This is a genomic window from Modestobacter sp. Leaf380 (assembly GCF_001424485.1).
GTDB lineage: Bacteria > Actinomycetota > Actinomycetes > Mycobacteriales > Geodermatophilaceae > Klenkia.
Window position 1 is genome coordinate 228,581 of the sequence record NZ_LMQC01000001.1, and the last position, 55,598, is coordinate 284,178.

The 55,598-nt window shown below is 75.1% G+C and carries 57 protein-coding genes, 1 tRNA gene and 1 pseudogene (2 of these 59 running past the window's edge); 36 read left to right on the plus strand and 23 right to left on the minus strand.

The genetic code is table 11. The features are described 5' to 3' along the window. Together lysA and argS are read right to left on the minus strand one after the other, a co-directional pair. Window positions 1-1,119, minus strand: the 5' portion of a protein-coding gene (gene lysA, locus ASG41_RS01045) for a diaminopimelate decarboxylase (protein ID WP_056288500.1). Its footprint begins 363 nt before the window's first position; the window shows 1,119 of its 1,482 coding nt (coding positions 1-1,119); it begins with the start codon at window positions 1,117-1,119; the stop codon falls past the left edge of the window. Next, window positions 1,116-2,777: an arginine--tRNA ligase gene (gene argS, locus ASG41_RS01050; protein ID WP_056290023.1), complete on the minus strand. Its 1,662-nt coding sequence runs from the start codon at window positions 2,775-2,777 to the stop codon at window positions 1,116-1,118. Before argS ends, lysA begins: the two co-directional genes overlap by 4 nt. Before the next feature lie 247 nt (window positions 2,778-3,024). Here argS and ASG41_RS01055 point away from each other — a divergent pair, with 247 nt between their 5' ends. The 6 genes from ASG41_RS01055 (at window position 3,025) to ASG41_RS01080 (ending at window position 7,427) form a co-directional block, all read left to right on the plus strand. Next, entirely contained in the window at window positions 3,025-3,873 is an 849-nt protein-coding gene (locus ASG41_RS01055; RefSeq protein ID WP_056288505.1) for a DUF3105 domain-containing protein, read from the plus strand. Beyond that, window positions 3,870-4,571 carry a DUF305 domain-containing protein gene (locus ASG41_RS01060; RefSeq protein WP_056288508.1) on the plus strand — a complete coding sequence of 234 codons (702 nt, stop codon included), beginning with the start codon at window positions 3,870-3,872 and terminating at the stop codon, window positions 4,569-4,571. Before ASG41_RS01055 ends, ASG41_RS01060 begins: the two co-directional genes overlap by 4 nt. A gap of 63 nt (window positions 4,572-4,634) precedes the next feature. Further along, a tRNA-Arg gene (locus ASG41_RS01065) sits at window positions 4,635-4,709 on the plus strand. 91 nt (window positions 4,710-4,800) lie between these two features. Continuing rightward, a complete protein-coding gene (locus ASG41_RS01070; RefSeq protein WP_056288511.1) occupies window positions 4,801-5,304 on the plus strand; it encodes an SRPBCC family protein in 504 nt (167 codons plus the stop codon). Then, window positions 5,301-6,485: an MFS transporter gene (locus ASG41_RS01075; protein ID WP_056288513.1), complete on the plus strand. Its 1,185-nt coding sequence runs from the start codon at window positions 5,301-5,303 to the stop codon at window positions 6,483-6,485. The genes ASG41_RS01070 and ASG41_RS01075 overlap by 4 nt, the downstream gene beginning before the upstream one ends. 135 nt (window positions 6,486-6,620) lie before the next feature. Continuing rightward, complete coding sequence (locus ASG41_RS01080) at window positions 6,621-7,427, plus strand: hypothetical protein (RefSeq protein WP_056288516.1); 807 nt, start codon at window positions 6,621-6,623, stop codon at window positions 7,425-7,427. On the opposite strand, the gene ASG41_RS01085 is transcribed toward ASG41_RS01080, so the two are convergent. Genes ASG41_RS01085 through ASG41_RS01095 form a run of 3 tightly spaced genes read right to left on the minus strand, consistent with a single transcriptional unit; the run spans window position 7,399 to window position 10,629 of the window. Then, complete coding sequence (locus ASG41_RS01085) at window positions 7,399-9,030, minus strand: ABC-F family ATP-binding cassette domain-containing protein (protein ID WP_056290025.1); 1,632 nt, start codon at window positions 9,028-9,030, stop codon at window positions 7,399-7,401. The genes ASG41_RS01080 and ASG41_RS01085 overlap by 29 nt on opposite strands. Window positions 9,031-9,059: 29 nt before the next feature. Next, window positions 9,060-10,157 (minus strand): adenylate/guanylate cyclase domain-containing protein, encoded by a 1,098-nt coding sequence (locus ASG41_RS01090; RefSeq protein ID WP_056288519.1) that lies wholly within the window; start codon window positions 10,155-10,157, stop codon window positions 9,060-9,062. 13 nt (window positions 10,158-10,170) lie between these two features. Then, window positions 10,171-10,629 (minus strand): universal stress protein, encoded by a 459-nt coding sequence (locus ASG41_RS01095; protein WP_056290028.1) that lies wholly within the window; start codon window positions 10,627-10,629, stop codon window positions 10,171-10,173. Window positions 10,630-10,778: 149 nt separating this feature from the next. Between ASG41_RS01095 and ASG41_RS01100 the strand changes: the two genes are divergently transcribed. The 8 genes from ASG41_RS01100 to ASG41_RS01135 all read left to right on the plus strand — a co-directional run bounded on the left by ASG41_RS01100 (window position 10,779) and on the right by ASG41_RS01135 (window position 21,172). Next, window positions 10,779-11,756 (plus strand): ABC transporter ATP-binding protein, encoded by a 978-nt coding sequence (locus ASG41_RS01100; RefSeq protein WP_235564290.1) that lies wholly within the window; start codon window positions 10,779-10,781, stop codon window positions 11,754-11,756. Next, on the plus strand, window positions 11,753-12,508 hold the full coding sequence (locus ASG41_RS01105) for an ABC transporter permease (protein WP_056288522.1): 756 nt from the start codon (window positions 11,753-11,755) through the stop codon (window positions 12,506-12,508). Before ASG41_RS01100 ends, ASG41_RS01105 begins: the two co-directional genes overlap by 4 nt. Before the next feature lie 75 nt (window positions 12,509-12,583). Then, entirely contained in the window at window positions 12,584-13,444 is an 861-nt protein-coding gene (locus tag ASG41_RS01110) for an ankyrin repeat domain-containing protein (protein WP_304438009.1), read from the plus strand. Between the two features lie 140 nt (window positions 13,445-13,584). After that, window positions 13,585-17,415, plus strand: a complete 3,831-nt coding sequence (locus ASG41_RS01115; RefSeq protein WP_255352946.1) for a multifunctional oxoglutarate decarboxylase/oxoglutarate dehydrogenase thiamine pyrophosphate-binding subunit/dihydrolipoyllysine-residue succinyltransferase subunit — start codon at window positions 13,585-13,587, stop codon at window positions 17,413-17,415. A gap of 18 nt (window positions 17,416-17,433) precedes the next feature. Beyond that, a complete protein-coding gene (locus tag ASG41_RS01120; protein ID WP_056288528.1) occupies window positions 17,434-17,619 on the plus strand; it encodes a DUF6104 family protein in 186 nt (61 codons plus the stop codon). A gap of 45 nt (window positions 17,620-17,664) precedes the next feature. Next, window positions 17,665-18,996, plus strand: a complete 1,332-nt coding sequence (locus ASG41_RS01125) for an MFS transporter (RefSeq protein ID WP_056288531.1) — start codon at window positions 17,665-17,667, stop codon at window positions 18,994-18,996. Further along, window positions 18,993-20,423 (plus strand): aminotransferase class V-fold PLP-dependent enzyme, encoded by a 1,431-nt coding sequence (locus ASG41_RS01130; RefSeq protein ID WP_056288534.1) that lies wholly within the window; start codon window positions 18,993-18,995, stop codon window positions 20,421-20,423. The genes ASG41_RS01125 and ASG41_RS01130 overlap by 4 nt, the downstream gene beginning before the upstream one ends. A gap of 44 nt (window positions 20,424-20,467) precedes the next feature. Further along, window positions 20,468-21,172: a metal-dependent hydrolase gene (locus ASG41_RS01135; protein ID WP_056288537.1), complete on the plus strand. Its 705-nt coding sequence runs from the start codon at window positions 20,468-20,470 to the stop codon at window positions 21,170-21,172. 3 nt (window positions 21,173-21,175) lie between these two features. On the opposite strand, the gene ASG41_RS01140 is transcribed toward ASG41_RS01135, so the two are convergent. Together ASG41_RS01140 and ASG41_RS01145 are read right to left on the minus strand one after the other, a co-directional pair. Then, window positions 21,176-22,351 (minus strand): NADP-dependent malic enzyme, encoded by a 1,176-nt coding sequence (locus ASG41_RS01140; protein WP_200938668.1) that lies wholly within the window; start codon window positions 22,349-22,351, stop codon window positions 21,176-21,178. Window positions 22,352-22,402: 51 nt separating this feature from the next. Then, window positions 22,403-22,762, minus strand: a complete 360-nt coding sequence (locus tag ASG41_RS01145) for a S26 family signal peptidase (RefSeq protein WP_157518986.1) — start codon at window positions 22,760-22,762, stop codon at window positions 22,403-22,405. Between the two features lie 65 nt (window positions 22,763-22,827). Between ASG41_RS01145 and sodN the strand changes: the two genes are divergently transcribed. The 6 genes from sodN (at window position 22,828) to ASG41_RS01175 (ending at window position 27,420) form a co-directional block, all read left to right on the plus strand. Continuing rightward, window positions 22,828-23,232, plus strand: a complete 405-nt coding sequence (gene sodN, locus ASG41_RS01150) for a superoxide dismutase, Ni (protein ID WP_056288542.1) — start codon at window positions 22,828-22,830, stop codon at window positions 23,230-23,232. Window positions 23,233-23,310: 78 nt separating this feature from the next. Beyond that, entirely contained in the window at window positions 23,311-24,567 is a 1,257-nt protein-coding gene (locus ASG41_RS01155) for a PP2C family protein-serine/threonine phosphatase (protein ID WP_235564295.1), read from the plus strand. Between the two features lie 69 nt (window positions 24,568-24,636). Then, window positions 24,637-25,335, plus strand: coding sequence for a phosphatidylserine decarboxylase (locus ASG41_RS01160; protein WP_056288545.1), 699 nt, complete (start codon window positions 24,637-24,639; stop codon window positions 25,333-25,335). Continuing rightward, window positions 25,332-26,147, plus strand: coding sequence for a CDP-diacylglycerol--serine O-phosphatidyltransferase (gene pssA / locus ASG41_RS01165; RefSeq protein WP_157518893.1), 816 nt, complete (start codon window positions 25,332-25,334; stop codon window positions 26,145-26,147). The genes ASG41_RS01160 and pssA overlap by 4 nt, the downstream gene beginning before the upstream one ends. Continuing rightward, entirely contained in the window at window positions 26,144-26,644 is a 501-nt protein-coding gene (locus ASG41_RS01170) for a GNAT family N-acetyltransferase (protein ID WP_056288547.1), read from the plus strand. The genes pssA and ASG41_RS01170 overlap by 4 nt, the downstream gene beginning before the upstream one ends. Further along, complete coding sequence (locus ASG41_RS01175) at window positions 26,641-27,420, plus strand: HAD-IIA family hydrolase (protein ID WP_056288549.1); 780 nt, start codon at window positions 26,641-26,643, stop codon at window positions 27,418-27,420. Before ASG41_RS01170 ends, ASG41_RS01175 begins: the two co-directional genes overlap by 4 nt. Here the strand turns inward: ASG41_RS01175 and ASG41_RS01180 are convergent. After that, window positions 27,417-27,902 (minus strand): hypothetical protein, encoded by a 486-nt coding sequence (locus tag ASG41_RS01180; protein WP_056288552.1) that lies wholly within the window; start codon window positions 27,900-27,902, stop codon window positions 27,417-27,419. The two genes, ASG41_RS01175 and ASG41_RS01180, sit on opposite strands and share 4 nt — an antisense overlap. 41 nt (window positions 27,903-27,943) lie before the next feature. Here ASG41_RS01180 and ASG41_RS01185 point away from each other — a divergent pair, with 41 nt between their 5' ends. After that, window positions 27,944-28,909 carry a diacylglycerol kinase family protein gene (locus ASG41_RS01185; RefSeq protein WP_056290049.1) on the plus strand — a complete coding sequence of 322 codons (966 nt, stop codon included), beginning with the start codon at window positions 27,944-27,946 and terminating at the stop codon, window positions 28,907-28,909. 297 nt (window positions 28,910-29,206) lie between these two features. Further along, entirely contained in the window at window positions 29,207-29,458 is a 252-nt protein-coding gene (locus ASG41_RS01190) for a WhiB family transcriptional regulator (RefSeq protein ID WP_056290052.1), read from the plus strand. A gap of 92 nt (window positions 29,459-29,550) precedes the next feature. On the opposite strand, the gene ASG41_RS01195 is transcribed toward ASG41_RS01190, so the two are convergent. From ASG41_RS01195 to ASG41_RS01205, 3 genes are all read right to left on the minus strand, one after another. Further along, window positions 29,551-31,041, minus strand: coding sequence for a sensor histidine kinase (locus ASG41_RS01195; protein WP_056288555.1), 1,491 nt, complete (start codon window positions 31,039-31,041; stop codon window positions 29,551-29,553). Window positions 31,042-31,096: 55 nt separating this feature from the next. After that, complete coding sequence (locus ASG41_RS01200; RefSeq protein ID WP_082556444.1) at window positions 31,097-31,318, minus strand: biotin/lipoyl-binding carrier protein; 222 nt, start codon at window positions 31,316-31,318, stop codon at window positions 31,097-31,099. 108 nt (window positions 31,319-31,426) lie between these two features. Then, window positions 31,427-32,443 carry a biotin carboxylase N-terminal domain-containing protein gene (locus tag ASG41_RS01205; protein WP_235564297.1) on the minus strand — a complete coding sequence of 339 codons (1,017 nt, stop codon included), beginning with the start codon at window positions 32,441-32,443 and terminating at the stop codon, window positions 31,427-31,429. 230 nt (window positions 32,444-32,673) lie between these two features. On the opposite strand from ASG41_RS01205, the gene ASG41_RS25345 reads away from it, so the two are divergent. Further along, window positions 32,674-32,748, plus strand: coding sequence for a 50S ribosomal protein bL37 (locus ASG41_RS25345; RefSeq protein ID WP_014742531.1), 75 nt, complete (start codon window positions 32,674-32,676; stop codon window positions 32,746-32,748). A 150-nt stretch (window positions 32,749-32,898) separates the two neighbouring features. On the opposite strand, the gene rsrA is transcribed toward ASG41_RS25345, so the two are convergent. Continuing rightward, the gene (gene rsrA, locus ASG41_RS01210) at window positions 32,899-33,228 is read right to left on the minus strand and encodes a mycothiol system anti-sigma-R factor (RefSeq protein ID WP_056288558.1); all 330 of its coding nucleotides are present in this window, start codon (window positions 33,226-33,228) and stop codon (window positions 32,899-32,901) included. Further along, window positions 33,225-34,088 (minus strand): sigma-70 family RNA polymerase sigma factor, encoded by an 864-nt coding sequence (locus ASG41_RS01215; RefSeq protein WP_304438010.1) that lies wholly within the window; start codon window positions 34,086-34,088, stop codon window positions 33,225-33,227. The genes rsrA and ASG41_RS01215 overlap by 4 nt, the downstream gene beginning before the upstream one ends. 56 nt (window positions 34,089-34,144) lie before the next feature. Between ASG41_RS01215 and ybaK the strand changes: the two genes are divergently transcribed. After that, window positions 34,145-34,621 carry a Cys-tRNA(Pro) deacylase gene (gene ybaK / locus ASG41_RS01220; RefSeq protein ID WP_056288560.1) on the plus strand — a complete coding sequence of 159 codons (477 nt, stop codon included), beginning with the start codon at window positions 34,145-34,147 and terminating at the stop codon, window positions 34,619-34,621. Window positions 34,622-34,631: 10 nt separating this feature from the next. On the opposite strand, the gene ASG41_RS01225 is transcribed toward ybaK, so the two are convergent. Together ASG41_RS01225 and ASG41_RS01230 are read right to left on the minus strand one after the other, a co-directional pair. Continuing rightward, entirely contained in the window at window positions 34,632-36,158 is a 1,527-nt protein-coding gene (locus ASG41_RS01225) for a fused MFS/spermidine synthase (RefSeq protein WP_056288563.1), read from the minus strand. Between the two features lie 40 nt (window positions 36,159-36,198). Next, a complete protein-coding gene (locus ASG41_RS01230; protein ID WP_056288566.1) occupies window positions 36,199-36,945 on the minus strand; it encodes an SOS response-associated peptidase in 747 nt (248 codons plus the stop codon). 214 nt (window positions 36,946-37,159) lie between these two features. Between ASG41_RS01230 and ASG41_RS01235 the strand changes: the two genes are divergently transcribed. From ASG41_RS01235 to ASG41_RS01250, 4 genes are all read left to right on the plus strand, one after another. Beyond that, complete coding sequence (locus ASG41_RS01235) at window positions 37,160-38,623, plus strand: NAD-dependent succinate-semialdehyde dehydrogenase (RefSeq protein WP_056288568.1); 1,464 nt, start codon at window positions 37,160-37,162, stop codon at window positions 38,621-38,623. Window positions 38,624-38,682: 59 nt separating this feature from the next. After that, window positions 38,683-39,960, plus strand: coding sequence for a 3-phosphoshikimate 1-carboxyvinyltransferase (gene aroA, locus ASG41_RS01240; protein ID WP_235564302.1), 1,278 nt, complete (start codon window positions 38,683-38,685; stop codon window positions 39,958-39,960). Window positions 39,961-40,023: 63 nt separating this feature from the next. Then, the gene (gene rsgA, locus ASG41_RS01245) at window positions 40,024-41,043 is read left to right on the plus strand and encodes a ribosome small subunit-dependent GTPase A (RefSeq protein WP_056288571.1); all 1,020 of its coding nucleotides are present in this window, start codon (window positions 40,024-40,026) and stop codon (window positions 41,041-41,043) included. A gap of 94 nt (window positions 41,044-41,137) precedes the next feature. Further along, the gene (locus ASG41_RS01250; RefSeq protein WP_056288574.1) at window positions 41,138-42,922 is read left to right on the plus strand and encodes a bifunctional diguanylate cyclase/phosphodiesterase; all 1,785 of its coding nucleotides are present in this window, start codon (window positions 41,138-41,140) and stop codon (window positions 42,920-42,922) included. Here the strand turns inward: ASG41_RS01250 and ASG41_RS01255 are convergent. Beyond that, window positions 42,889-43,437: a DUF2087 domain-containing protein gene (locus ASG41_RS01255; protein WP_056288577.1), complete on the minus strand. Its 549-nt coding sequence runs from the start codon at window positions 43,435-43,437 to the stop codon at window positions 42,889-42,891. The genes ASG41_RS01250 and ASG41_RS01255 overlap by 34 nt on opposite strands. Before the next feature lie 52 nt (window positions 43,438-43,489). Here ASG41_RS01255 and ASG41_RS01260 point away from each other — a divergent pair, with 52 nt between their 5' ends. Next, window positions 43,490-43,672, plus strand: a complete 183-nt coding sequence (locus tag ASG41_RS01260; RefSeq protein WP_056288580.1) for a DUF2795 domain-containing protein — start codon at window positions 43,490-43,492, stop codon at window positions 43,670-43,672. Window positions 43,673-43,758: 86 nt separating this feature from the next. After that, on the plus strand, window positions 43,759-44,553 hold the full coding sequence (hisN, locus tag ASG41_RS01265) for a histidinol-phosphatase (protein WP_056288583.1): 795 nt from the start codon (window positions 43,759-43,761) through the stop codon (window positions 44,551-44,553). Between the two features lie 39 nt (window positions 44,554-44,592). Here hisN and ASG41_RS01270 read toward each other — a convergent pair whose 3' ends face one another. Genes ASG41_RS01270 through ASG41_RS01290 form a run of 5 tightly spaced genes read right to left on the minus strand, consistent with a single transcriptional unit; the run spans window position 44,593 to window position 48,583 of the window. Then, window positions 44,593-44,784 (minus strand): hypothetical protein, encoded by a 192-nt coding sequence (locus tag ASG41_RS01270; RefSeq protein ID WP_056288586.1) that lies wholly within the window; start codon window positions 44,782-44,784, stop codon window positions 44,593-44,595. Window positions 44,785-44,837: 53 nt separating this feature from the next. Continuing rightward, on the minus strand, window positions 44,838-46,211 hold the full coding sequence (locus ASG41_RS01275; protein ID WP_056288590.1) for an FGGY family carbohydrate kinase: 1,374 nt from the start codon (window positions 46,209-46,211) through the stop codon (window positions 44,838-44,840). 8 nt (window positions 46,212-46,219) lie between these two features. Continuing rightward, complete coding sequence (locus ASG41_RS01280; protein WP_235564303.1) at window positions 46,220-46,789, minus strand: XdhC family protein; 570 nt, start codon at window positions 46,787-46,789, stop codon at window positions 46,220-46,222. Further along, window positions 46,786-47,787, minus strand: a complete 1,002-nt coding sequence (locus tag ASG41_RS01285) for an aldo/keto reductase (protein ID WP_056288593.1) — start codon at window positions 47,785-47,787, stop codon at window positions 46,786-46,788. The genes ASG41_RS01280 and ASG41_RS01285 overlap by 4 nt, the downstream gene beginning before the upstream one ends. A 13-nt stretch (window positions 47,788-47,800) precedes the next feature. Further along, a complete protein-coding gene (locus tag ASG41_RS01290; protein ID WP_056288596.1) occupies window positions 47,801-48,583 on the minus strand; it encodes an aldo/keto reductase in 783 nt (260 codons plus the stop codon). A gap of 123 nt (window positions 48,584-48,706) precedes the next feature. Here ASG41_RS01290 and ASG41_RS01295 point away from each other — a divergent pair, with 123 nt between their 5' ends. The 4 genes from ASG41_RS01295 (at window position 48,707) to ASG41_RS01310 (ending at window position 52,823) form a co-directional block, all read left to right on the plus strand. After that, the gene (locus ASG41_RS01295; RefSeq protein ID WP_056288599.1) at window positions 48,707-50,122 is read left to right on the plus strand and encodes a cystathionine beta-synthase; all 1,416 of its coding nucleotides are present in this window, start codon (window positions 48,707-48,709) and stop codon (window positions 50,120-50,122) included. Further along, on the plus strand, window positions 50,119-51,282 hold the full coding sequence (locus ASG41_RS01300; RefSeq protein WP_056288603.1) for a cystathionine gamma-synthase: 1,164 nt from the start codon (window positions 50,119-50,121) through the stop codon (window positions 51,280-51,282). Before ASG41_RS01295 ends, ASG41_RS01300 begins: the two co-directional genes overlap by 4 nt. Before the next feature lie 37 nt (window positions 51,283-51,319). Continuing rightward, window positions 51,320-52,291, plus strand: coding sequence for a glycosyltransferase family 2 protein (locus ASG41_RS01305; protein WP_082556446.1), 972 nt, complete (start codon window positions 51,320-51,322; stop codon window positions 52,289-52,291). An 88-nt stretch (window positions 52,292-52,379) separates the two neighbouring features. Continuing rightward, on the plus strand, window positions 52,380-52,823 hold the full coding sequence (locus ASG41_RS01310) for a hypothetical protein (protein ID WP_056288607.1): 444 nt from the start codon (window positions 52,380-52,382) through the stop codon (window positions 52,821-52,823). A 6-nt stretch (window positions 52,824-52,829) separates the two neighbouring features. Here the strand turns inward: ASG41_RS01310 and ASG41_RS01315 are convergent, their stop codons facing one another. Next, window positions 52,830-53,276: a MarR family winged helix-turn-helix transcriptional regulator gene (locus tag ASG41_RS01315; RefSeq protein WP_056288610.1), complete on the minus strand. Its 447-nt coding sequence runs from the start codon at window positions 53,274-53,276 to the stop codon at window positions 52,830-52,832. Window positions 53,277-53,336: 60 nt separating this feature from the next. Here ASG41_RS01315 and ASG41_RS01320 point away from each other — a divergent pair, with 60 nt between their 5' ends. Beyond that, complete coding sequence (locus tag ASG41_RS01320; RefSeq protein WP_056288614.1) at window positions 53,337-53,831, plus strand: VOC family protein; 495 nt, start codon at window positions 53,337-53,339, stop codon at window positions 53,829-53,831. A gap of 52 nt (window positions 53,832-53,883) precedes the next feature. After that, entirely contained in the window at window positions 53,884-55,263 is a 1,380-nt protein-coding gene (gene nhaA, locus ASG41_RS01325) for a Na+/H+ antiporter NhaA (protein WP_056288616.1), read from the plus strand. A 54-nt stretch (window positions 55,264-55,317) separates the two neighbouring features. Here the strand turns inward: nhaA and ASG41_RS24430 are convergent. Further along, a pseudogene (locus ASG41_RS24430) lies at window positions 55,318-55,598 on the minus strand (DsbA family protein) (its annotated part continues 211 nt past the right edge of the window); the annotation flags it as partial.

Genomic DNA, 55,598 nt, shown 5'->3' on the forward strand with positions numbered 1-55,598 from the left:
GAGGGCGGTGCGGATGTTGTCGCTCATCCCGCCGTCGACGGAGACGTAGTTGCGCACCATCGGGGTGCCGGGGGAACCGCTGGCGCCCAGCCGGACCGGCTTGATGGTGCCGATCTCGTAGAGGGTCACCGTGCCGGGGCCGGCGATGGCGCGACCGGGTTCGACGGCCAGCCGGGGCACCGGCAGGCCCAGCTCCGCGCACTCGGTGGCGACCACCGAGCGCAGCTTGACCGCGACGTCGTCGGCGGCGACCGGGTCGTCGTCGGGCAGGTAGGCGATGCCGAACCCGCCACCCAGGTTCAGCTCGGCCAGCACGACGCCGGTGGCGTCCCGGACGGCGCCCATCAGACCCACGATGCGGTGCGCGGCGGCCTCGAAGCCCGCGGTGTCGAAGATCTGCGAGCCGATGTGGCTGTGCAGGCCGGCGAGGTCGAGCGCGGGCTCGGCCACACAGCGGACCGCGGCGGCCAGCGCGTCGCCGGTGGCCAGCGAGAACCCGAACTTCTGGTCCTCGTGGGCGGTGGCGATGAACTCGTGGGTGTGCGCCTCGATGCCGACGGTGGAGCGGATGAGCACCGGCACCGGCGTCCCTCCCCCGGCGACCCGGGCGGCGGCCAGCGGCACCAGGCGGTCGATCTCGTCGAAGCTGTCGAGCACGACGTGCCCGATGCCCGACCGCACGGCCAGCTCCAGCTCGACCAGCGACTTGTTGTTGCCGTGCAGCGCGATCCGGTGCGCCGGGAACCCGGCGGCCAGGGCGAGGGCGAGCTCGTTGCCGCTGCAGGCGTCCAGGTGCAGCCCGTCCTCGGCGACCCACCGGGCGACCTGCCCGCACAGGAAGGCCTTGGAGGCGTAGTGCACGTCGGCGCCGTCGAAGGCGCGGGCGAAGTCCGCGGCCCGGCCGCGGAAGTCGGCCTCGTCCAGGACGAAGAGCGGGGTGCCGTGCTCCCGGGCCAGCTCGGTGACCGGCCGCCCGCCCAGGTGCAGCTCACCCTCGACACGGGTGGCCGTGCGCGGCCAGACCTGGCCGTCGAGCTCGCCCAGGGAGGCCGGCGGGGCACCGGCCGCCGACGGCGGGGTCAGGTTGCCGTGCAGCGGACCTGCCGGGTGCGCTCTCACATCCGCTCCGGGGCGTGCACGCCGAGCACGGTCAGGCCGTTGCGCAGCACCGTGGCCGTCGCCGAGCACAGCCAGAGCCGGGCCACCGTGGTGGCGGTGACCTCCTCGTCGCCGCGTGGCAGCACCCGGCACGAGTCGTAGAACCGGTGGTAGGTGCCCGCCAGCTCCTCCAGGTAGCGCGCCACCCGGTGCGGGGCGCGCAGCTCGGCGGCGGCGGTGACGACCCGGGGGAACTCGGCGATCGCGCGGAGCAGGTCGGTCTCGCGGGGGTGGGCGAGCTGCGTGGCGTCGACGTCGTCCGGACCGCCCAGGGCGATGCCCAGGTCACCGGCGCCCCGCAGCAGCGAGGAGATCCGGGCGTGCGCGTACTGGACGTAGAAGACCGGGTTGTCGCTGGTCTGCCGGCTCCACAGGTCCAGGTCCAGGTCGATCTGCTGGTCGACCGAGGCCCGCGCCAGGGCGTACCGGGCGGCGTCGGCACCGACGGCCTCGACCAGGTCGGCCAGGTTGATGACGGTGCCGGCCCGCTTGCTCATCTTCAGCGGCTGTCCGTCGCGGACCAGGTTGACCAACTGGCCCAGCAGGATCTCCAGGTTCTGGGCCGGGTCGTCGCCCAGCGCCGAGACCAGCGCCTTGTACCGGCCCACGTACCCGGCGTGGTCGGCGCCGAGCATGATCACGACCTTGTCGAAGCCGCGCTCGCGCTTGTCCTGGTAGTAGGCGCAGTCGGCGGCGAAGTAGGTGTAGTCGCCGTCGCTCTTGACCAGCGGCCGGTCCTTGTCGTCGCCGAAGTCGGTGGTCCGCAGCCAGGTGGCGCCGTCGGCCTCGTAGACGTGGCCCCGCTCGCGCAGGGTGTCGATGGCCTTCTGCAGCGCGCCGCTGGCGTGCAGTGTGGCCTCGGAGAAGTAGGTGTCGAAGACGACGCCGAAACCGGCCAGCGAGCTCTTGATCTCGGCGAACATCAGCTCGACGCCGGCGACCCGGAAGCGCTCCTGCTCCTGCTCGGCGGGCAGCTCGGTGACGCCGGGCTCGGCGGCCACCACCTGGGCGGCGATCTCGCCGATGTAGGTGCCGGCGTAGCCGTCCTCGGGAGCAGGCTGCCCGTGCGCGGCGGCGACCAGGCTGCGGGCGAACCGGTCGATCTGGGACCCGGCGTCGTTGAAGTAGTACTCCCGGCTGACGTCGGCGCCGGTGGCGGTGAGCAGCCGGCCCAGGGCGTCGCCGACGGCGGCCCACCGGGTGCCGCCGATGTGCACCGGCCCGGTCGGGTTGGCCGAGACGAACTCCAGGTTCACCCGCAGACCGGCGAAGGCGTCGGTGCGGCCGTAGGCCTCGCCCGCCGTGACCGCGTCGACCGCGATCCGGCCCAGCGCGCCCTGGGTGAAGGTCACGTTGAGGAAGCCCGGACCCGCGACGTCGACCCGCTCGATGCCCGCCTGCTCGCGCAGGTCCGCGGCCAGCAGCTCGGCCACCTCACGGGGCGGGCGGCCCGCGGCCTTGGCCAGCTTCAGGGCCACCGTGGTGGCGTAGTCGCCGTGCTCGGGGTTGCGGGGACGCTCGACGACGACCTCGTCGGGCACCGGCACGTCGAGCGCGCCGCGCTGCGCGGCTGCGGCGACGACGGACCGGACGAGGGCGCTGAGCTGCTCGGGTGTCACCTGGTGATCGTAGAAGAGGCAGGCCACCGGGTTGACCACGCTCCCGGCGTCGTGTGGGGGGTCACACCGCCCCCGACGTGCGCGCGGCCGGCGTCGCGGGACTCGGCGGACACAGGTCCGCCACCTACACTCGCCGGCCAGGGCCACCGGGGCCGGGTGCACACGCGCCGCCCCCGCACGGGGCGGGCTCCGGGCCACCCGGCGCCGCCCCGAGCCCGCGTCGACGACCGAGAACCTGGAGAAGGCCGTGCCCGAGGACCCCAAGCCCGAGAACAAGACCGGCGCCAGCGCCCCGCGCACGCCCGGCAAGGGCGCCGGCGGCCGGGCCGCCACCCCGGCCGGCAAGGGCCTGGGCGGCAGCGGCAAGGGCGCGAGCGCGCGTCCCGGTGCCGGCAAGGGCCGCACCCGGCCGCAGCAGGCCGTCGTCGCCAAGCCCAAGCCGTGGGGGCTCATCGCCGCCGCGATCGCCGTCGTCGTCTTCGCCGGCGCGGTGATCGGCTACGCGGTCTACGCGGTGGACCGGTCCAACGCCGACCGGGTCACCGCCGCCGACCAGATCGAGGGCGTGCAGACCTTCGACTACGCCGCCGGCCAGCAGCACGTGACCACCCCGGTCACCTACGAGCAGTCCCCGCCGGTCGGTGGACCGCACGACGGCGAGTGGGCCGACTGCACGGGCACCGTCTACGACGTCGACATCCGGCACGAGAACGCGGTGCACGGGCTCGAGCACGGCGCCGTGTGGATCACCTACGACGCCGACGCGATCAGCGACGACGACCTGGCCACGCTGACCGACCTGGTCGAGGGCAACTCCGGGATGATGCTGTCCCCCTACGCCGGCCTGGGCTCCACGATCAGCCTGCAGTCCTGGAACCACCAGCTCGCCGTCGACTCCGCCACCGACCCGCGCGTCGAGCAGTTCGTCGACTTCTTCGTCTTCGGCCAGGACGAGGACGGCGAGGCGCTCTACCCCGAGCCCGGCGCCAGCTGCGAGAACCCGCTCTTCGCCGAGCAGCCGCTCGTCGTGGGCGACAGCAGCCGATCGGCCTCGGGCGACGTCCCCACCGACAGCGAGACGACGACCGCGCCGTGAGCACCGCGACGAGCAGCCCGACCGCCGGCGCCGGGCCCGACGAGGAGGGCACACCCGCCCGCCGCGGCCCGGCCCGCTGGGTCGCCGGGCTGCTCGTCGCCGTCATCGCGGTGGCCGCCCTGCTGGCCGGCGGCGGGCTCGCCGTCGCGCTGGGCATCGGCCGCACCGACGCCCCCGGGGTCGGCTCGGTGGACGTCGGGTTCTCCCAGGACATGTCCCGGCACCACCTGCAGGCCGTGGAGATGGCCAACCTGGCCCCCGACCGCAGCGAGGACCCCGAGGTCCGGCAGCTGGCCTTCGACATCTCGGCCACCCAGACCAACCAGACCGGCCGCATGCAGGGCTGGCTGTCGCTGTGGGGCGCCCCGATCACCAACCGGGACACCATGACCTGGATGGGCGCCGGCGCCCACGACCACGCCATGGACGACGGCGGCCTGATGCCCGGGATGGCCACCGAGGCCGAGCTCTCCGAGCTGCGCGGGCTGAGCGGGACGGCGTTCGACGTCCGGTTCCTGCAGCTGATGATCCGGCACCACCAGGGCGGGCTGGAGATGGCGACCGAGGGCGCCGACCACGCCACGGTCGGCGTCGTCCGCGGGCTGGCCCGGTCGATCGCGGAGACGCAGGCCGCGGAGTCCACGACCATGGCCCAGATGCTGGCCGCCCGGGGCGCGGCGCCCCTGCCGGCGCCCTGAGCCCCCCGGTCGGGACGACGACGCCGGGCTGATAACGTCTCCACCACTTCCCCAGCACCACGAGCCCCCGTAGCTCAGGGGATAGAGCACTGCCCTCCGGAGGCAGGGGCGCAGGTTCGAATCCTGCCGGGGGCACCACAGCACCAGATGCAGCGCCAGCACGAGACGCACCGGGCCGGGTCCACCAGGACCCGGCCCGTCGTGCGTCCGGAGCACCTTGGGAGGACCGTTGGCCCGCACCACCACCGTCTCGGACAGCACCGTGGTCGACGCGCCGCCGGCGGCGGTCTGGGCCGTGGTCGCCGACCCGACCCGGACACCGGGGTACAGCCCCGAGAACCGCGGCGCCCGCACACCGCACCCCGGTCCGCTCGCCGTGGGCGAGGTCTTCACCGGGCGCAACGAGCGCTTCGGGGCCCGCTGGACCACCGAGTGCGTGGTCACCGCCGCAGACCCCGAACAGCGCTTCGCGTTCCGGGTGCGCGCCATCGGGCTGCGCACCCCGCGGCTGCGGGCGCGCAACGCCAGCTGGGAGCACCGCCTGGAGCCGGTCGCGCTGCCCGAGGGCCGGACCGGCACCCGGGTCACCCAGACCTGGACCGACGACCGCCGCTGGCCCGACGCCCTGGCCGCCGTCGTGGACCGGGTGCTGACCCGCAGCACGTTCGCCGCCCACCAGCAGCGCAACCTCGCCAGCAGCCTGCGCGGCCTGCGGACGCTGCTCGGGGCATGACCGCGGCGCCGTCGCCCCGGGCCTGGGTGCCCGTGGCGGTCGCCATGTTCGGCATCGGGTGGGGCGCGAACCAGTTCGTCAGCCTGCTGGTCGCCTACCGGCAGGCCGAGGGCTTCGGGGTCGCGACCGTGGACGCCCTCGTCGGTGTCTACGCGCTGGGCCTGGTGCCGGCGCTGCTGGTGCTCGGCCCGGTGTCCGACCGGTACGGCCGGGCCCCGGTGCTCCGGGTGGCCGCGCTGGTGAGCCTGGTGGCGACCGGGGTGCTGATGCTGGGCGGGCTGCCCGCGCTCTACGCCGGGCGCTTCCTCGCCGGCCTCGCCAGCGGGGCGGCCTTCGCCGCCGGCAGTGCGTGGGTGAAGGAGCTGTCCGGTCCCCCGCACGACCCGACGGCCCCGGCCGGCACCGGGGCCCGGCGCGCGGCCATGGCGCTGACCGCAGGGTTCGGGTCCGGTCCGGTCGTGGCCGGGCTCGTCGCGCAGTGGGCCCCGGCTCCGCTGGTCACCTGCTACGTGCCGCACCTGGTCGTCATGGCCGCTGTGCTGGTCCCGCTGTGGCGCGCCCCGGAGACCGTGGACGCGACAGCGGAGGCCGGGTCGGTGCTGGCCCGGATGCGGGTGCGCTCGGCCCGGCTCCCCCGCTTCCGGGGACTGGTGGCGCCGGTGGCGCCGTGGGTCTTCGGCGGTGCGACGGTGTCGATCGCGGTGCTGCCCGGGCTCGTGGCCCCCGCCGTGGCCGGCCACGAGGTCGCCTTCAACGCCGTGGTCGCCGGCGTGACGCTGGGCACCGGGTTCGCCGTGCAGCCGCTGGGCCGCCGGATGGCCGCCGTCGACACCCGACGTCCGGCCGGGGCCGGGATGGCCGCGGTCGTCGCCGGGCTGCTGCTGGCCGCGCTGGCCGCCGCCACGACCTCGCCGTGGCTGGTGCTGGGCGCCGCCGTCGTGCTGGGCGCCGGGTACGGCTGGTGCCTGGTCGCCGGGCTGACCGAGACCCAGCGACTGGCGCCGCCGCACGAGCTGGCCGGGCTCACGGCCGTGTACTACGCCCTGACGTACGTGGGGTTCGCCGCCCCCGTGCTGCTCGCCGGGCTGTCCGCGGTCGCGGGGTACCCGGTGCTGCTGACCGCCGCGGCCGCGCTCGCCGCCGTGGTGCTGGTGCTGGTCGCGCGCCGGTCCCCCGCCTGAGCCCGCCGCGGCCCTGCCGCCTGAGCCCGCCGCGGCCCTGCCGCTGTGGGTCGTCGCGGTCCTGCCGCCGGAACGTCGCGGTGGTGCCGCCTGCGGGCCACCCCCCGGTCACCTGCACCGGCCACCGTGACGGTCATGAGCACCGGTCCCTGCTCGACCGCCTGCACCGTCGACGTCGTCCCCACGGCGTCCCCTGCCCTCCGCCGCCGCCGCGCCCTCGCGCTGACCGGCGCCCTGGCCCGCGCGACGGCCCGTCCGCCGGCCGGTGACGGCCGCCGGCACGGGGTCTGCACGGCCGCCCGGCTGCTGACCGCCGCCGGCGTCCGGGTGCGCCTGGTCCCGCCGGCCGTCGCCTGGCCGCGGGGGGCGCGGCTGGTCGTGGCCAACCGGGTGTCCTGGGTGGACGACCTGGCGCTGCGGACCGCGGTCGCGGCGCTGCCGGTGGAGGACGAGGCCGGCTGGCCGGGCCTGGCGACCGTGCGGGCCGACCGGGTGACCGCCGAGCTGAGCGCGGGCCGCAGCGTGCTGGTCCGCCCCGAGGAGCACGCCACCTGCGGCACGGGGCTGGGCCGCTTCCGGCCCGCCGCCGTCGCCCCGGCACTGGCCGCGGGCGTGCCGGTGTGCCCGGTGGCCGTCCGCTTCCGGCTCGCCGACCGGCCGACGACGGCGGCCGCGCAGGCCACCGGGGAGTCCTGGTGGCGCAGCGCCTCCCGGGTGCTGGGCAGCAGCGGGCTGGTGGTCGAGCTGCACCAGCTGCCGGCGATCGACCCGCGCCGGGGCACCGCCGCCGAGGTCGCCGCGCTGGCGGAGTACGCGATCGCCGCGGTGCTGGAGGCCGACCCGCCTCGGCCGATGAGCCACCCGCACCGGGCCCGCACGCACGTCGCAGACCCGGTCGCACCGGCGCCGGTGGTCAGTCCTCGGAGAGCCGCCCGCCGTTGACGGTGAGCCGCCGGGTGGTCTGCACGGCCTCGAGCATCCGGCGGTCGTGGGTGACCAGCAGCAGCGTGCCGGTGTAGTCGGCGAGTGCCTGCTCCAGCTGCTCGATGGCCGGCAGGTCCAGGTGGTTGGTGGGTTCGTCGAGGACGAGCACGTTCACCCCGCGGGCCTGCAGCAGCGCCAGCCCGGCCCGGGTCCGCTCCCCCGGGCTGAGCGTCTCGGCCGGGCGCAGCACGTGGTCGGCGCGGAGCCCGAACTTGGCCAGCAGCGTGCGGACCTCGGCGTCGGGCAGGTCGGGGACCTCGGCGCCGAACGCCTCGGCCAGCCGCTCGGGACCCAGGAAGCGGCCGCGGGCCTGGTCCACCTCGCCCAGGCGCACCCCCGAGCCCAGCGACGCGTGGCCCTCGTCCACCGGCAGCCGGCCCAGCAGCGCGGCCAGCAGGGTGGACTTGCCCGACCCGTTGGTCCCGGTGATGGCCACCCGGTCGCCCCAGTCGACCTGCAGGTCCACCGGGCCCAGCGTGAAGTCCCCCAGCCGGACGACGGCCCCGCGCAGGGTGGCCACGACCGCGCCGGCCCGAGGCGCGGCGGCGATCTCCATCCGCAGCTCCCACTCCTTGCGGGGCTCCTCCACCACCTCCAGCCGCTCGATCCGGCGCTCGGTCTGCTTGGCCTTGGCCGCCTGCTTCTCCGAGGAGGACCGGTTGGCGGCCTTGACGTGCTTGTCGCCGTCCTTGCTCTTCTTGATGGAGTCCCGGACGCCCTTGGCCATCCAGTTCTTCTGCATCCGGGCCCGCGCCTCGAGACCGGCCTTGGTGTCGGCGAACTCGTCGTAGGACTCCCGGGCGTGCCGGCGGTCGACCTCCCGCTCGGTCAGGTAGGCCTCGTAGCCGCCGTCGTGCACCCGGACCAGCTGCTGGGCCAGGTCCAGCTCGACGACCCGGGTCACCGTCCGGGACAGGAACTCGCGGTCGTGGCTGACCACCACGACCCCGGTGCGCAGGCCCTGCACGAAGGTCTCCAGCTGGTCCAGCCCGGCCAGGTCCAGGTCGTTGGTCGGCTCGTCGAGCAGCAGCACGTCGTAGCGCGACAGCAGCAGCGAGGCCAGCCCCACCCGGGCCGCCTGCCCCCCGGACAGCCCGGTCATCGGCGCGTCCAGGGCGACCCCGGGGGCCACCTGCGCCACCACCTCGACCGCGCGCTCCTCCAGGTCCGCCCCACCCAGGGCCAGCCAGCGCTCCAGGGCGTCGGCGTACCCGTCGTCGGGGGTGCCGGCGCTGAGCGCCTCCAGGGCGTCGTCCATCACCTGCTGGGCGTCGGCGACGCCGGTCCGCCGGGCGAGCGCGGCCAGCACCGTCTCGCCGTCCCGGCGTTCGTGCTCCTGCGGGAGGTAGCCGACGGTGGCCGAGGGCGGGGACAGCGTGACCGCGCCCGCCTCGGCGGGGAGCAGGCCGGCCAGGGTGCGCAGCAGGGTGGACTTGCCGGCCCCGTTGACCCCGACGAGACCGACGACGTCACCGGGGGCGACGACCAGGTCCAGGTCGGCGAACAGGACTCGTGCGCCGTGCCCGGCGGCCAGGCCGCGGGCCAGCAGGGTGGCACTCACGCCGGACATGGTCCCCCGGCGCGTCCGGGTCACCCGCGGGCGGTGTCCCGGGGGTCGGGGTCGGGGTCGAGCACGTCGTCCAGCACGTCGTCGGCGATCTCGTCGAGCAGTTCCTCGAAGGAGTCCAGCGCCGGGACCGGTTCGCCCTCGCGCCGACGGACCAGCCACGGCTGCAGGTGGTCGTAGCCACGCACCGAGACCCGGCGCAGCGGCCGCACCCGGTAGGCACGCCGCCCGCGCAGCCGGCGGGCCAGCTCGCGGTCCACCAGCAGGGTCCCGGGCCGGCCCAGCGAGGTCAGCCGGCTGGCCAGGTTCACCACCGGTGAGTAGACGTCGCCCAGCCGGGTCAGCACCGGTCCGTAGGCCGCGCCCACGCGCAGCGGGGGGCGGTCGGGGGCGGCCCACTCCTCAGGCAGTCGCAGCCCGATCTCCACCGCCTGCGCCGCGGTCGGGCAGGTGAAGAGCACGCCGTCGCCGACGGTCTTGACCACCCGGCCGGCGTGCCGGGAGACCAGGTCGGCGGTCAGGCCCTCGAAGTCCTCCACCATCACGCCCAGCTCGCGCCCGTCCATGCCGCGGCTGCGGGAGGTGTACCCGACCAGGTCGGCGAACCCGACCGCGAGCTCGCGGCGGTCCACCGCGGCGCCGGGCTCGGCGGCGAGCAGCCGGTCGGCGTTGGCGGCCAGGTGCCGGCGCCACACGTAGGTCTGCACGTCGCGCATGAGCGGCAGCAGCACCTGCGCGGCGTCGACCACCGCGGCGGTGTCCCGGTCCCCCGGGGCCAGCAGGGCGGCCAGCATGTCGGTCTGCCAGTCGGCCAGCCGGGCCAGCGACTGGCCCATGGCCCGGGCGATCGAGGCCTCGGTGTCGACGTCGACGAAGCCCGAGTCGATCAGCGCCGACAGTGCGGTGAGCGCGTCGACGTCGGCGTCGGCGAAGACCGGGGCGTCGTCCTCGACGTCGGCGAAGCCGAGCGCCCGCCACAGCCGCTGGGTGCGCGCCGGCGGCATCCCGGCGCGCTCGGCGACCTCCAGCCGGGTCCACCGGCGTGGTCCACCGAGCAGCAGCCGGTCCAGCGCCGCGCGCGTGTCCCCGGGCTGCCCGTCCGTGGTCCCCGGACCGGTCACGTCGTCCGTGGGGTCAGTCCGTGGTGTGCACGATCAGCACGTCGACCGACGAGCGGCGCGTCGCGTCGGCGGGCACCGAGCCCAGCAGCCGGCCCTTGATGCCGTTGAGCCCGCGGTTGCCCACCACCAGCAGGTCGGCCTGCTCCCGGCGGACGACGTCCAGCAGCGCCTCGACCGGCGAACCCACGACGGCGACCGTCCTGACCTGGCCGGCGCCCGCGGCCAGCGCCCGCTCGTGTGCCGTGCGCACCGTCTCCTCCGCCGGCGAGGACCCCATCACCTGGTAGGCCTCGTCCTTGAGGACGTCGGCGGTGCGCTGCACGTCGCGGTCGTCGGCGTCGGTGGGCAGGTAGGCGCAGGCGATGACCAGCGTCCCCCCGCACGCCCCGGCCAGCGCCCCGGCCCGGGCGACCGCCCGCAGCGAGGACTCCGACCCGTCGGTGCCGACGACGACCGTGCGGTAGGCAGTCACGGGCCGGACCGTAGCCGAGCTGCCGCCGTGCGGCGTGTCGGGGGTCACCACCGCGCGCGGCCCGGACACCCGACGTCCACCCGGCGGTCTCCTCCGAGACGGTCCCGGTGCGGTTGGATGGGCCGGTCGTCACGGGAGAGCGGACAGGGGTGAGCACGATCAGCAGCAGCACCGCACCAGCAGGGCAGGTCCGGGTCGAGGTCCGGGGTCTGACCAAGAGCTTCGGCTCGGTCCGCGCCGTGTCCGACCTGGGCTTCACCGTCGAACCGGGGCAGGTGACCGGCTTCCTGGGCCCCAACGGCGCCGGGAAGACCACCACGCTGCGGATGGCCCTGGGCCTCATCACCCCCGACTCCGGGACGACGACGTTCAACGGCACCCCCTACGCCCAGCTCACCGAGCCCACCCGGCAGGTCGGCGCGGTGCTGGAGACGGCCTTCCACCCCGGCCGCACCGGCCGCGACCACCTCCGGGTGTACTGCCGCGCCGCGGGCCTGCCGGTGTCCCGCGCCGACGCGGTGCTGGACCAGGTCGGGCTGACCCCGGCCGGCCGGCGCAAGGCGGGCAACTACTCGCTGGGCATGCGACAGCGGCTGGGGCTGGCGACGGCGCTGCTGGGTGACCCGGCCGTGCTGGTCCTCGACGAGCCGGCCAACGGCCTGGACCCCGAGGGCATCCAGTGGCTGCGCCGCTTCCTGCGGCACCTGGCGCACGACCAGGGCCGCACGGTGCTCATCTCCTCCCACCTGCTCTCCGAGGTCGAGCAGACCGCGGACCGGGTGGTGATCGTGGGCGCGGGCCGCCTGGTCCGGGAGGGCTCGCTGGCCGAGCTCGCCGCCGACGCCGGGGCCGGCACCGTGCAGGTGCGCAGCCCCGAGGCGGCCCGTCTCGCCGCGGCGCTGTCCGCCGCCGGGGCACAGGTGCAGACCACCGGCCCCGACACCCTCACCGTCACCGGGGCCAGCACGGCGGAGATCGGCCACCGGGCCTTCGTCGACGGCGTCGAGCTGCACGAGCTGCACGGCCGCACCTCGGGCCTGGAGGAGACGTACTTCCGGCTCACCGCCGGCGCGGAGCAGTACAGCGCCGGGTCCCCCGACACGACCACCCCCGGGAGCGCCGCGTGACCGCCCGCCTCGTCCGCGCCGAGTGGACCAAGCTGACCAGCACCCGCGTGGGCCTGTGGCTCGTCCTCGTCGGCTGCCTGATGGCCGGCGGCTTCACCGCGCTGTTCACCGGGCTGGCCGGCGCCGAGAACGGGACCCCCGCGGTGGGCACCGAGGCCTTCAGCCAGCTCATCGCCGCCATCCCGGCCCAGGTCACGATCATCAGCCTCGTGCTGGGCGTGATCGGGATGACGCAGGAGTACCGGCACCGCACCGCCACCCCGACGTTCCTGGTCGCGCCCCGGCGTGGCCGGGTCGTGCTGGCCAAGGTGGTCGCCTACGCCGTGGCCGGGGCGGTGCTCGCCGTCGCGGTCGTGGCGACCACGGTCGTGGTGGCCTCGGTGTACGGCGCCGCGCGGGGAGGTGCCCCGGACTGGTCCGGGGACACCCTGGGCGTGCTGCTGCGCTCGGGGCTGGCCCTGGTCGTCTACGCGGTGATCGGCGTCGGCGTGGGGGCCCTGGTGCGCAACCAGGTCGCCGCGGTCGTGGGCTCGCTGGTCTACCTGTTCGTGGTCGAGTCGATCCTGCGCAGCGTCCCCGCCACGTCGGGTGCCTACAAGTTCCTGCCGGGCGGGGCCCTCGAGGCGATGACCGCGACCTTCGAGGGGCCGGACCTGCTCACCGCCTGGCAGGGCGGCCTGCTCCTGCTCGGATACGGTCTGCTCGCCGCCGTGCTCGGGACGCTCCTGGCGGTCCGCCGCGACGTGGTCTGACCGACCGCACGGACCCCAGCCCGACCCGCACCACCCACCCACCGCCGCCAGCACGACGACGAGACGGGGTCACCGATGACCGAGACGACCGGTCCCACCGCCGCCGCCCCCTCCACCGGGGAGATGCGCGCGCTGCGGATGACCGCCCAGCGACTGTCCGGGCTGATCGCCGCGGGCGACACCGACGCGGTCCGCTCCGCGGTCACCGACCAGCCCCGGCTGCTCACCACGACCGTGGAGCGCGACGGGCAGGACGGCTGGACCCCGCTGCACCTCGCCGTCGCGGCCGGGCGCCGGGACGCCGTCGAGGCGCTGGCCGGCGCCGGTGCGGACCTCGAGGCCCGCACCGAGCACGGCCGGACCCCGCTGCAGGTGGCCCTCGAGCACGCACCGGACCTGGTACCGGTGCTGGAGGGCCTGGGCGCCCGGGTGGACGCCGCCACCGCGGCCTACACCGGTGACACCACCCGGCTCGTCGCCGAGCTGGACGGCGGCGCGCCGCTGACCGACCCGCACAGCGACGTCGCCCTGCTCACCTGGGCGGCGTTCGGCGGCCACCTGGACGCGGTGCAGCTGCTCGTCGACCGGGGCGCGGACCCCGACGGCGGGGCGCTGCAGGCCGCGGCCGGTGGCGGGCACCCCGACGTCGTCCGGGCGCTGCTGGCCGCCGGGGCACACCCAGGACGCCGGGACCCCGACACCGGACGGACCGCGCTGCACACCGCGGTCGGCGCCGGCCCCGACGGCGAAACGCCCGGGATCGTGGCCCAGTTGCTGGCGGCCGGGGCCGACGTGGAGGAGACGACGTCGGACGGGGCCAGCGCCCTGGACATCGCCCGGGTCTCCGCCGCCCAGCACCGCGCGGGCAGCCAGGACGGGCGTACCGGCTGGGACGCCCTGGTCGACCAGCTCGAGCAGCACACCAGCTCCACCTGACGACCCGGACGGCGAGAGGTGAGCCGGGCCACGTGCGACGGGTCACCACACGCCGGACGGACCCCCTCCGGGGCCGGTAGAGTCGGCAACCGGTCCAACGACGTCCACAGACGAAGAAGGCACTCGACCCCGTGTCAAGCGTGAGCTCATCCCGGCCCTCCCCCACCAACTCCTCCGCCGCGGCGGCTGGGTTCGGCACCAACGAGTGGCTGGTCGAGGAGATGTACCAGCAGTACCTCGCCGACCCCGGAAGCGTCGACCAGGCGTGGCACGACTTCTTCGACGACTACCGTCCCGGCAGCCCGGTGTCCGCCGGCGAGGACCGCGCGGAGGCCGCACCGGCCGCGCCCCCGGAGCCCCCCGCGCCCCCGGCGCCGCCGGCCCCTGCTCAGCCGGCGGCGCAGAAGCCCGCCCCGGCCGACGCCGAGGCCTCCGCCACCCGGCCCAGCACCACCGACGTCCCGGCCCAGGCGCCCGCGCCGACGCCGAAGGCCGTCGCCCCGGAGCCCCAGAGCGCCGGCACCGTGGTGGCCAAGCCGGCCGAGCGGGCCGACCAGCAGGTCGCGGCCAAGCCCGCCCCGAAGCCTGCGGCCAAGCCGGCCGCCGCGGCCGGCGCCGGCCCCCGGCAGAGCGTGCTGCGCGGTGCCGCGGCCAGCGTCGTGAAGAACATGAACGCCTCGCTGACCGTCCCGACGGCCACCAGCGTGCGCGCCGTCCCGGCGAAGATGCTGGTCGACAACCGCATCGTCATCAACAACCACCTCGCCCGCTCCCGCGGCGGGAAGGTCTCCTTCACCCACCTGATCGGCTACGCGCTGGTCCGGGCGCTGGACGACTTCCCGGAGATGAACGCCGCCTTCGCCGAGATCGACGGCAAGCCGCACGTCGTGCAGCCCGAGCACGTCAACTTCGGCCTGGCCATCGACCTGCCCAAGGCCGACGGCAGCCGCTCCCTGGTCGTGGCCAACATCAAGGGCGCCGAGGAGATGGACTTCGCCGCCTTCTGGGGCGCCTACGAGGACGTCATCCGCCGGGCCCGCGGCGGCAAGCTGACGATGGAGGACTTCACCGGGACCACGGTCTCGCTGACCAACCCCGGCACCGTCGGCACCAACCACTCCGTGCCCCGGCTGACCACCGGCCAGGGCACCATCGTCGGCGTCGGCGCCATGGACTACCCGGCCGAGTTCCAGGGGATGAGCCCGGAGACCCTGACCGACCTCGCGGTCGCGAAGACGATCACGCTCACCTCGACCTACGACCACCGGATCATCCAGGGCGCCCAGTCCGGGGACTTCCTGCGCAAGCTGCACGGCCTGCTGCTGGGCAAGGACGGCTTCTACGACGAGGTCTTCGCCGCGCTGCGGATCCCCTACGAGCCGGTCCGCTGGGTCCCTGACGTCACCGTCCGGCACGAGGGGCAGATCGACAAGGGCGCCCGCGTCGTCGAGCTGATCGAGGCCTACCGGCGCAACGGCCACCTGATGGCCGACACCGACCCGCTCGAGTTCAAGGTCCGCACCCACCCCGACCTGGACATCACCCAGCACGGCCTGACCCTGTGGGACCTCGACCGGCAGTTCCCGGTCGGCGGGTTCGCCGGGGAGAAGGTCATGCCGCTGCGCGACGTGCTCGGCGTGCTGCGCAACTCCTACTGCCGCACCGTCGGCGTGGAGTACATGCACATCACCGACCCCGAGGAGCGCGAGTGGCTCCAGAAGCGCATCGAGGTCAAGCACGACAGCCCCGACCGGGACAAGCAGAAGCGCGTCCTGGCCCGGCTCAACGCCGCTGAGGCCTTCGAGACCTTCCTGCAGACCAAGTACGTCGGTCAGAAGCGGTTCTCCCTCGAGGGCGGCGAGTCGGTCATCCCGCTGCTGGACGAGGTGCTGGTCGCCGCCACCGAGTACGAGCTCGACGAGGTCGCGATCGGCATGCCGCACCGCGGCCGGCTCAACGTGCTGGCCAACGTGCTCAACAAGCCCTACTCGAAGATCTTCGGGGAGTTCGAGGGCAACATCGACCCGGGCACCGTGCAGGGCTCCGGCGACGTCAAGTACCACCTGGGCGCCGAGGGCACCTTCCAGCACCCGGCCCGCGACGCGCACATCAAGGTGTCGCTGACCTCGAACCCCTCGCACCTGGAGGCCGTCAACCCGGTCCTCGAGGGCATCGTGCGGGCCAAGCAGGACATGATCGACAAGGGCGAGGCCGGCTTCACCGTGCTGCCGGTGCTGCTGCACGGCGACAGCGCGTTCGCCGGGCAGGGCGTGGTCGCCGAGACCCTCAACCTGTCCCAGCTGCGCGGCTACCGCACCGGCGGCACCGTGCACGTCGTCGTCAACAACCAGGTCGGCTTCACCACCAGCCCGGCCGCGGCGCGCTCGAGCCTGTACTCCACCGACGTCGCCCGGATGATCGGCGCCCCGGTCTTCCACGTGAACGGCGACGACCCCGAGGCGTGCGTGCGGGTCGCCCGGCTGGCGATGGACTACCGCCAGGCCTTCCGCAAGGACGTCGTCATCGACCTGGTCTGCTACCGCCGCCGGGGCCACAACGAGGGCGACGACCCCTCGATGACCCAGCCGCTGATGTACGACATCATCGACCGCAAGCGCTCGGTGCGGAAGCTGTACACCGAGGCGCTGGTCGGCCGGGGCGACATCACCCTGGCCGAGGCCGAGGAGGCGCTCAAGGACTACCGCGGGCAGCTGGAGCGGGCCTTCGCCGAGACCCACGACGCGCGGGACTCCTCCACGCCCGAGCCGGTCATGGACCAGCGGCCCTCGGAGTCGGCGCAGACCGCCATCTCCACCGAGGTGCTCAAGGCCATCGGGGACGCGCACGTCTCCTTCCCCGAGGACTTCACCGTCCACCCGAAGCTGCAGAAGATGCTGGAGCGTCGCGCCGCGATGGTCAGCGAGGGCGGTGTCGACTGGGCGATGGGCGAGCTGCTGGCCTTCGGGTCGCTGCTCATGCAGGGCGTGCCGGTCCGGCTCGCCGGGCAGGACTCCCGCCGCGGCACCTTCGTGCAGCGCCACTCGGTGCTCATCGACCGGGTGGACGCCAAGGAGTACACGCCGATCGCGAACCTGTCGGCCGACCAGGCGAAGTTCTTCGTCTACGACTCGCTGCTGAGCGAGTACGCCGCCGTCGGCTTCGAGTACGGCTACTCGGTGGCCAACGAGAAGGCACTGGTCCTCTGGGAGGCCCAGTTCGGTGACTTCGTCGACGGCGCCCAGCTGATCATCGACGAGTTCATCTCCTCCGGTGAGGCCAAGTGGGGCCAGCGGTCGGGCGTGGTGCTGCTGCTGCCGCACGGCCTGGAGGGCCAGGGGCCCGACCACTCCAGCGGTCGGCCCGAGCGGTTCCTGCAGCTGTGCGCGGAGAACAACATGACCGTCGCCAACTGCTCGACCCCGGCGAACTACTTCCACCTGCTGCGTCGTCAGGCGCTGTCGGAGACCCACCGCCCGCTGGTGGTCTTCACGCCCAAGTCGCTGCTGCGCGCCAAGGCCGCCGTCAGCGCGGTCGCGGACTTCACCGACGAGCGGTTCCGGCCGGTGCTGGCCGACCCGGGTGTCGGCGGGGAGCCGCTGGAGGACGCCGCCGTCCGCCGGGTGCTGCTGTGCAGCGGGAAGGTCAGCTACGACCTGCTCGCCGCCCGTGAGGCCCAGGGCATCGACGACGTCGCCGTGCTGCGGGTCGAGCAGCTGTACCCGCTGCCGGTCAGCGAGCTGGTGCAGGCCCTGGAGCGCTACCCGAACGCCGCCGAGGTGTTCTGGGTGCAGGAGGAGCCGGCCAACATGGGCGCCTGGCAGTTCATGGCCGTCAACCTGCCGGCCGACCTGCCGAGCGGGAAGTCGCTGTCGGTCGTCAGCCGGAAGGCCTCGGCCAGCCCGGCCGTCGGGTCCGCCAAGGTGCACGAGGCCGAGCAGAAGGACCTCGTCACCCGCGCGTTCGCCCAGTAGCGGCGTCGGGAGGACACCGTGTACTTCACCGATCGCGGCATCGAGGAGCTGGTCACCCGCCGGGGCGAGGAAGAGGTCTCCCTCGCCTGGCTGGGTGACCAGCTGCAGGCCTTCGTCGACCAGCACCCCGACTTCGAGGTGCCGGTCGAGCGGCTGGCCACCTGGCTGGCCCGCGGCGGCACGGACGACGACGCCGAGGACTGAGCCGAGGACCGAGCAGGGGTCGGTCACGGACTACCTTCCGGACCCGTGACCGGCCTCCCCCTCACCGCGGCCCCGGGCCTCACCCGGGGCACGCACCTGGGCTACGCCCTGGGCTCCATCGGCACCGCCGCCTTCGGCACGGTGCCCGGCCTGCTGCTGCTCTACTACCTGACCGACGTGCTCGGCGTGGGCGCCGGCATCGCCGGGCTGGTGGTCTTCGCGCCCAAGGCCTGGGACGTCCTGCTCAACCCCTGGGTGGGCGCCCGGTCCGACGCCACCGACAGCCGGTGGGGCCCGCGCCGGCCGTGGATGCTGGCCGGTGGGCTGGCCCTCCCCCCGCTGTTCGTGCTGGTCTTCGCCGGCCCCGGTGCCCCGCCGTGGCTGGCTGCCACCTGGGTGGCGGTGACGTTCCTGCTGGCCGCCACCGCCTACGGCCTCTTCCAGGTGCCCTACGTCGCCCAACCGGCGGAGATCACCCTGGACCCGGGCGAGCGGTCGACCCTGGTCTCCTGGCGGGTCGCGGCACTCGCGGTGGGGGTCCTGCTGGCCGGCGCCGGCGCCCCCGAGGTCCGGGACCTGGCCGGCGGCGGCCGGGCCGGGCACCTGGCGATGGCCGGTTTCGTGGCGGTGCTGCTGGCCGTCGGCATGCTCGGGGCCGTCGTGGGCACCCGGAACGCGCGCACCCTCACCCGGGTGGCCAGCGAGGGGCGTCTGCTGCACACCGTCCGGGTGGCGGCCCGGGTGCGCCCGTTCCGGCTGCTGCTGACCGGTTTCGTCGTCCAGGCGCTGGGGATCGGCGTCATGCTCGCCGGGGTGCCGTACTACGCCGAGCGGGTGCTCGGGGACGGCGGCGCGGGCACGCTGCTGTTCCTGGCCCTCGTCGGGCCGGCCATCGTCGTCATGCCGCTGTGGCTGCGGGTGGGCCGCCGGGTCGGCAAGCGGGCCGGGCTGCTGGCCGCGGGCGCGGTGTTCGCCGTCGGTGCGGCGGGCCTGGCGCTGGGCGGCCCCGGGCGCACCGGGCTGGTCCTGGGTCTGGTCGTGCTCGTCGGGGTGGGCTACGCGGGCCTGCAGATGTTCCCGCTGGCGATGCTGCCCGACGTGGTGGGTGCCGACGAGGCCTCCTCCGGGCGGCGCCGCGCCGGGGTGTTCACCGGGGTGTGGACGGCCGCGGAGACCCTGGGGCTGGCCGTGGGTCCCGCGGTGCTCGGTGGTCTGCTGTCCCTGGCCGGCTACCGGTCCTCGGTCGGTGACGACGTCGTCACCCAGACCGGCGCCGCCGACACCACCGTGCTGCTGTCCTTCAGCGTGCTGCCCGCACTGCTGGTGCTGGCCTCGCTGCCGTTCATCGCCCGCTACCGACTGGAGCCCACCCCGTGACACCGCAGGACGTGCTGGCCGAGCTCACCGCGCTGGCCGACGGCGACGTCCCCACGCACGGCGGGGCCACCATGGCCTACGTCTACGACTCCGGCCTGGCCGAGGTGGACGCGCTCGCCGCCGGCGCCCAGGCGGCCTACCAGTGGACCAACGCGCTGGACCCCACCGCCTTCCCCAGCGTCGCCCGGATCGAGGACGACCTGGTGGCCGCAGCCTCCCGGCTGCTGGGCGGTGGCCCGACGACCGTGGGCACCGTGACCTCCGGGGGCACCGAGAGCTGCCTGCTGGCCGTGCTGGCCGCCCGCACCCGCTGGCGTGCCGCGCACCCCGACGACGAGCGCCGTCCCCAGTTGGTGCTGCCGGTGACCGCGCACGCGGCGTTCCGCAAGGCGGCACACCTCCTCGACCTGACCGTCGTCGACGTGGGCGTGGACCCGGTGACGTGCCGGGTCCGACCGGCCGACGTCGAGCAGGTGCTGTCCCGGCGCACGGCGCTGGTCGTGGTGAGCGCGCCGTCCTACCCGCACGGCGTGCTGGACCCGGTGCCCGAGGTGGCCGCCCTCGCCGCGGCCGCCGGGGTCCCGTGCCACGTGGACGCCTGCATCGGCGGGTGGCTGCTCCCGCACCTGGACAGCGCACCGTTCGACCTGTCGGTGCCCGGGGTGACCAGCCTGTCGGTCGACCTGCACAAGTACGGCTACGCGCCCAAGGGCGTCTCGGTGCTGCTGACGAACGACCCGGAGTTCCGGCAGGGCCACTGGTTCGCCACCGCGGGCTGGCCGGGCTACCCGGTGGTCAACCCGACGCTGGCCGGCACCCGCCCGGCCGGCCCGATGGCGGCGGCCTGGGCGGTGCACCGCTGGCTGGGCACCGAGGGCTACGCCCGGCTGGCCCGGGAGGCCCGGGCGGCGACGACGGCGCTGGTCGCCGGGCTGGCCGACGTCCCCGGGGTGCGGGTGGTCGGCACCCCGGCGACGACGCTGGTGGCCCTGGCCGGCACCGACGGGCTGGACGTGCTGCACCTGGCCGACGAGGCCACCGCCCGTGGCTGGCTGTTGCAGCCCCAGCCGCCGTTCACCCAGCCCGACGGGACGACGCTGCCGGCCACCCTGCACCTGACCGTCACCGCGGCGACCGCCGGCCGGGTGCCCGCACTGCTGGCCGACCTGGCCGGCGCCGCCCGGGCCGCGCTCGCCCTGCCCCCGCCGGTGCCCGACCCCGGCCTGGTGTCCGCGGTGGCAGGGCTGGACCCGGCGTCGCTGTCGGTGGCCGACGTCGACGGGCTGCTCGACCTCGCCGGCCTGGACGGCGGCCCGCTGCCCACCCGGATGGCGCCGGTGCACGCCCTGGTCGCGGCCCTCCCCCGGCCGCTGGCCGAGCGCCTGCTGGCCGGCGTCCTGGACCGGGTCTACCGCCCCACCCCCTGACGCGCCTCCCGGGGACGACGCCCCCTGGCGGTGACCATGGGTGGGTGCTCGGTCACTCCCACGCCCTGTCCGGGCTCGCCGTCGGTGCCGCGACCCTCCCCCTCGCCCCGCTGAGCGGCACCGTCGCCCAGCTCGGCTGGGTCGCAGCCGTCGGCGGGATGGCGATGCTGCCCGACCTGGACCAGCGCGGGTCGACCATCTCCCGGATGTGGGGGCCGCTGAGCGAGGTGCCCTCGGGCGTGGTCGGCACGCTGTCCGGTGGCCACCGGCGGGGCACCCACGACGCGGTGCTCGCGCCCCTGGCGTTCGGGGCGCTGGCGTTCGCGGCGTCGCGGGCCACCTGGTCGGCGCTGCTGCTGCTCGCGCTGGCGATCGGGCTGGCGCTGCGGGCACTGCACGTCGTCGTCCCCGGCCGGTTCGAGACCACCGTCGTCGGCAACCTGGTGCTGTCCTGGGGCGGCGCGTGGCTGCTCCTGGCGCACAGCCCCAGCCCCACCTGGCTGCCCTGGGCGGTCGGGCTGGGTGTGCTGGTGCACGTGGCTGGGGACTTCCTGACCTGCGGCGGGGTGCCGGTGCCGCTGGTGTGGCTGGTCCGGCCGCGGGCGAAGGTGCACTTCTCGCCGATGGAGACCGGCGGGTTCACCGAACGGGTCGTGCTGGTGCCGCTGTTCGTCGTCGCCACCGTGGTGCTGCTGTGGCTGAACACCCCGGCGGCGGAGGTCCTCGGGGGATCCACCGCCGCCGGGTGAGGCTCAGTCCCGGGTGACGCCCTCGGCGCGGGCCGCGGCGGCCACCGCGGCCGCGACGGCCTCGGCGACCCGGCGGTCCAGCGGGCTGGGCACGATGTAGTCCGCCCGGACCTCGTCGCCGACCACGTCGGCGATCGCGGTGGCCGCGGCCAGCTTCATGCCCTCGGTGATGCCGGTGGCGCCGGCGTCGATGGCCCCGCGGAAGACCCCGGGGAAGGCGAGCACGTTGTTGATCTGGTTGGCCAGGTCGCTGCGCCCGGTGGCCACGACGGCGGCGTACCGCGCCGCCATCACCGGGTCGACCTCCGGCGTCGGGTTGGCCAGGGAGAACACGATGCAGCCCGGCGCCATCGCCGCGATCGCCTCCTCGGGCACCGACCCGCCGGACAGGCCCAGGTAGACGTCGGCGCCGGCGAGGGCCTCGACCATCGTGCCGGTGCGCCCGGTCGGGTTGGTGTGCTGCACCAGCCACTGCTTGGTCTCGGTGAGGTCCTCCCGGCCGGCGTGCAGCAGGCCCTTCGAGTCCGCGACGGCGATCTCGCCGATGCCGGCCTCGAGCAGGATCTTGGTGCAGGCCACGCCCGCGGCCCCGGCGCCGGAGACGACGACCCGCAGGTCGCCCAGCGGACGCCCGACGACCTTGGCGGCGTTGCGCAGCGCGGCCAGGACGACGATCGCCGTGCCGTGCTGGTCGTCGTGCATGACCGGGATGGACAGCTGCTCGCGCAGTCGGGACTCGACCTCGAAGCAGCGCGGCGCGCTGATGTCCTCGAGGTTGATGCCGCCGAAGGAGGGTGCGATGGCCATGACGGTCGCGACGATCTCGTCGACGTCGGTCGTGGAGAGCACGATCGGCACGGAGTCCAGGCCGCCGAACTCGCGGAACAGGCAGGCCTTGCCCTCCATGACCGGCAGCGAGGCGGTCGGGCCGATGTCACCCAGGCCCAGCACCGCGGTGCCGTCGGAGACCACGGCGACCACGCGGGGCGCCCAGGTGAACCGGCGGGCGAGCTCGGGCTCGGCGGCGATGGCGCTGGACACCCGGGCCACGCCCGGGGTGTAGGTGAGGGCGAGGTCGGCGATCGAGGTGATGGCGCTCGTCGGCTGCACCGAGAGCTTGCCGCCCTCGTGCACCGCGAAGGCGGGATCGTCGGCGAATCGGTCGGTCGAGCCGGGCATGACACTCTCCGTTGAGCTCATGGGACCGGGAGCGTAGAGCAGCGACCCACGTCACAGTCCGGTCGCCGGAGCGGCGGGCAGCCGCCCCGGCCGGGGGTACACCCGGGCCAGCACGCGACCCACCACGACCGCAGGCCCGAACGTGCGACTGTCCGAGTGCACGACCGCGCTGTCGCCCTCGACCCACCAGCCCCCCGGCACCTCACGGACGCAGCGCTTGACCACCAGCAGCTCGGGCCGGGCCGGGAACCGTGCGATCACCACCTCGCCGGGCCGGGCGCGGTCGGCGCGGGCGACCAGCAGGCGGTCGCCGTCCTTCAGCGTCGGTGACATCGACGGGCCCGTGACCCGGACGTGCGTCCACCGCCGGGGCAGCCCCTGCATCCCGTGCACCGGTCCACTTCCCGACATGTCGCCCCCGATCACCGCGGGTAGGGTCGCAGACGACCCACCCCACGAGCTTCCGGAGGAACGCCATGCGGCTGTTCAGCCTGTTCTCCGCCGTGGAGGCCACCGCGCACTGCGACCTCCCCTGCGGCGTGTACGACCCCGCCCAGGCACGCATCGAGGCCGAGTCGGTCAAGGCCCTGCAGGAGAAGTACCAGGGCAGTGACGACGAGGTCTTCAAGACGCGCGCGCTCATCATCAAGGAGCAGCGGGCCGACCTGGTCAAGCACCACCTGTGGGTGCTGTGGACCGACTACTTCAAGCCCCCGCACTTCGAGAAGTACCCGCAGCTGCACGAGCTGTTCAACAAGGCCACCAAGCAGGCCGGTGCCTCCGGTGCCAAGCAGTCGGTCGACCCGGCCGAGGGGCAGAAGCTCCTGGACTACATCGCCGAGATCGACAAGATCTTCTGGGAGACGAAGGCCGCCGCCTGACCTCCCGCACCGATGATGCCGGGCTCCCCCACGGGGTGGCCCGGCATCGTCGTTCCTCCTCCCGGACCAGGTGACCGCGTGACCGCCGCCCCACCCCTGCCACAGACGCCCCGGCTGGACCTGCGTGCCCTGCTGGAGCGGGTCGAGGCCGCAGCGCCGGTCGACGCCGTCACCGTCGTGGCCGCCGAGCTGTCGGCCGCCGTCGCCGCCCGCGCCGTGTCCTTCCTGATCGCCGACTTCTCCGGCCACTCGCTGGTCCGGCTCGGCACCGTGACCCCCCGGGGCTCCGCGACCCGCACCACCGGGACCGAGAGCGCCGACACCGTGGCGATCGCCGACAGCCCGCACGGTGAGGTGCTGCGGACCCAGCGCGCCTCGGTGACCGCGCTCGTCGACGGCAGCCGGGTCCTGGTGCCGGTCACCGACCGCGGGGACGCCCTGGGCGTGCTGGAGCTGGAGCTGCCCACCGAGCCCGGCCCGCAGGTGCTCGCCGACGTCGCCGCCGCCGGCCACGCGCTGGCCTACGTGCTGATCGCCAACCGCCGGCACACCGACCTGTTCGAGTGGGGCCAGCGGACGACGCCCTTCTCCCTGGCCGCGGAGATCCAGCGCCGGCTGCTGCCGGCCTCCTTCACCTGCGAGGCCGGCCAGTTCACCGTCTCGGGCTGGCTCGAGCCCGCGGCCACCGTCGGCGGGGACACCTTCGACTGGTCCCTGGACCGGCACAGCCTGCAGGTGTCCATCACCGACGCCGTCGGCCACGACGTCGCCGCCGCGCTGCTGGCGACCCTGCTGGTGGGCAGCCTGCGCAACGAGCGCCGCCGCGGGGTGGACCTCGCGGCGCAGACCCGGGCCGCCAACGAGGCGGTGGCCGCGCACGGCACCGGGGGCCAGTTCGTCACCGGGCAGGTGCTGCGGGTGGACCTGACCACCGGCGCCGCCCAGCTGGTCAACGCCGGCCACCCCGCGCCGCTGCGCCTGCGTGCCGGGGTGGTCGAGGAGCTGGACCTGCTGGTCGACCTGCCCTTCGGGGTCCAGGCGGGCCGGGGGTTCCGGGTGCAGGAGTTCGACCTGCAGCCCGGGGACCGGCTCGTCTTCCTCACCGACGGCATGCAGGAGCGGGACGCCGCGGCGGTCGACGTGGTGCGGGCACTGCGCGACAGCGCCGGGGACCACCCGCGCCAGGTGGTGCACGCCCTGGGCTCGGCCGTCGTCCGGGCCACCGGTGACGAGCTCTCCGACGACGCGACGGTCGTCTGCCTGGACTGGTACGGCGGGGACCTGCGGCCGCGGGTGAGCGAGGGCGGCGCCAGCGCCGAGCACGCCTCGACCTGAGGCGTCCGGCGACCTGCCCCGGGCGGTCAGCACCCCGAGCGCACCGCGCCCCGGTAGCCTCGGACCCCGATGCGCATCGACCGGGCCGGCTGGCCCTTCATCACCGTGCCACTCGCCCCGGCCGTGGCCCTGGGCGTGCTCGGCCGGGTCACCGGCCGACGCTCGACGAGCCGGGCCGGCTGGCCGCTGCTGGGGCTGGCCGCGTACATGGCGCTGTTCTTCCGGGACCCGCAGCGGCGCTGCGACACCACCCCGGTCGCCGGTGAGGACGTCGTGTCCCCCGCCGACGGCGTGGTCATGGTCGCCGGCCCCGCCCAGGACGGCGTCGCCCCCGAGCCGGTGCCCGAGGGGGGCTGGCAGCAGGTGAGCGTCTTCCTCTCCGTGGTCGACGTGCACGTCAACCGCTCGCCCTACCGCGGCACGGTGACCCAGAGCAGCTACACCCCGGGCAGCTTCCTGGCCGCCTACCGGGCCGAGAGCGCGCACCGCAACGAGCGCACCGAGCTGTGGCTGGTCGACGGCGACCGGACCGTGGTCTTCCGCCAGCTCGTCGGGGTGCTGGCCCGGCGCATCGTCACCCGGACCGGGGTCGGGCAGCAGCTGGCCACCGGCGAGCGGATGGGCCTGATGAAGTTCGGTTCCCGGATGGACGTCTTCGTGCCGGCCACCGCGACCCTCACCGTGGGCAAGGGCGACCGGGTCCGCGGCGGGGAGACCGTCATCGCCCGCTGGGACCGCGCTGTCGGCGGGGACGGGCCGAGACCGTGACCACCGAGCGGCGCTCGCCCACCCGGCGGACGCAGACCGTCGAGTTCGTCCGCGCCTCGGCGCGCGGCGGCCGCTCCCGGGCGCGCTCCTGGCTGCCCAGCCTGTTCACCCTGGGCAACATGCTCTGCGGCTTCGCCGCGATCCTGGTCGCCTTCCGCGGCCAGTACGACCTGGCCTGCGTGCTGATCGGCGCCTCGGTGGTGCTCGACATCGCCGACGGCGCAGTCGCCCGGCTGGTGGGCGCGGTGTCCCCGTTCGGCCTGCAGTTCGACTCCCTGGCCGACCTGGTCTCCTTCGGTCTGGCCCCGGCGCTGCTGGCCTTCGCGCTGTTCTCCGACGGCCGGGACGGCTTCGACCCGCTGGGCTGGATCGCCTGCTTCCTGTGGGTGGCCTGCGCCGCCATCCGGCTGGCCCGGTTCAACACCACCGTCGACCCCACCGCGGACAAGCGCTTCTTCGTCGGCCTGGCCAGCCCGGGCGCCGCCGGGGTCGTGATGGCCAGCGTGTTCGCCTTCTCCGACGTGCTCCAGGGCCGGGACCGGCTGTGGGTGCTGCTGGTCGTCGTCGTCCCCGGCCTGCTGATGGTCTCCACGATCAAGTGGCGGTCCTTCCGCTCGCTGGTCAGCCCCAAGAGCGGCAAGCCCTACGGCCTGATCACCGCCGGGGTGCTGATCGCGGTCGGCCTGGCGACGGTGCCGGTGTTCACCTTCTGCCTGGTCGCCTACACCTACCTGGCCTCCCCGCTGCTGGTGCCGCTGGTCTCCCCGCTGGGCCGCCTGGTGCCCCCACGGGTCAAGGAGCTGCTGTCGTGACCGTCCGACCCGTCGCCCCCGCAGACGTCGAGGTCGTGGTCGGGCTGGTCCGCGAGCTGGCCGACTACGAGCAGAGCCTGGACGAGGCGCTGATGACCCCCGAGCAGCTGCACGCAGCGCTGTTCGGGGAGTCCCCGGCACTGTTCGGGCACGTGGCCACCACCGGGGACGGCGACGTCGTCGGGTTCGCGCTGTGGTTCCTGTCCTTCAGCACCTGGCGCGGCACCCACGGGGTGTACCTCGAGGACCTCTACGTCTCCCCCACCCAGCGTGGCACCGGCCTCGGGCGGGAGCTGCTGCGCACCCTGGCCGCGCTGTGCGTCGAACGCGGCTACGCCCGACTCGAGTGGTCGGTGCTGGACTGGAACACCCCCTCCATCGACTTCTACCGCGCCGCCGGTGCCCGCCCGCAGGACGGCTGGTCGGTCTTCCGGCTCACCGACCGGCCCGACGACCCGGCGCTGACCACCTTCGCCCGCGAGAGGACGACGAGATGACCGAGCGCAGGCCCTCCGAGTGCTGGCTGACCGACATGGACGGGGTGCTGGTCCACGAGGGGCAGGCGCTGCCCGGCGCCGCGGACTTCCTCCGCCGCCTGGTCGACCGGGAGCGCCGCTTCCTGGTCCTGACCAACAACTCGATCTTCACCCCGCGGGACCTCGCGGCCCGGCTGCACCGGTCGGGGCTGGACGTGCCCGAGGAGGCCATCTGGACCTCCGCGCTGGCCACCGCGGACTTCCTGGCCTCCCAGCTGCCCGGCGGCTCGGCCTACGTCGTCGGCGAGGCGGGGCTGACCACCGCGCTGCACGAGGCCGGCTACACGATCACCGACACCGAGCCCGACTACGTGGTGCTCGGCGAGACCCGCACCTACAGCTTCGAGGCCATCACCCGGGCCATCCGGCTGGTGGAGGCCGGCGCCCGGTTCATCGCCACCAACCCCGACGTGACCGGCCCGTCGCCGGAGGGCTCGCTGCCCGCGACCGGCTCGGTGGCCGCGCTGATCACCAAGGCCACCGGCGCCGAGCCCTACTTCGTCGGCAAGCCCAACCCGATGATGTTCCGCTCCGCGCTCAACCGGATCGACGGGCACTCGGAGTCCACCACCATGGTCGGGGACCGGATGGACACCGACATCGTGGCCGGGATCGAGGCCGGTCTGGAGACCGTGCTGGTGCTGACCGGCTCGACCCGGGCCTCCGACGTCGCTCGCTTCCCGTTCCGCCCCAGCCGGGTGCTGGACTCGATCGCCGACGTCATCGACCTGGTCTAGCGCTCGGAGTACGCCAGCCGCGCCTCGGGGGTGGCCAGGAACCACAGCACGCCGGCCACCAGGGCGAGCACCGGCAGGCCCAGCAGCGGCCGGCCGGCCTCGAACGCGGTGACGTAGCCCAGCAGCCCCAGCAGCAGCTGGAGCACGACCACCGGCCCCCGCGCCCACGGCGACACCCGCCACAGCCCGACCGCGGCGGCGCCCAGCGCCCCGGCGCCCAGCCCGACGTACACGACCTCGGCCAGGGCGCGGCCCACGCTGTCCGGGGTGCTGGTCAGGGTCAGCACCAGCACCACCGCGGCGACGACGGCCAGGGCGGCGGCCTCGACGCCCACCAGCAACGCCGCCAGCCGGACGGCACCCGGCGCCTGCGACGCCGGCCGTCGCGGTCGGGGGGCGGACTCCTCCGCGGCACCACCGAGCAACCGCTCGGCCCGGCGCCGGGACCGGGGGTCGGGACCGCCGTCGGGGTGCGCTGCCACGACGGCGAGGCTACGCGGGGGGCCTGGATAGGGTGGGGCACGTGCGTGCGCTGCTGGTGGCCAACCCGGCGGCGACCACCACCACCGCCAAGGTCCGCGACGTGCTCGTCCGGGCGCTGTCGACCGACCTGCGCCTGGAGGTCGTCGAGACCACCCACCGTGGGCACGCCCGCGAGCTCGGCGCGCAGGCGACCGCGGACGGGTACGACGTCGTCGTCACCCTGGGCGGGGACGGCACGGTGAACGAGACCGTCGACGGCATGCTGGCTGACGGACCCGGCCCCCGCGTCCCCACGCTCGCCGTGGTCCCCGGCGGTTCGACCAACGTCTTCGCCCGTGCACTGGGGCGCTCCCGGGACCCGGTCGAGGCGATCGCGGAGATCCTGGACTCGCTGCGGGCCGGGCGCACCCGCCGCATCTCGCTGGGCACGGCCAGCGCACAGCAGACCGACGCCGCCGGCACGGTGCGCTGGACGCCGCCGCGGTGGTTCGTCTTCGCGGCCGGCCTCGGCTTCGACGCCGACGTCATCCGGCGGGTCGAGGAGCAGCGGTCCCGCGGGCACCGCTCGACCGGGTCGCTCTACGTGCGGGCCGGCACCCGCTCGTTCCTGCTCGGCGCGGACCGGCGCCGCCCGCCGATGACGCTGCACGTGCCCGGGGAGCAGCCGACCACGGGCCTGTTCCTGTGCCTGGTCTCCAACGTGAGCCCGTGGACCTACCTGGGCGACACCCCGCTGAACCCGAGTCCCCGGGCCTCCTTCGACACCCGGCTCGACGTCTTCGCGATGGGCCGTCTGGGGCCGCTGCGGATGCTGCACCACCTCCGCCAGACGATGGCCCGCGAACCCGACCCCCGGGGGCGCGGCGTGCACCGCTGGCACGACCTGCCCGACCTCGCCCTGACCTGCGAGCGGCCCCAGGGCTGGCAGCTGGACGGCGACCACCTCGGCGTCGCGACGGGTCTGCGGGTCCGTTCGGTGGGGCGCGCGCTCTCCGTGGTGCTCTGAGACGCCACCGCGTCCCGGCACCCGTCAGGGTGACCCCCGCTCGCCACCCCGTCGTCGATTGCGGTGGCGGACCTGGTAGGTGCGTGGTGAGGTTGCTCATACGAGGGGTGGGTCCGGCGGCGAACCGCTTGACAGCCACTCAGCGCGTGAAAGCATCGTCCGTGAACGCAACCTGCTGGTAACACCAGCGTGCGGTTGCCTCCCGACGTCGACCAGACGCCGTCGGGTCACACACCCGGCCAAGCCGGGTCGTGCGGGTACGGGCACACCGTAGACGACACCGAGGAGCACACCGACATGGACTGGCGCCACCGCGCCCTCTGCCGGGACGAAGACCCCGAGCTCTTCTTCCCCATCGGGACGACGGGCCCTGCGGTCACGCAGATCGATCAGGCCAAGGCCGTGTGCCAGCGCTGCCCCGTCGTGCAGTCCTGCCTCGAGTGGGCTCTGAGCTCGGGCCAGGACTCCGGCGTCTGGGGCGGTCTCTCCGAGGACGAGCGCCGTGCGCTCAAGCGGCGCACCGCCCGCACCCGGGTCCGCACCGCCTGACCGGCACCAGCACAGCACCGACCTGACGAGGCCGGCTCACCGGGACCCCCGGGGAGCCGGCCTCGTGTCGTCGCCACCCGGCTCCCCCTCGTTCAGCGGCGGACCCGCCCGGCGCCGGGCAGGGTCAGCACCGCGACGGTCCCGTGCCCGGACTCCGGCGCGCTGATCGCCAGGGAGCCGTGCAGCTCGCTGGTCACCAGCGTCCGGACGATCTGCAGGCCCAGCCCCTTGCTCGCCGCGACGTCGAAGCCCGGCGGCAGCCCCTGGCCGTCGTCGGTGATCCGGACCAGCAGGTCGTGGCCGTCCCGCTCGGCCGCCAGCTCGATCGTGCCCGGACGCCCGTCGGGGAAGGCGTGCTCGACGGCGTTGTGCAGCAGCTCGGTGACCGCCATGACCAGCGGGGTCGCCGCGGCCGCCGGCAACTCGCCGAAGGCACCCACCCGCTGGATCCGCGCCGAGGGCCCCACCGACGCGACGTCGCCCAGCATCGGCAGCACCTGGCCCAGCACGTCGTCCACGTCCACCACGTCGTCCCGGCTGCCGGCCAGGGTGTCGTGCACGACGGCGATGGAGGCCACCCGGCGGACCGACTCCAGCAGCGCCTCCCGCGCGGCCGGCTCGGACACCCGCCGGGCCTGCAGCCGCAGCAGCGCGGCCACCGTCTGCAGGTTGTTCTTCACCCGGTGGTGGATCTCCCGGATGGTGGCGTCCTTGGTCATCAGCGCCCGGTCCCGCCGCCGCACGTCGGTGACGTCGCGGACCAGCACCAGCGCCCCGTGCTCGCCACCGGGGGCCTGCAGCGGCAGCGCCCGCACGAGCATGGTGGCGGCCTCGCCCTCGACGTCCATCGGGTCGGGGAAGCGACCGGCGACCGCTGCGGTGATGCTGGCCGCCACGGCCTCCCCGGCCACCCGGTCGGTGGCCGCGTGCCGGGTGAGCTCGGCCAGCTGGACCCCGACGACGTCACCGGTGAGACCCATCCGCCGGTAGGCCGACAGGGCGTTCGGGCTGGCGTAGACCGCACGCCCGGCACCGTCCAGCCGAACCAGCCCGTCGCCGACCCGGGGGCTCATCTCGGCGTCCTCCAGCATCCGCGGGGGGAACGTGCCGGCCGAGACCATCTGGCACAGCTCCGCGGCGATGTCGAGGTAGGTCAGCTCCAGCGGGGACGGCGAACGGGTCGCCGACAGCCGGGTGTCCCGGGCCAGCACGGCCACCACCGCACCCTCGTGCCGCACCGGCAGCACCTCACGGCGGCGTGGGGCGGAGCCCGTGCCGTCGGGCTCCTCGGTGACCGTCTCGCCCCCGGCGTGCACCCGGGCGAAGGACGCCGCGTCCGCACCCTCGACCTCGACGCCGATGAGGTCCTCGGGCTGCGAGGTGGGCGCGGTCAGCGGGCGGACCTGGGCCACGCACCACCAGGGGCCGGTGGGCAGCGGGACCCACAGCGTGAGGTCGGCGAAGGACAGGTCGGCCAGCAGCTGCCAGTCGGCCACCAGCCGGCGGGCGTGGTCGACCTGGGAGGGACTGACCGAGGAGCCGCGGGACAGGCGGTCGGAGAGGCTGCTGGGGGTGCTGGTCATGGTGGACCGAGCCTAGGACGGCGCCGTCCCGACCTCCCCCGGCGACCCCGCGGCGTCAGGCCTGGACGGTGGCGATGAGGTCGCCCTCCTGGAGGACCTCGCCCTCGACGACGTGCAGCTCGGTGACGGTGCCGGCCTTCTCGGTCAGCACCGGGATCTCCATCTTCATCGACTCGAGGATGACCAGCGTGTCACCGGCGGCCACCTCGGCGCCCGGGGCCACCAGCACCTTCCAGACGCTGGAGACCATCTCGGCGTGGATCTCCTCGACCGCCACCGGTCCTCCTCGCTGCAGGGACTCCCACCCGTCGCTGCTGCGCCGGTGTGCGCACATCCAACCACCCGGCGGGCCACCTCCCCGCCGTCCGCCGGGTGGACGTGCCGGTCAGCCGTCGGCGAGCCGGTGCAGCACCGAGCAGACCGCCGCCCCGTCGTGCGGCACACCGGTCTCGGGCAGACCGGTGAGCACCTCGGCGACCAGCCGCGCCGCGGTGCCGGTGTCCGGGCCCGCCGCGCTGACCGTGGCCAGCAGCGCGTCGTACCAGCCGTCCAGCCGGTCCCCCCGGTCGTACCCGGTGACGGCGACGACGTCGGAGCCCGGGCCGGCCGGGCGGTCCGGCAGCCGGCCGGTGACCCGGCCCGCGGTGCCCGGGGGCAGCGTGGAGCGCAGCTGCGCCGCCACGGCCGGGCGCAGCGGGGCGTCGGGCACCGGGCGCAGCCGCCCTGCGGCGCTGCGCAGGGCGAGGTCCACCGCGTCCACCCCGTGCGCCCGCTCCAGCACCGCCACGTCCAGGCTGAACCCGGCGGCCACCTCCGCCAACGCCCCCTCCGGGTCGATGCCGACGGTCACCAGTCCGCGCCAGCCCAGCTCGGGCAGCCGCTGGGCCGCGGCGGGCAGCGCCATCGCCTCCCCCGTCGTCCAGGACACCCGGGCGGTGCCGGCCTCCCGGTCCCGGCGCACCGGGGTCACGTGCGCCAAGCCGTCGGCGGTGACCACCGCCAGGAAGCCCAGCTCGCTGGCCGGCTCGACGCCGTCACCACCGAGCCGCTCCAGCACCGCCGGGTCCGGGCCGACCCAGGTCAGCCCCACCGACCGCACCGCGGCGGCCAGCTCGACGTTGCCGGCCAGTGCCGGGGGCACCGGCAGGACCGCCGACACCCCGCTGCGCCGGGCGGCCTCGACCAGCCGGGGCACCGACAGGTAGGACTCCGCGGCCGGCGCCGGGCCCAGCCACACCGCGTCGTCGGCCAGCCGCACGTGCCGGGCGTGCGGCTCGGTCGCCGAGTGCACCGCCACCGTCTTCACCCCGCGTGCGGCGCACGCCGCGATGACCGCGCAGGCCATCGGGCCCCGTCCGGCCACCAGCACGCTGTCGATCCCCGTACCGCCGGTGTCGGCCACTGTGCGTCGTCCCCCTGTCTGCGGTCACCCCCGTGACGTCGTCGTCACGGCCGGTGCCCGTGTCCTGCCCGCTGACAGCCTCGTCCACGCCTGCCGCGGGTGGGACGGTCGGCACGCGGGTGCCGGGGCGTGAGACCCTGGAACACCGGTCCGGTGGGTCTCCCACCGTGCCCGCAGCACCACGACACCGGCGACCACCCCGGTGACACGACGAGGAGAGGAGGGCAGCGATGTCCAAGCGTGGACGCAAGCGGCGCGCCCGCAAGAAGAGCGGCGCCAACCACGGCAAGCGCCCCAACGCCTGAGCGAGGAGCTCGTCCCTCCCCACGACGTGCTCCGCACGCCGCGGGACCCCGGGACGAGGCCGACGGGCAGGACGCGAAGAGGCGGGGACGACATCGTCGTCCCCGCCTCTTCGTGTCTCCGGCCTGCTCGTCCGGCCCAGCGTGTGCGGCTCAGCGTTCGGTGGTGTGCTCCACCGTGACGCGCTCGACGGTGACCGACGTGCCGTCCTCCTCGAAGGAGACGTTGGTCAGCTGCATCTTGATCCGGTCCTTGAGGCCCAGCGGGGTGGGGTCTCCCCCGCAGCGCCGACGGACCAGGGCCTTGAACTCCTGCTCGATGCCGAACTCCCGCAGGCAGGGCGAGCAGTCCTCGAGGTGCTCGGCGATGACCGCGCGGCGCGCGTCCCCGGTCTCGTGGTCCAGGAACTCGAAGACGTGGGAGAGCACGTCGTCGCAGCTGTTGATCTCCCCGTCGTGCTCGGGGTGGGCGGTCTCGCTCATCGCGCGCTCCCCTCCTCGGGGGCCCCGGCGCGGGCGAACCCGCGCTCCCGGGCGTAGTCGGCGAGCAGCTTCTGCAGCCCGCGGCGGCCGCGGTGCAGGCGGGACATCACCGTGCCGATGGGCGTGCCCATGATCTCGGCGATCTCCTTGTAGGCGAAGCCCTCGACGTCGGCGAGGTACACCGCCAGCCGGAAGTCCTCCGGCAGCTGCTGCAGGGCGTCCTTGATGTCGGAGTCGGGCAGGTGGTCCAGCGCCTCGATCTCGGCCGACCGCAGCCCGGTGGAGCTGTGCTGCTCGGCGGCGAACAGCTGCCAGTCCTGCACCTGGTCGGTGGGGTACTGCTGCGGCTGCCGCTGCTTCTTGCGGTAGTTGTTGATGTAGGTGTTCGTCAGGATCCGGTAGAGCCAGGCCTTGAGGTTCGTGCCCTCGGCGAACTGGTGGAACGCGGAGTAGGCCTTGACGAAGGTCTCCTGCACCAGGTCCTCGGCGTCGGCCGGGTTGCGGGTCATCCGCAGGGCCGCCGGGTACAGCTGGTCCAGGAAGGGCAGCGCGTCGCGCTCGAAGCGGGCGTCGCGCTGCGCACGGGTCTCGGCCTGCTCGCTGCGGCTGCCGTCGGCCCGGGCCTCGGGGGTCTCGGTCACGACAGCGGGGGCACCGGCAGCTGCCGTCCCCGGTCCCGTCGTCTCGTCCGTGGTCTCGTCGGGCACCGACCGTCCTCTCTGCGGCGCCCGCAGACGGGACACCACGTCGGTCGATCCTAGCCGGGCGGCCACCGGGCGGCCGGGCGGACGACGGGTCACGACGACGTCCGGGGACGTCGTCGACCGGCGGGCCCGGGTCGGTGCGGAGGAGCTGGTCACGCTCTCTACAAGGGTGCCGCCCGCCGGGTCATTCCCCGTCCCTAGGGTGTCCGGTCATGGCGGCGACCCCCGCGGTGCGGGTGCTGGAGCGGGCCCGGGTGGCCCACGTCCTGCACACCTACGACCCCGACGACCACCCCGACGGCGTCGGCTTCGGCGAGGCCGCGGTGGCCGCGCTGGGCTCCGACCCGGCCCGGGTCCTCAAGACCCTGGTGGCCCGGGTCGACGGCGCGCTGACCGTCGCGGTGGTCCCGGTCGCGGGCCAGCTGGACCTCAAGGCGCTCGCGGCTGCGGTCGGTGGGCGCAAGGCGGTGATGGCCGACCCGGCCGACGCCGAGCGCAGCAGCGGCTACGTGCGCGGGGGCATCAGCCCGCTGGGTCAGCGCAAGGCGCTGCCCACGGTCGTCGACGTCTCGGCGCTGGGGTTCGACACCGTGCTGGTCAGCGGCGGCCGGCGGGGCCTGCAGGTCGAGCTGGCCCCGGCCGACCTGGTGGCGCTGACCCGGGCCCGGACGGCGGACGTCGGCCGCTGACCGGGGCCGGTCAGCCGTAGGGGGTGAGCAGCTGGTCCACCGGCGCGTGGTCGTCGGTCAGCACCGGGGCGTCCCCGACGAAGGCGTCGAGCTCGGCCCCCTGGGCGACCCGCCAGTCCAGCCCACGGTCGGCCAGCGCCTCGTCCAGGGCGACGTCGTCCACCGGCTCCTGCGCCGCGACCACGACGACGTTGCCGCCCTCCGCACCGGCCAGCACGTCGGGCCGGGCGAGCAGCACGACGTCGGAGAAGACGGTGCGCAGGGTGGCGAGCTCGGCGCGGACGAAGTCCAGCGGCGGGTTGTCGATGAGGTTCGCGGCGTAGACCCCGCCGGGGGCCAGCGCGTCCTCGACCAGCGCGACGGCCTCGGTGGTGGCCAGCTGCCAGGGCACCGACAGCCCGCCGAACGCGTCGCCCACGACCAGGTCCCGGCCGCCCGGGGCCTCCGCGCTGAGCCCGACGCGGGCGTCGCCCACGACGACCTCCAGGTCCGCCGAGGTCTGCAGACCCAGCCTGGCCCGGTCGACGTCGACCACCCCGGGGTCGACCTCCAGCACCCGGCTCTGCGTGCCGGGCCGGACCTCGGCGAGGTAGCGCGGCAGGGTCAGCCCGCCCCCGCCCAGGTGCAGCGCGGACAGCGGCTCCCCCTCCGGGGCGAGCACGTCGGTGACCGAGGCGATGGCCTGGACGTACTCGAACTGCAGGTACGTGGGGTCGGCGAGGTCGACGTAGGAGTGCCGCAGGGTGTCCAGCACCAGGGTGCGGCCGCCGTCCCGCTCGGGGTCGGCGACCACCCGGGCGCAGTGGTACGTCGTCTCGTCCTGGCAGGGGTTCGGGGCCAGCACCGCGAGCCCGGTGCCGGCCAGCGCCGTCACCACCAGGGCGCCGGAGACCCGGGCCGGCACCCCGGCCCGGCGCTGCCAGACCAGCAGCGCCAGCCCGGTGGCGACGACGACCAGCCCGGTGCCGACCATGATCACGCTGGTCGGCAGCACGGCGACCAGCAGGAACCCGGTGCCGAAGGTCGCCGCGATGCCGCCCAGGGTGCCGATCCCGGACAGCCGGCCGACGACGGACCCGGTCTCCGCGAGGCTGCCCAGCTGCAGGGCCACCACGATCGGGGGCACCGCCGACAGCAGCGCAGCGGGGACGACGACGGCCACCGCGGCCAGCAGCAGCACGCTGCCGGCGTCGGCCCCGGACAGCGCGGCACCGGCGAAGCGCACCAGCGGCAGCACCGCGATGACCAGCGCCCCACCGGCGACGAGCAGCGGCACCAGCAGCCGCCGCGGGTCGCCCCGGTCGGCGGCCCGGCCCCCGGCCCAGGCGCCGACGGCGATCGCGGCCAGCGCGAACCCGATGACCGCGGTGTTGGTCTGCAGCGTGATCCCCACGTAGGGCGCGATCAGCCGCAGGCCGGTGATCTCCAGGACCAGCACGGCACCGGAGGACAGGAAGGTGACCGCGGCGGCGATCCAGGACGGCAGCGCCCGGGACCCGGGTGCCACCGACCCCTCGGACGGTCCGGCGGCGGGCACGGCGGGGTCGGTCGTGCTCAGGGGGTCACCTCGGGGGTCGTCAGAACAGGGCGGGCTGGTCGGCGGGCTCGCTGACCGCCTCGGCCCGGGCGGTGAGCTGCCGACCGCTGTTGGCCACGTTGCCCACCGCGGCACCGACGGGCCGGATCTCCAGGCCCTCGACGACCTCGGGCGGGGTCGGTGCGGCGAGGGTCTCGACGTCCTCGCGCCCGAGGTCCAGCCAGTCGGCCCAGCGGTCGCGGGGCAGCACGAGCGGCATCCGGTCGTGGATCTCGGCGAGCGCGCCCACGGCCGGGGCGGTGACCACGGTGCAGCTGTAGACCCGGTCCGCACCCCGACCCCAGACCTCCCACAGCCCGGCGAGGGCCAGGCCCGAGCCGTCCTGCGGGGTGACGTACCAGGGCTGCTTGCCCGGGGAGTGCGGCTTGGGCGCCCACTCGTACCAGCCGTCGGCGGGGACCAGGCACCGCCGGGCCCGGGCGGCCTTGCGGAACGCCGGCTTCGACGTCAGGGACTCCACCCGGGCGTTGAGCATCCGGTTGCCGACCGAGACGTCCTCGGCCCAGGACGGCACGAGGCCCCAGCGGACCACCCGCAGCTCGCGGTGCACCCCACCGGTGGGGGTGCCGTCCTCGGCGCGCTCCCGGGCCTGCCGGACGACGTACACGTCCTTGGTCGGCGCGACGTTGTAGTCCGCCGCCAACGGGGACTGCCCGGGGGCCGCGACGGCCTCGAACTCCACCGTCAGGTCCTCGGGACGGCGACTGGCTGCGTAACGCCCGCACACGGCGGCCTCCCCGGGACTCGATCAGCGCGACACGTCGACTGTAGGTCGCCCGGCCCGCCCCGTCCCCAGACCGCCGTCCCCAGCCCCGCCGTCCCCAGCCCCGCCGTCCCCAGGTCCGCCGTCCTCAGGTCCGAGGCGGCCGGGGAGCGTGCTGTCGGTCCGGGCGGGTAGGACTGCACCCGACCCACCAGCGAGCGAGAAGAGGCACGACGACGTGACGAGCACGCAGACCGACACCTCCACCGGCACCAGCGCGAAGACCGACAGCGGCACCGCCGACCGGGCCTACGCCACCGTCAACCCCTTCACCGGTGAGACCGAGCGGGAGTTCGACTCGCTGCCCAGCGACCAGGTGACCGCCGTCGTCGACCGGGCGCACGCCGCCTACCTGGACTGGCGCCGGCGCAGCGTGGCCGAGCGGGCCGCCGTCGTCGGGCGTGCCGCCGACCTGATGCTCGAGCGCTCCGACGCCCTGGCCGCGCTGATCACCACGGAGATGGGCAAGCGCATCCAGGAGGCGGCCGGTGAGGTCCAGCTGGCCGCCAGCATCCTGCGGTACTACGCGGACGAGGCCGAGCAGTTCCTCGCCCCGCGCACGATCGGGGTGATGAAGGGCGAGGCCGTGGTCGTCAACGAGCCGACCGGCGTGCTGTTCGCCATCGAGCCGTGGAACTACCCGCTGTACCAGGTGGTCCGGGTGGCCGGCCCGAACCTGACGCTGGGCAACACGATCGTGCTCAAGCACGCCGAGCTGAACCCGCAGTGCGCCCTGGCCCTGGAGGAGCTCTTCCGCGACGCCGGTGCGCCCGAGGGCGTCTACACCAACGTCTTCCTGGCCATCTCGGACACCGAGCAGGTGATCAGCCACCCGGCCGTGCAGGGCGTGACCCTGACCGGCAGCGAGAAGGCCGGCTCCTCGGTGGCGTCGCTGGCCGGCAAGCACCTGAAGAAGTCGGTCCTCGAGCTCGGCGGCAGCGACCCGTTCGTCGTGCTGGACACCCCGGACCTGGGCCGGACGGTCAAGGCCGCCACCATGGGCCGGATGGCCAACACCGGCCAGGCCTGCATCGCCGCCAAGCGGATCATCGTGCTCGCCGACGTCTACGACGAGTTCGTCGCCGGCATGCAGCAGGCCTTCGGCACCTTCACCCCCGGCGACCCCGCTGACCCGGCGACCACGCTGGGCCCGCTGTCGACGGAGAAGGCCGCGCAGGACCTGCACGCCCAGATCCAGGACGCCGTCGACAAGGGCGCCACCGTGCTGGCCGGCGGCGGCCGCCCCGAGCACGCCGGTGCCTTCGTCGAGGCCACCCTGCTCGCCGACGTCACCCCCGACATGCGCGCCTACTCCGAGGAGCTCTTCGGTCCCGCCGCCGTCCTCTACAAGGTCGCCGACGAGGACGAGGCGGTGCGCCTGGCCAACGACAGCACCTACGGGCTGTCCGCCGTCGTCTACAGCGGGGACGCCGACCGGGCCCGCGGGGTCGCCGACCGGCTCGAGTCCGGGATGGTCTGGATCAACCAGCCCTCGGGTTCCTCCCCCGAACTGCCCTTCGGCGGGGTGAAGCGCTCGGGCTACGGCCGCGAGCTCTCCGAGCTGGGCATGTTCGAGTTCGCCAACCGCCGGCTGGTGCGCACCCTGCCGGCCGCGAAGCCCGCGGCCCCGGCCGCCGGGTGACCTCCGGGCGGGGGACGACGACGCGGACCGTGGACCGCGGGCAGGGCAGGATGACCGGCATGGACAGCTGGTCGACCCCCTCCGCCCCGCAGCCGGTCGACGCCGTCGTCACCCTGCCCGGCTCCAAGTCGATCACCGCCCGGGCCCTGGTGCTCGCGGCGATCAGCGACGGCCCGTCCCGGCTGGTCCGCCCGCTGCGCGCCCGGGACACCGACCTGATGGCCGAGGGCCTGCGGGCCCTGGGGGTCGGCGTCGTCGAGGACGGCGCGGACTGGCTGGTCACCCCGGCCCCGCTGCGCGGCCCGGCCACCGTGGACGCCGGTCTGGCCGGCACCGTGCTGCGGTTCCTGCCGCCGGTGGCCGCGCTGGCCGACGGCCCGGTCACCCTGGACGGCGACGAGCGGCTGCGCGAGCGGCCCAACGCCGGGCTGATCGAGGGCCTGCGCGGGTGCGGCGTCACCGTCGACGACGGCGGCCGCGGCCGGGCGCCGTTCACCGTGCACGGCACCGGCGCGGTCCGCGGTGGCACGGTGACCGTGGACGCCAGCGAGTCCAGCCAGGTGGTGTCCGGGCTGCTGCTGGCCGCCGCCCGGTTCACCGAGGGCCTGGACCTGCGGCTCACCGGCGGCGTCCCCTCGATGCCGCACGTGCAGATGACCGTGGAGACCCTCACCGAGCACGGCGTGCTGGTGCAGCGCACCGACACCGGCTGGACGGTGCACCCGGGCCCGGTGGCCGCGCTGGACCGGGTCGTCGAGCCCGACCTGTCCAACGCCGCCCCCTTCCTCGCCGCTGCGCTGGTCACCGGCGGCCGGGTCACCGTCCGCGACTGGCCGCTGCGCACCACCCAGCCCGGCGCACAGCTGGAGCAGCTGCTGGTCGTGATGGGCGCCGACGTGCAGCGCACCGCCGAGGGCCTGCAGGTCACCGGCGGCCAGACCGTCCGGCCGCTGGTCGCCGACCTCGGTGAGGTCGGCGAGCTGACCCCGGTGCTGGCGGCGCTGTGCGCGCTGGCCGACGGCCCGTCCCGGCTCACCGGCATCGCGCACCTGCGCGGCCACGAGACCGACCGGCTGCAGGCCCTCGACGAGGTGCTCACCGCGGTCGGTGCCACGGTGACCCAGCTGCCCGACGGCCTGGAGATCACCCCGGGCCCGCGGCGGGCGGCGCAGCTGGACTCCTACGCCGACCACCGGATGGTCATGGTGGCCGCGGTGCTCGGGCTGGTGGTGCCCGGCGTCGTCGTCCGCGACCCCGGGGCGGTCACCAAGACGCTGCCGGACTTCACCGACCGCTGGGCCGGGTTGCTGGGCAGCGGCGTCGGAGCGGTCGGCTGAGCGGGCCGTGCCGGTGACCAGCGTGCAGCCCTCCCCCCGCCCGTCCCGGACGGGCGGCCGCTGATGTCGGGCCGCACGTTCGACAGCCGCTCCGACGAGGACGACGTCCGGGTCCGTCCCGGCCGGCGTGGGTCCCGGCCACGCACCCGGACCCGGCCCAGCCACGACGACGCCGTCCCCGGGCTGGTCGTCGGGGTCGACCGCGGCCGGATGACCGTGCGGGTGCAGGACCCCGACGACGGCGGCCAGGTCGAGGTGACCGCCATGCGGGCCCGCGAGCTGGGCAAGCACGGCGTGGTCACCGGCGACCGGGTCCGCCTCGTCGGGGACACCAGCGGGCGCACCGACACCCTGGCCCGCATCGTGGTCATCGAGCCCCGGGCCACCACGCTGCGCCGCACCGCCGACGACACCGACCCCACCGAGCGGGTGGTGGTCGCCAACGCCGAGCAGCTCGTCGTCGTCACCGCGATCACCGACCCCGAACCGCACGTGGGGTTCCTGGACCGCTGCCTGGTGGCGGCGTTCTCCGGCGGACTGACCCCGCTGCTGTGCCTGACCAAGGCCGACCTGGGCAGCCCCGACGAGCTGCTGGCCCGCTACGCCGGGCTGGAGGTCGAGGCGATCGCGGTCTCCCGGGACACCGACCTGCACGAGCTGGAGCCGCGCCTGGACGGCCGGATCTCGGTCTTCGTCGGCCAGTCCGGGGTGGGCAAGTCCACCCTGGTGAACCGGCTGGTCCCCGACGCGTACCGGGCGATCGGCGGGGTGAGCAAGGTGGGCAAGGGCCGGCACACGTCGTCCTCGGCGGTGCTGCTGGACCTGCCCCACGGCGGGATGGTCATCGACACCCCGGGCATCCGCAGCTTCGGGCTGGCCGACACCGACCCGGCCGACGTGCTGGCCTCCTTCGACGACCTGGCCGAGGTCGCCCGGGACTGCCCGCCGCTGTGCGGGCACACCGCCGAGGACCCCGACTGCGCCCTGGACGACTGGGCCGCCGAGGGTCCACCGGCCCGGGCCGAGCGGCTGGGCAGCTTCCGTCGCCTGGTCGCCGCGGTGACCCAGACGCCGAACTGGTGAGCCGGCGGCCCTGCCGCTCACCCCCGGGGGGAAGGTCCCGCCCGGATCCGACCCGTCCACTCAAGCGGAACAGAATCGTGCCGATCTCTTCCCCGTGCGCCGACTGCTGCCCCGACCACCCGAGGTCGCCACCCCCCGGGTGATGGCCGCGGTGACCGGCTCCCTGTACTGCGCCGGTGGTGCAACGGTGACCGTCGCGGCGGTGGACCACCTGGACCGCTCCCCCACCGGCCTGGCCCTGCTCGCGATCGGGCTGGTCGGCCTCGCCACCGGCGTGGGCTGCCTGCGGTGGGGCCGCCTGCTGGGCCGGGGCGTCTACCACCTGCTGGTGGCCGCCGGCACCGTGTTGATCGCCGCCGCCTCACTGCTGGCACCCGACCCGGCCACGGCCACGGCGCTGGCCGGGCTGATGGTCTTCGTCACCCTGGACTCCTTCTTCTACTTCGCCGGCGTGGGCGCGGTGCTGCAGCTGCTGGGTGCGCTCACCGCCGGCGCCGGTGTGCTGCTGGTGCGCCCGGACGTCCCGGTGTCGGTGGCCCTGGCGCTCGTCCTGGTCTGCGTCGCGGTGGCGGTGGTCGTCGGTGACCTGGTGCGCCGGGCCTCCAGCGCCGGCCGGGACCCGTTGACCGGGCTGGCCAACCGCCGCCGGTTCGACGAGGCGGTCGAGGCCCTACTGCTGGCCACCGCGCGCAGTGGAGACCCGTTGTCGGCCGCGCTGCTGGACATCGACCACTTCAAGGCGGTCAACGACGCCCACGGCCACGGTGCCGGTGACGACCTGCTCCGGCTGGTCGCCACCCGGTGGGGCCCGGCGCTGCCGGCCGGCGCGGTGCTGGCCCGGCACGGCGGGGACGAGTTCTCGCTGCTGCTGCCGGACTCCACCGGCCCCGTCGCCCTGGCCCTCGTGGAGCAGCTCCGTCACGCCTGCCCCGAGGTGGGCCTGTCCTGCGGGGTGACCCAGCTGCAGCCCGGGGAGACCGCCTCCCAGCTCATGCGCCGGGCCGACCGGGCGCTCTACCAGGCCAAGGCCGCCGGCCGTGGCCGCAGCGTGCTCGACGACTCCGGCCCCGACCCGCTGGCCGCCGAGCTCGCCACCGCCCTGGCCGGCGACCCGGTCGCGTCCGGTCTGGCGGTGCACTACCAGGGCATCGTCACCGTGGCCGACGGCGCCGTGGTGGGTGTGGAGGCACTCGTGCGCTGGTCGCACCCGAGACTCGGGGCGGTGTCCCCCGGCCGGTTCGTGCCGATGGCCGAGGACAGCGGCCTCATCGGCGCACTGGGTGCCCACGTGCTGCGCACCGCCTGCCGGGACCTCGCCGCACTGCACGCCCGCGCGGGACGGCGGCTGCTGCTCACCGTCAACGTCTCGGGCCACCAGCTGTGCGACCCCGCCTTCCCCGACCTGGTCACGGCCGCCCTGACCGACGCGGGGTGGCCCGCCGGGTCCACCGTGCTGGAGGTGACCGAGAACCTGCTCGAGGCCGAGTCGCCGGTCGCCGTCGCCACCCTGGAGCGGATGCGCGCCCAGGGCCTCTCGGTGGCCATCGACGACTTCGGCACCGGCTACTCGTCCCTGGCCCGGCTGGACACCCTGCCGGCGGACTTCCTCAAGCTGGACGACTCGTTCGTCTCCGCGCTCACCACCTCGACCCGCCGGGCCCGGCTGATGCGCAGCATCATGGCGCTGTCGGACGCCCTGGGGCTCCAGCTGGTCGCCGAGGGCGTGGAGACCCAGGAGCAGGCCGACCTGTTGCGCACGCTGGGTTGCCTCTACGCACAGGGCTTCCACTTCCACCGCCCGGCCCCGATCGGCGACGTCGAGGCGCTGCTGTGCGGTGCGTCGGCTCAGACCTCGACCGGGCCGCCGCTGCGCCAGTAGACACCGGCATCCCGGCTGAGCAGACCCTCGTCGACCAGGTACCGGCGAAGGGCCGCGGTGTCCGGGTGCCACACGGCCAGCAGCGCGTTGACCTCCCGCTCGGGGTAGCGCAGGCCCGGCTCGAACACCGCGACGAGGTGCTCGAGCACCACCCGTCGCTTGGTCCGGTGCGACGGGATCGAGGTCAGCCGGCCGTCCCGCACGAACGCCTGCAGCACGGCGTCCTGGACCGGGTCCGCCGACAGCGGCACCGGCGGTGGGGCCGACTCCCCCGCGGCCCGGGCCGCCGCCCCGAACACCTCCCGGCGCAGGGTCAGCGCCGCGCCGTCCCGCTCCACCAGGCCGGCCCGGCCCAACCGCCGGGCGGCCAGCGCGACCTCCGTCTGCGAGAGACCCGTCGCCGTCGCCAGCGCTGCGTGGTCACCCGCGCCCAGGGCGAGTGCGGCGACCACCGCCAACCGGGCGTCGTCGGCGAGCAGGCCGACCAGCTTGGCGGCGTCGGGACCCTTCTGCACGCTGCCGACGGTAGCCGGGCATCGACCCGGGGGCGTCGGGTAGCGGGCGCTCATGGTGAGTCCCATCGACATCCAGAAGGCCCTGCAGGGGATCGAGTACCCGGCGTCCAAGGACGACCTGGTCGGCCACGCCGAGTCCCAGGGAGGAGGTGACGAGGTCCTGGAGGCCCTGCGCGGTCTGGACGACCAGCAGTACGACGGCCCGACCGACGTGGAGGCCGCGGTCTTCCACTGAGCCCACCGACCGACCGCACCGCCGTGACGACCGAGCCCAGGTCCACGGCGGACCACCCCGACGCACCAGCCCGCTACCGTCGCCCCATGACGGGGACGCGGGGCTTCACCGAGGACATGCAGCTGGCGCACGTGCTGGCCGACCAGGCCGACGCGATCTCCCTGGACCGCTTCAAGGCCCAGGACCTGGTGGTCGACACCAAGCCCGACCTGACCCCGGTCACCGACGCCGACCGTGCGGTGGAGCAGCAGCTGCGCAGCTCGCTGGCCCGCACCCGCACCCGGGACGCCGTCCAGGGCGAGGAGTTCGGCACCACCGGCCACGGTGCTCGCCGGTGGGTGGTCGACCCGATCGACGGCACCAAGAACTTCGTCCGCGGCGTGCCTGTGTGGGCCACGCTCATCGCCCTGCTCGACGGCGACGTGCCGGTCGTGGGCATGGTCAGCGCCCCGGCACTGGGCCGCCGCTGGTGGGCCGCCGCCGGGGTGGGGGCCTACACCGGCCGCCGGCTGGAGTCCGCCACCCGCTGCCACGTCTCGGGCGTGGACACCCTGGCCGACGCCTCGCTGTCCTACTCGAGCCTGTCCGGCTGGGAGGAGCGCGACCGGCTCGACGGGTTCCTGGACCTGACCCGCTCGGTCTGGCGCACCCGTGCCTACGGGGACTTCTGGAGCTATACGATGCTGGCCGAGGGCGCCGTGGACATCGCCTGCGAGCCCGAGGTGTCGCTGTGGGACATCGCCGCCCTCGACGTCATCGTCCGCGAGGCCGGGGGCACGTTCACCGACCTGTCCGGGACTCCGGGACCGGCCGGGGGCAACGCGGTGGCCACCAACGGCCACCTGCACGCCGACGTGCTGGCAGCGCTCGCCCCCCGCTGAGGGGACGAGCGCCGCCGGGTGCTCAGAGGGACCGGGTGCTCAGAGGGACCGGCCGCCGGTCCCCCGGCCGCCACTGCCCCCGCCGCCCTGCAGACGACGACGCACGTCGTCGATCTTGGCGCGGTTCTTCGGGTCCTTGGCGAACTGCTGGGCCTTGTCCGTGGCCTGCCGGATCGCCCGCTGCCCCTGGGGGCTCTTGGCGAACTTCATGATCTTGTCGACGAGCGCCATGTCGCGCGTCCCTCCTCCGTGCTGGGACCACCGGTCGGGTCCGATCGAGGATGTCAACGCTGGCACGTCCCCGGGCGTTCCGCCCGGTGACCGCGGGGGTCCACGACCGGCCCGGTGGACCGTCGCGGGACGACGTCGAGACCGACCCCGCGGGCGGCGAGCAGGGCCGCCCCGGTGGCCGAGGAGCTGCGCACGCCGACGTGCCGGACCGGCCGGCCCAGCGCGTCGGCGACCAGCTGCTGCACCGCGGGGGTGCGGGCACCCCCGCCGGTGAGCGCCACCGGGGTGTCGTCCGCGGGCGGGTCCAGCAGGTCGGCAGCCGCGGCGATCGCCCCGGCCACGCCCTCCAACGCCGCCCGGCCCAGGTCGGCGCGGGTGGTGCCCGGGTGCAGCCCGGTCCAGGCGCCGCGGTCGGCCGGGCCGGCCACGCCGCCGCGCTCACCGGTCAGCCAGGGCGCGAAGGCGACCCCGCCGGCACCGGGCGGCGAGGTGTCCAGGGTGGCGAGCAGCTCGGGCCAGTCCATGCCGAGCACCCCCCGCACCCAGTCCCAGGCGAGGCCGCCGTTCTGCAGCGCCGCCATGGCGTACCAGCCGTCTGCAGCGTCGGCGTAGGTGTGGACGACGGGGTCGGCGACCGGCCGGGGCGTGGACACCGGGCGCAGCAGCTGGACACCGGTGCCCAGGTTGACCTGGACGGTCGCGCTCCCGGTGGCCAGCCAGGCCAGCGGGGTGTCCGCCCCGCCGACCACGACGGGCACCCCGGCGAGGGCGCCGGGCAGTGCGGCGGTGCCCACCACCTCGTGCGCGGGGCTGACCCTCGGGCACAGGTCGAGACCCACCCCGGCCGCGGCGACCGCCGGGGCCGACCAGCAGTCCCCCGGCACGTCCCAGAGCAGGGTGGCCGAGGCGTCGCTGCGGTCGGTGACCACCGGGCCCGGCACGAGGGTCGCCCGCAGCGCGTCCTTGGGCAGCACCGCCGCCGCGGCCCGGGCCACCAGCCCGGGTCGGTGGTCGACCAGCCAGGCCAGCAGGGGCCCGGTCATCCCGGCCACCAGCGGGTTGGCCAGCGCAGCCCGGTCGTCGGCGGGCAGCGCCCGCCAGCGGTCCAGCTGCCCCCCGGCGCGCTGGTCGGGCCACAGCAGCGCCGGGGCGAGCGCGGTGCCCGCGTCGTCGACGAGCACCAGGCCGTGCATCTGCCCGGCCAGCCCCAGCCCGCGGACGGCGTGCCCGGCCAGGAGCGGGACCAGCTCGGCCAACGCACCGTCGAGGGCGCCCCGCCAGACGGCGACGTCGGTCTCCGCCCAGCCGGGGCGCGGCGCGTCGGAGGAGTACCCGCGCTCGGCCTGCGCCAGCACCGCACCGTCCACACCGAGCGCGACGGCCTTGAGCCCACTGGTGCCCAGGTCCACCCCGAGCACGACGTCCACGGCGGCGGTCAGAAGTCGAAGCCGCCGGGTCGGCCGTTCCGGTCGGCGAGCAGCCCGGCCAGCGTGGAGACGGCGATCTCCACCGGGGCACGGCTGCCGATGTTCAGCCCGATCGGCCGGTGCACCCGGGCGACCTCGTCGTCCCCGACGCCGAGCGCGGCCAGCGCTGCGACGTGCGGGCCCTCGTGGTGCGGGTTGCCCATGACGCCGACCCAACGGACCGGGCGGGTCAGCGCGTCCCGCAGCACGACGCCGAGCTCCTCGCGGTGGTGGTCGCAGACCACGACGTCGGCACCGGCGGCGGCGAGCTCGTCGGGCACCGCGGGCACGGAGTCCACCCGCACCGTGCCGTCGGGCAGACCGGTGACCTCGCGGCCGGCGTCGGGTTCCACCAGCACCGGCCGGTAGCCGCACTCGGCGGCCAGCCGGAGCAGCGCCGCCGCGACCGGGGACCCGAAGACGGCCACCAGCACCCGGTCGGGGGCGGGGTCGGCGGGGCTGTGCCCGTGCGCGACCCCGCAGCCGGGGTCCACCTCCTCGGAACGCAGCGGGTCCGAGCCCATCGGGACGGTGCTCACCGGGCGGGGCTGTCGCCGTAGGCGTACCCGGCGTTGGCGTAACGGCCGCCCTCGGCGGCGCCCGGCGGCGCGATCTCCTCGAGCCGGGCCAGGTCGGCGTCGGTGAGCTCGACGGCGTCGGCCCCGGCGTTCTCCTCCAGGTAGGTCCGGCGCTTGGTGCCCGGGATGGGCACGACGTCGGCGCCCTGGGCGGCGACCCAGGCCAGCGCGAGCTGCCCGGCGGTGACCCCCTTGCCGGCCGCCAGCTCCCGGACGGCGTCGACCAGGAGCAGGTTGGCCGCGAACGCCGCACCCTGGAAGCGCGGCATGTCCTTGCGGAAGTCGTCGTCGCCGAAGTCGGCGGGGCTGGTGATCGCCCCGGTGAGGAAGCCCCGGCCCAGCGGGGAGAAGGGCACGATGCCGATGCCGTGCTCGCGGGCCACCGCGAGCACGCCGCTGCTCTCCAGGTCCCGGGTCCACAGCGACCACTCGCTCTGCAGGGCGGTGATCGGGTGCACCGACGCCGCCCGGCGGACCGACTCCGCCGAGGCCTCCGACAGCCCCAGGTACCGGACCTTGCCCTGCGCGACGAGCTCGGCCATCGCCCCCACGGTGTCCTCGATCGGCACCTGCGGGTCGACCCGGTGCTGGTAGTACAGGTCGATCGTGTCCACGCCGAGCCGGCGCAGGCTGGCCTCGCAGCGGGCGTGCACGTTCTCCGGTCGGCCGTCGGTGCTCATCGCGCCGGCCGCGTCTCGGGAGAGGGAGAACTTGGTGGCCAGCTGGACGTCGTCGCGGCGGGTGCGCAGACGCTGGGCGAGCAGCTCCTCGTTGTGCCCGTCCCCGTAGACGTCGGAGGTGTCCCAGAAGGTGACCCCGAGCTCCAGTGCCCGGTCCAGCACGGCGAGGGACTCGTCCCGGTCGGCGGTGCCGTAGGACTGGCTCATCCCCATGCAGCCCAGGCCCTGCGCGGACACGTCCAGGTCGCCGAGCCGGCGCCGGCTGATCGGTGTGGTCATGCCCCGATCCTGCTCACCGGTCGGCCAGCCCGTCCACCCGGTCGCGCTCGCCGGCGGTCAGCGCGAAGCCCAGCACGTCGGCGTTGGCCTCGATCCGCTCCGGGGTGACCGACTTGGGGATGACGACGACGCCGTGGTCCAGGTGCCAGCGCAGCACCACCTGCGCGGTCGTGACGCCGTGCGCGCCGGCGATCTGGACCAGCACCGGGTCGTCCAGGTCGGTGGACGTGAAGGGGCTGTAGCCCTCCAGCACCACCCCGCGCCGCCGGTGGCCCTCGAGCACGTCGGCGTCGAAGAGCGAGGGCGCCCAGCGCACCTGGTTCACCGCCGGGGTGACCCCGGTGGCGTCGGTGAGCTCGTCGAGCTGGGCCGGCGAGAAATGGCTGACGCCGATGTCGCGGGCCAGCCCGGCCTCCCGCGCGGCGACGAACTCCCGCCACAGCGCGACGTCGTCGCCCCCGGTGGACCAGTGCACCAGCCACAGGTCGACCTGCTCCAGGCCGAGTGCGGCCAGCGACGCCTCCAGCGTCGACCGGGCGGCCGAGGCCCGCTCCGGGGGCAGCTTCGTGGTCACGAAGACCTCCTCGCGGGGGACGCCGGAGTCGGCCAGCGCCCTGCCCACCTCGGCCTCGTTGCGGTACATCGTGGCGGTGTCCAGGTGCCGGTAGCCCGACGCCAGCGCGACCCGGACGGCGTCCACGCACTCCTCGCCCGTGATCTGCCAGGTGCCGAACCCCAGCAGCGGCATGGCGCCGCCGCCGGGCAGTGCTGCGGTGGGCTGCTGGACCGAGGTCATGACCGTCCCCTGCCCGGGGACGCCGGGGCCGACACCTGTCCCCGACACCTGCTCCCGGCCCGTGGGATCGTCGGTGGTGGACCGGAGACCCCGGCCGCCCCACCACCGCCTGGAGGACCTCCCGTGCAGTACGCCGAGTCCGTCGTCGACCTGATCGGGAACACCCCGCTCGTGCGTCTGACCAAGGTCACCGAGCACCTGGGCCCGGACGCCCCGCTGGTGCTGGCCAAGGTCGAGTACGTCAACCCGGGCGGGTCGGTGAAGGACCGGATCGCCGTCCGGATGATCGACGCCGCCGAGGCCTCGGGCGCCCTGCAGCCCGGCGGCACCATCGTGGAGCCGACCAGCGGCAACACCGGGGTCGGGCTGGCCATCGTGGCCCAGCAGCGCGGGTACAAGTGCATCTTCATCTGCCCGGACAAGGTCTCGGCCGACAAGGTCAACACGCTGCGGGCCTACGGCGCGCAGGTCGTGGTCTGCCCGACCGCCGTGGACCCCTCGGACCCGCGGTCCTACTACTCGGTCTCCGACCGGCTGGCCCGGGAGACCCCCGGCGGCTGGAAGCCCGACCAGTACTCCAACCCGGCGAACCCGCAGAGCCACTACGAGACCACCGGCCCGGAGATCTGGTCCCAGACCGACGGCCGGGTCACCCACTTCGTCACCGGTGCCGGCACCGGCGGCACCATCTCCGGCGTCGGCCGGTACCTCAAGGAGGCCTCCGGCGGGGCCGTGAAGGTCATCGGCGCCGACCCCGAGGGCTCGGTCTACTCCGGTGGCACCGGCCGGCCCTACCTGGTCGAGGGGGTCGGCGAGGACTTCTGGCCCACCACCTACGACCAGACCGTGGCCGACGAGATCGTCGCCGTCTCCGACGGCGACTCCTTCGCGATGACCCGCCGGCTGGCCCGCGAGGAGGGCCTGCTCGTGGGCGGCTCCTGCGGCATGGCCGTGGTCGCGGCACTGCGGGTGGCCGAGCGGCTGACCAAGGACGACGTGCTGGTGGTGCTGCTGCCCGACGGCGGCCGCGGCTACCTGAAGAAGATCTTCGACGACGAGTGGATGGCCGACTACGGCTTCGTCGAGGCCGCCGACGGCGAGACCGTCGGCGAGCTGTTGCGCGCCAAGTCCGGCGACGGCGACGCGCTGCCCGCCCTGGTGCACACCCACCCCACCGAGACCGTCCGCGAGGCCATCGACATCCTGCGCGAGTACGGCGTCTCCCAGATGCCGGTCGTGCGGGCCGAGCCGCCGGTCACCGCCGGCGAGGTGGTCGGGTCCGTGGAGGAGAAGGCGCTGCTGGACGCGCTGTTCTCCGGTGCGGCCGCCCTGTCGGACACCCTGGAGAAGCACATGAGCGCACCGCTGCCGATCATCGGCTCGGGCGAGCCGGTGTCGGCCGCGGTCGCCGCGCTCGGCGGCGCCGACGCGCTGCTGGTGCACGAGGACGGCAAGCCCGCCGGCGTCGTCACCCGGCAGGACGTGCTCGGTCACCTCGCCGGCATCCCGGCCGCCGTGGCTCCTACGGTGACGGCATGACCGACCCGCACTCCCCCGCCTCGACGCACGGCTTCTCCACCCGGGCGATCCACGCCGGACAGGAGCCCGACCCGACCACCGGCGCCGTCGTCGTCCCGCTGCACCTGACCAGCACCTACAAGCAGGACGGTGTCGGTGGGCTGCGCCAGGGCTACGAGTACAGCCGCAGCGCCAACCCGACCCGCACCGCCCTGCAGGACGCGCTGGCGTCGCTGGAGCAGGGCGCCACCGGTCTGGCGTTCGCCTCCGGGCTGGCCGCCGAGGACGCCCTGCTGCGCACGGTGCTGGACCCCGGCGACCACCTGGTCATCCCGATCGACGCCTACGGCGGCACCTTCCGGCTCATCTCCAAGGTGCTGCAGCGCTGGGGCGTCGACCACACCCCGGTCGACCTCGGTGACCTGGACGCCGTCCGGGCCGCGTTCCGGCCGACCACGAAGCTGGTCTGGTGCGAGACGCCGACCAACCCGCTGCTGGGCATCGCCGACATCGCCGCGCTGGCCCAGCTGGCCCACGAGCACGGCGCACTGCTCGCGGTGGACAACACCTTCGCCTCGCCCTACCTGCAGCAGCCGCTCACCCTGGGCGCCGACGTGGTCGTGCACTCCACGACGAAGTACCTGGGCGGGCACTCCGACGTCGTCGGCGGGGCACTGGTCGCCGGCACCGCCGAGCTCGGTGAGCAGCTGGCCTTCCACCAGAACGCGATGGGCGCGGTCGCCGGCCCGTTCGACGCCTGGCTGGTCATGCGCGGCATCAAGACACTCGGCGTGCGGATGGACCGGCACCAGGCGAACGCGGGCCAGGTCGCGGAGTTCCTGACCTCCCACGCGGCGGTCTCCTCGGTGCTCTACCCCGGGCTGCCGGACCACCCCGGCCACGAGATCGCGGCGAAGCAGATGTCGGGCTTCGGCGGGATGCTGTCGTTCCGGCTGCGCGGCGGCGAGGAGGCGGCGCTGGCCGTCTGCGAGCGCGCGCAGGTGTTCACCCTCGCCGAGTCCCTGGGCGGCGTGGAGTCCCTCGTCGAGCACCCGCACCGGATGACGCACGCCTCGGTCGCCGGCTCCGCCCTCGAGGTGCCCGCCGACCTGGTCCGGCTCTCGGTGGGCATCGAGGACGTCCAGGACCTCCTGGCCGACCTGGAGCAGATGCTCGCCTGACAGGCGTGCCGGCGGCGACGTCGGGCACCGGTCGCGGGTGACCTCCACCGCGCTCCCCGACCGGGTGTCCGTCGTCGTCGCCACCCGGGACCGGCGGGACTCGCTGCTGCGCACGCTGGCGGCACTCCCGCCGGGCCCGGAGGTCCTCGTGGTCGACAACGGCTCGCGGGACGGCAGCGCCGACGCCGCCAGCGCGGCCGGTGCCACCGTCCTGGGGCTGCCGGCCAACACCGGCGCCCCGGCCCGCACCGAGGGCGTGCGCCGCGCGCGGACGCCGTACGTGGCCTTCGCCGACGACGACTCCTGGTGGGACCCCGGCGCACTGGACCGGGCCGTGCAGCTGCTGGACGCACACCCCCGCCTGGGTCTGGTCGCGGCCCGGGTGCTGCTGCCCGGGGGCCGGGAGGACGCCGTGAGCCGCAAGCTCGCCCGGGCCCCCGTCGGCCGCTCCCCCGGGTCCCCCGGACCGGACGCGCTGAGCTTCCCGGCCTTCGCCGCCGTCGTCCGGCGCGAGGCCTACCTGGCCACCGGCGGGTTCTCCCGGTTGCTGTTCTTCGGCGGCGAGGAGCACCTGCTGGCCCTGGACCTCACCGCCGCCGGCTGGCAGCTGGCGTACTGCGCCGACGTGGTCGCCCGGCACGCGCCCGGTCCCTCGAACGTGACACCGCTGCGCTGGGCCCGGCAGACCCGCAACGACCTGCTCGTGGTCTGGTTGCGTCTGCCGCTGCGGGCGGCCGTCGTCGGGACGCTGGGGCTGGCCCGCCGATCGCTGCGGGACCGCAGCGCGGCCCGGGCCCTGGCCGGCACCGTCCACCGGCTGCCGGGCGCACTGGCCCGACGCCGTGCTGTGCCCACGTCCCTCGCCGCCCGGTTCACCACCGCGCAACGACCCCTGGGCCCACCACTGGACCCGCCACTGGACCGCGGCCCGACCCGGGACGAGAGCGCCGTCACACGTCCGACACCGGGACACCAGCCGTGGCACGGAGTGCCCCACCCGATGGGGTGAGCGGCCCGTCCCGCCGGCGTGGGGGGACCGAACGCGGGGCAGACAGACCCCGGCCGCACCGGCCGGACCAGCTCGAGACCGGAGTCCCGTGTCCCACCCCCGCACGCTCGCCCCCCTGCTCCGCGCCGCCGCCTGCGTCCTGGCCCTCACCGCCGTCGGCGGGGGGATCGCCGCCGCCTCCGACGGCGCCGCCCCGACCGCCGCCGCCGCCGTCACGGTCGACGCCCAGCTCGCCGGCGACCTGTGGCCCGGCGCGCCGGCCGCGGACGCGACGGTGACCCTGGGCAACCCGGGTGGCGTCCCGCTCCTGGTGGTCGCGGTTCGCGTCGGCATCGGCAGCGGCACCGCGGCGGGCTGCGTGGACCAGCTGGTCCTGCCGGCCGGGGACCTGCTGCCGGCGCCGGTGACCGTGCCCGCCGGTGGCTCGGTGACGGTGACGGTGGCCGGGCCCACCCTCGCCGCGGAGGCCGGGGACGACTGCAGCGGACTGCCGTTCAGCGTCGACTACACCGCGGACGCCGTCGAGGCCTGACCCGCCTCAGTCGGGGAGCCGGGCCAGCACCGCGTCGGTCAGCCCGGTCAGCACGCGGACCTGGTCGGGGCCGAGCCCGGCGAAGAACAGCTCGCGCACGGTCTCCACGTGGCCCGGCGCGGCGGCCTCGATCGCGGACCGCCCGTCGTCGGTCAGCACGACCACCGAGCCACGGGCGTCGTCGGCGGCCCCGGTGCGGCGGACCAGCCCGCGGGTGCCCATCCGGGTGAGGTGGTGGGACAACCGGCTCTTCTCCCAGCCCAGGGCCGCCCCCAGGTCGCGGGTGCGCACCCGCCCGCCCGGGGTCTCCGAGAGCTGCACCAGCACCTCGAAGTCGGCCAGCGACAGGTCGCTGTCGGCCTGCAGCTGGCGGTTCAGCGCCGCCGGGAGCCGGGTGCTCAGCAGCAGCCAGTGCCGCCAGAGCCGCTGCTGCTCCTCGTCCAACCAGGTCACCGGTGCAGCCTCACCACCTGTTGTTGACACGTCACCATCCTACGGCGCAGGCTGGCGCCCATGACCGTCGACCTCACCGCCATCGAGGCCACCCGCGCCCGGATCCGCGACCAGCACCTGCGTCCCGCCGGCGAGCGTCCCGCCTCGACCGCCCGCGGCCTGCACCACACCGCCCTGATCAGCAGCGACGTCGAGGCGACCATCGCCTTCTACCAGGGCGTGCTCGGCTTCCCGCTGACCGAGCTCATCGACAACCGGGACTACCCCGGCAGCTCGCACTTCTTCTTCGACATCGGCAACAGCAACCTGCTGGCCTTCTTCGACTTCCCGGGCCTGGACGTCGGCCCGTACGCCGAGGTCCTGGGCGGGCTGCACCACGTCGCGATCAGCGTCGAGCCCAGCCGCTGGGAGGCCCTCGTCGGGGAGCTCACCGCAGCCGGGGTCGAGCACGTCGTGCACAGCGGCGTCTCCGTCTACTTCCGCGACCCCGACGGCGCCCGGATCGAGCTCATCGCCGACCCGCTCGGTGAGATGTACGGGGAACACGTGCTCTGATCCCCGGGTTGGCTCCCTGAACCGCCGTCCAACCGCGCCGGGAGGCACCCGCATGACCCAGGCCCCCCGCCCCGGACCCGCCCTGCGCGTCTCGGTCCCCACGCTGTCGCCGTCGTCCCGGCTGTACATGGGCACCGAGGCCGGCGGGTCGGCCCTGCTGCTCGTGGGCACGCTGCTCGCGCTGGCCTGGGCGAACTCGCCCTGGGCCGCGGGCTACGACTCGTTCTGGTCGACGACGGCCTCCCTGGGCATCGGCGACGTCGAGCTGTCCATGGACCTGCGGCACTGGGTCAACGACGGCGCGATGGCGCTGTTCTTCCTCGTCGTCGGCCTGGAGATCACCCGCGAGGTCGCGACCGGCGAGCTGCGCGACCGGCGCTCGGTCGCCGCCCCGGCCCTCGGCGCCCTCGGCGGGCTGGCCGTCCCGGCGCTGGTGTACCTGGCCTTCAACCCCAGCGGGGAGGCCGCCGGCGGCTGGGGCATCGTGATGAGCACCGACACCGCGTTCGTGCTGGGCGTGCTGGCGCTGTTCGGCCCCCGGTGCCCGGACCGGCTGCGGCTGTTCCTGCTGACCCTGGCCATCGTCGACGACATCGGCGCGATCGGCGTGATGGCGCTGTTCTACTCCGACGAGATCTCGTTCCCCGCCCTCGCCGTGGCCGGGGCGCTCGTCGTGGCGCTGCTCGTGCTGCGGTGGATCGGCGTGTGGAAGCTGACGCCCTACGTGCTCACCGGCACCGCCCTGTGGCTGGCCGTGCACGAGTCCGGGGTGCACGCCACGCTGGCCGGCGTCGTGCTGGGTCTGCTGCTGCCGGCCCGGCCACCCTCGCGCAAGGAGATCGAGCGGACGGCGGCGTTCGGCCGCGCCCTCCGGGAGGACCCGGACGCCTCCAAGGCACGGTCCACCAAGCTCGCCGTCGCCTCCACCGTGCCGGCCAACGCGCGGCTGCAGGAGTCCCTGCACCGCTACACGGCCTACCTGGTGGTGCCGGTCTTCGGCCTGGCCAACGCCGGCGTCGTGCTGGACGCCGAGACGCTGCGCGCCGCCGCCACCTCGACCGTCACCCTGGGCATCGCGGTCGCCCTGGTGGTGGGCAACGCCGTCGGGATCACCGCCGGCGCGCTGCTCGCGCTGCGGACCGGCTGGGGCGTGCTGCCCGGCGGGGTCCGCTGGTCGCACCTCATGGCCGGCGCCACCCTGGCCGGGATCGGCTTCACCATCTCGCTGTTCATCACCGACCTGGCCTTCGACGACGAGGTGCTGCGTGAGCAGGCCAAGATCGGGATCCTGGTCGGCTCACTGACCGCAGCGGTGATCGGCACCCTCGTGCTGCGCACCCTGGGCGAGCGGTTCCCGCTGTGCTCGCCGGCGACCGACGAGCCACCGGCGCTTCCCCCGCGCCCCTGGCTGGAGCCCGGCGTCCGGGTCTGACGGCGCACCCGCCGCCCCACGGGCGCCCTGGCCGGCGGCGCCCACCGCCCGGCGCAGCGAGGCCAGGTCGGGGCGGCCGGAGAACAGCTGACCGTCGATGAAGACCGTCGGGGTGCCGGGCACCTCCAGCGCTACGCCGGTCGCGAAGTCCGCCTCCACCTTGTCCCCGTGGGGCTGCGCGGCCTCCCCGACCACCCGGTTCGGGTCCAGGCCCAGCTCCTCGGCGTACCCGGCCAGGTCGGCGTCGGTGAGCCGGTCCTGGCGGGCGAAGAGCAGGTGGTGCATCTCCCAGTAGGCACCCTGGTCGGCCGCGGCCTCGGCGGCCAGCGCGGCGG

Coding starts and splice junctions, on each gene's coding strand:
- aroA (WP_235564302.1), top strand. CDS start 38,683: ATGGACAGCTGGTCGACCCCCTCCGCCCCGCAGCCGGTCGACGCCGTC.
- ASG41_RS01285 (WP_056288593.1), bottom strand. CDS start 47,787: ATGACCACACCGATCAGCCGGCGCCGGCTCGGCGACCTGGACGTGTCC.
- nhaA (WP_056288616.1), top strand. CDS start 53,884: ATGACCCAGGCCCCCCGCCCCGGACCCGCCCTGCGCGTCTCGGTCCCC.
- hisN (WP_056288583.1), top strand. CDS start 43,759: ATGACGGGGACGCGGGGCTTCACCGAGGACATGCAGCTGGCGCACGTG.
- ASG41_RS01160 (WP_056288545.1), top strand. CDS start 24,637: ATGCGCATCGACCGGGCCGGCTGGCCCTTCATCACCGTGCCACTCGCC.
- ASG41_RS01075 (WP_056288513.1), top strand. CDS start 5,301: ATGACCGCGGCGCCGTCGCCCCGGGCCTGGGTGCCCGTGGCGGTCGCC.
- sodN (WP_056288542.1), top strand. CDS start 22,828: ATGCGGCTGTTCAGCCTGTTCTCCGCCGTGGAGGCCACCGCGCACTGC.
- ASG41_RS01300 (WP_056288603.1), top strand. CDS start 50,119: ATGACCGACCCGCACTCCCCCGCCTCGACGCACGGCTTCTCCACCCGG.
- ASG41_RS01190 (WP_056290052.1), top strand. CDS start 29,207: ATGGACTGGCGCCACCGCGCCCTCTGCCGGGACGAAGACCCCGAGCTC.
- ASG41_RS01140 (WP_200938668.1), bottom strand. CDS start 22,351: ATGCCCGGCTCGACCGACCGATTCGCCGACGATCCCGCCTTCGCGGTG.
- ASG41_RS01260 (WP_056288580.1), top strand. CDS start 43,490: ATGGTGAGTCCCATCGACATCCAGAAGGCCCTGCAGGGGATCGAGTAC.
- rsrA (WP_056288558.1), bottom strand. CDS start 33,228: ATGAGCGAGACCGCCCACCCCGAGCACGACGGGGAGATCAACAGCTGC.
- ASG41_RS01145 (WP_157518986.1), bottom strand. CDS start 22,762: ATGTCGGGAAGTGGACCGGTGCACGGGATGCAGGGGCTGCCCCGGCGG.
- ASG41_RS01290 (WP_056288596.1), bottom strand. CDS start 48,583: ATGACCTCGGTCCAGCAGCCCACCGCAGCACTGCCCGGCGGCGGCGCC.
- ASG41_RS01320 (WP_056288614.1), top strand. CDS start 53,337: ATGACCGTCGACCTCACCGCCATCGAGGCCACCCGCGCCCGGATCCGC.
- ASG41_RS01080 (WP_056288516.1), top strand. CDS start 6,621: ATGAGCACCGGTCCCTGCTCGACCGCCTGCACCGTCGACGTCGTCCCC.
- ybaK (WP_056288560.1), top strand. CDS start 34,145: ATGGCGGCGACCCCCGCGGTGCGGGTGCTGGAGCGGGCCCGGGTGGCC.
- ASG41_RS01175 (WP_056288549.1), top strand. CDS start 26,641: ATGACCGAGCGCAGGCCCTCCGAGTGCTGGCTGACCGACATGGACGGG.
- ASG41_RS01195 (WP_056288555.1), bottom strand. CDS start 31,041: ATGACCAGCACCCCCAGCAGCCTCTCCGACCGCCTGTCCCGCGGCTCC.
- rsgA (WP_056288571.1), top strand. CDS start 40,024: ATGTCGGGCCGCACGTTCGACAGCCGCTCCGACGAGGACGACGTCCGG.
- ASG41_RS01110 (WP_304438009.1), top strand. CDS start 12,584: ATGACCGAGACGACCGGTCCCACCGCCGCCGCCCCCTCCACCGGGGAG.
- ASG41_RS01270 (WP_056288586.1), bottom strand. CDS start 44,784: ATGGCGCTCGTCGACAAGATCATGAAGTTCGCCAAGAGCCCCCAGGGG.